This is a genomic window from Bacteroides sp. ET489, assembly GCF_030518095.1.
Lineage (GTDB): Bacteria > Bacteroidota > Bacteroidia > Bacteroidales > Bacteroidaceae > Bacteroides > Bacteroides ndongoniae.
The window spans coordinates 115,344-173,014 of record NZ_JAULLJ010000006.1 but is presented as its reverse complement, the minus strand read 5'-3'; the positions used below and the strand labels follow the sequence as shown (position 1 = coordinate 173,014).

Below are 57,671 nucleotides of genomic sequence, written 5' to 3'. Positions count from 1 at the left end.
AATTTTCAGTTTGGCGATGTTAGCACCATTCTGGAAGATCGGCTGTGTGAGCGAAGCCACGGCACTAGCCAATAATTTGGCCGGATTGACAATGGCTGCACCGGCACTGTTGGTCCAACCAGCCGAACCGCTGAGGGTAATGCGCGGATAGAAGTTGGAGCGTGCTACGTTGGTATTGTAATAAGCCGATGCCAAAGCTTGTTCGGCTGCTTTTACGTCAGGACGGTTAGAAAGCAGTTGCAGAGGAATGCCAGCTGAGAAATCGCTGGGAAGCTGCTGTTCTTCCAGTATACCGCGTTCGATGGCGTGTGCCGGTTCGCCCAGTAACAGGCAGAGAGAGTTTTCGATCTCGCGGATGCTGGTGCGGATGTCAGGCAATGAAGCCTGCACTTGTGCGTATGCAGCGCGGCTTTGCTCTACAGCGGCTTCTGTCGTATTATAGATGCCGGATTCCTTCATGGCTTCCATCGTTTCGGTATTCTTTTTCAGAATCTCGGCAGTTCCTTCTGTTATTTCCAGCTGACGGTCGAGCATCAGCAAGGTGTAGTACAGATTGGCCGTATTGGCGATGAGCTGTACACGGGTGTTCTGTTCGTAGGCTTTGGTTTGTTCCAAAGTGGCTTGTGCCTGACGTTTCAGATTCAGAAGTTGTCCGAACAGGTCAATCTGCCAGCTGGCAGTTACGGGCAGCGAATAGGTCTGTGTGGCTTTGCCTTTGTCCCAACTGCTGACTGTTCCTTGAGGCGAAAGAGTCAATGCAGGGATAAATGCCAGTTTAGAGGCCAGTAACGGAGCCTGAGCTTCTTTAACTTTCAAGGCTGCAGTGCGGATATCGGGGCTACTGGTCAGTGCTTGTTCGATGAGGGCTTGCAGTTTCGGGTCGGTGAAAACTTCCCTCCAGGGCAGATTCCCGAAATTGGCTGTATCGGCAACGAGCGTATCGCCACCGGCTACGGTGTCGCGATAGAGCCCTGCTGTCGTGATGTCTTCGGGTCTGTCGTATGATTTGTAGATGTGACAACTGCTTAACAGGGCAGTGGCACACATCAAAGTTATGATTTGTTTCTTCATAAATGCTATTTTAATGAAGAATGTAGAATGAGCATGTCTGGATGCTCATTCTGCATTCTTGCCTGTTTGGATATTATTTGGTGTACTGTTCTATCTCAGGTTCTGCATCGGAGTTGTCCACGTCTTTCCATTCCATCGGTTTGAATTTCTCTTGCAGATATTGGAAAGCTACGAACAGGGCAGGTACGATGAAGATCTGCAGGATCATACCGATCAACATACCACCGATGGCCGATGTTCCGAGTGTACGGTTACCGTTGGCGCCGGCACCCGAAGCAAACATCAGCGGGAGCAGACCGACGATCATGGCCATTGACGTCATCAAGATAGGACGCAGACGGGCGGCGGCACCCAGTACGGCTGCCCATGTGATACTCATACCCATCTTACGGCGGTCAAGTGCGAACTCAACGATCAGGATGGCATTCTTGGCCAACAGACCCATCAACATGATCAAGGCAATCTGCATGTAAATGTCGTTGGACATAGAGCCGATAATCATCTTCAAGGCAGGGATGCTGCCGATGGCACTGGCTCCGTTGACGAAGAGGAAGCTTCCCAACAGACCGAACGGGATTGAGAGCAATACGGACAGCGGCAGAATGTAACTTTCGTATTGTGCACTCAGCAACAGGTAGACGAAGACGAAGCACAGTACAAAGATAAGGCCGGTTGTACTACCACTGGTTTCTGCCTCCTCACGCGCCATACCTCCTAATTCGTAACCGAAACCGGCAGGCAGATTTTGCTGAGCTACTTCGGCAATGGCTTGCAGCGCTTGACCTGAAGTGTAGCCGGAAGCAGGAGCTACCATGACTTTCATAGAAGTATACAGGTTGAATCGGCTGATAACATCCGGACCGTAAACTTTCTCGATAGAAACAAACTGGGTAATAGGAGCCATCTCATTGCCGTTGCGCACCTTGATACTTTGCAGTGACTCCAGGTTCTTGGTTGCGTCGGGTTCTGCCTGTACCATGACACGATACATCTTACCAAAACTGTTGAAGTTGGATGCATACATACCTCCATAATATCCTTGTAGCGTAGTAAGAATGGTGCTTGGACTAAGGCCTGCTTTCTTACAAGCAGCTGCATCAATATTCAGCAGGTACTGCGGGAAGTTCGGGTTGAAGCTGGTACGTGCAGAGTTGATTTCCGGACGTTTTTCCAATTCGGCTGTATAAGCGTTGACCACGTCGAAGAAGTGGTTCAGGTCACCACCCGTCTTATCCTGCATGTTAAGCTCGATATCGCTAGATGCTGAGTAACCCGGAATCATAGGCGGAGCGAAGAACAATACCTGTGCTTCTTTGATCACTTTTTGAGCACGCATGAAGAGGGTTGCATAAACAATATTGGAGTTCTGCATCGTAGAGCGTTCTTCCCAGTTTTTCAGTTTGATGATGACCGAACCGTACGAAGGACCTTGGCCACCGATAAAGCTAAAACCGGAAATAATAGTACGCGATTGTACGGCAGGATCGGAAGCTACGAGGCTGTCTACACGATTCAGAATTTCCTGGGCACGTTCTTGTGAGGTTCCGGGAGGTAAGGTCACGGCACCCATGATGGTACCGGTATCTTCATTGGGCACCATACCTGTAGGCGTTGTCTGCATAAAGACAACCAGCAGGGCAATAGAAGCTACTACAATGCTTCCCGATAACCATTTCTTCTGGATGAATTTCAGCACTTGCTTTTTGTACTTGCCAAGAAGTGAGTTATAGGAATCATTAAAGGAGTTCTTGAACTTGTCGGTTGTCATACCGGCCAAAGCCAGAATACTGATGACAATCATCACAACGCAGAGCACCGGATGATTCTCGAAACTGAATAGGCCGAAGATCATACCGATAATGGCGATGATAGTGAACAGCAATGTTATGCCCGGACGCATCAGACGACCCAAAGAGTCGGCATAGCGTGCAATGAAGATTTTACGGGCTTCCTTGGTGGCAGTGCCAACACGCTCTTTAAGAGGAGCGTTGGTGTTGTGGGGTTTCAGGAAGATGGCACACAGGGCAGGACTCAGTGTCAAGGCGTTCAATGCGGAGAAACCGATGGCAATGGCCATGGTAAGACCGAACTGGCGGTAGAATGTACCGGCTGTACCACCCATGAAGCTTACAGGGACGAATACGGACATCATCACCAATGTAATAGAGACGATGGCGCCGCCCAATTCGTGCATGGCGTCGATAGAAGCTGCTCTGGCCGATTTGTAACCTTGGTCAAGCTTGGCATGGACACCTTCGACAACCACAATGGCATCATCAACCACAATGGCAATAGCGAGCACCATAGCCGAAAGGGTCAGCAAGTTGATACTGAATCCGATAAGCTTCAGTACGAAGAATGTGGCGATCAAAGCTACCGGGATTGCAATGGCCGGAATCAGGGTAGAACGCATGTCCTGCAGGAAGATGTAAACCACAATGAACACAAGGATGAATGCCTCGATCAAAGTCTTTACTACCTCGTGAATAGATGCGAAGAGGAAGTCGTTGGCACTCTGTGCAATGTTGATCTTCAAGCCGGCAGGCAATTGGGTTGCGTAGTCATCGAGCAATGCTTCAATGTCGCTGATGGTTTGGGTTGCATTGGTTCCTGCCATCTGGTAAACGATACAGCTGACAGCCTTGTGACCGTTTACTGTATTATTGAAGCTGTAGGTCATACGTCCCAGTTCGATACGGGCAATGTCCTTCAGACGCAAAACTTCACCGTTTTCGAGTGCTTTGATAACAATATCCTCGAATTCGCTGGTTTGTTGCAGACGACCTTTATAGCGCAGTGTGTATTGGAAAGTTTGTTTTCCACGTTCACCCAACTGTCCGGGAGCTGCTTCGATGTTTTGTTCGCCTAGTGCTGCTACTACGTCATTGGGGATCAGTTTGTACTGAGCCATGATGTCTGGTTTCAGCCAGATACGCATAGAGTAGTCCACACCCATCACGTTGGCATCACCTACACCGGTAACACGTTTTACCTCAGGAATAAGGTTGATGTTGGCGTAGTTCTCAATGAACTCAATGTTGTATTGGTCTTTCTCGTCGTAGAGTGAGAAGATCATCAACATAGAGGTCTGTCTCTTCTGGGTGGTTACACCGACTTTGGTTACTTCGGCCGGCAACAGTCCTTGTGCCATGGACACACGGTTCTGTACGTTTACGGCTGCCATATCGGGGTCAGTACCTTGCTTGAAGTAGATGGAGATATCAGCCGAACCGCTGTTGGAGGCGTTCGAAGTCATGTACATCATGTTTTCTACACCATTGATCTGGTCTTCCAGCGGGGCAATAACAGAGTTCAATACGGTCTGTGCATTGGCACCGGTATAGGTGGCACGTACGGATACCGTAGGCGGTGCAATGTCTGGATATTGCGTAATAGGCAATGTTGCCAGACCAATAAAGCCCAGGATTACTATCAGGATGGAGATAACCGTCGATAGTACAGGGCGGTTTATAAATCTATCTAGTTTCATTGTTTCTTCTTTTATTGTTTGGTTGACGGGCTTTCGGCTTTGAGGCGAATTGGCTAACACAAATAGGGGAAGAGAGGATATCTATTGTCCTTTTCGCGATAGGTTAGCCTGTTATACTTGTCAACTCATTAACTTGTTATTTGAATGCAGTCTGTATGTTACCTTCTTTCTGGTCTTTCAGCGCCTTTTGGTATTCGGCTTCTTTGTCGGCTGGGGTAATCGGAGTTACTGCCTGTCCGTCTTTCAGCGACTGTACGCCTTCTATGGCTATTTTGTCGCCCTTCTTAAGACCTTCGGTTACATAGAAATACTTGCCGTCGTCCAAAGTGAAGACTTTGATTTCGGTATTTTTCAGTGTATTGTCTGCCTGGAGTACAAAAACAAATCGCTTGTCCTGGATTTCGGTTGTAGCCGACTGAGGAATCATAATAACGTCGTGTAACGGATTGGGGAAGACAACGTTACCTGTACCACCACTGCGCAGAATATTGTGCTTGTTGGGGAAGAGGGCACGCATGTTTACTGAACCGGTAGTCTGGTCGATGACACCGCTGATTGTTTCCACACGTCCGCTGTCGGCATACATGGTTCCGTCGATAAGTTGCAGCTGAACATCAGGCATCTTGTCGAGGATTTCTTTCATGGTGCCTCCTTCGCGTATCATTGACAGCAACTGACGCTCGGTCATTGAGAAGTAGGCGTACATTTCGGAAATGTCTGCCACAGTGGTAAGTGGGGTAGCAATGGAAGCGCTAACCAAACTACCTACACGGTAAGGAATGGTACCTACTACACCGTCGCTGGGGCTGGTAACCTGAGTATACGACAGGTTGTTCTTGGCATTGATGAGCTGAGCTTCGGCTTGTGCCAGTGTGGCTTTAGCTTGTGCCAACTGGTTCTCGGACATTTTCAGGTCATAGTCGCTGATGATCTGTTTTTTGTTCAGTTCTCTCTTGTTGGCAGTAGTCTGTTCTTGGGTACTTAAGGCTGCTTTGGCAGTTTCTACGGTTGCTTTGGCAGTCTGTACGGCAGCTTGGTATTGTACGGGATCGATAGTGAACAATACTTGTCCTTTGCGTACGAAGGCACCTTCATCTACGTGTAATTTGGTAATGAAACCGCTTACCATTGGGCGGATTTCTACGTCTTGTTTACCCTTGATTGTAGCAGGGTAACTGTTTGTCAGGTTCGCAGTAGTGGTATTTACCTCCATGACTGCAATTTCGGGGGCACTGCCCGTATTTTTGTTGCCTTGTCCGCAACTGCTTAGCAGTGCCAGGCAACATACCAATAATCCTAATCTACTCTTCATACTCTTTATATTCTCTTATGTGATATTATATTGTCATTGATTTGCCAAAGCTTGTGTGTTCTTGCCCATATATAGGGGCTTCCCTATGAAAACTAAATACCTCTAATTAGTTTTTTGTGTGCAAATTTATTCTTTTCTTGTTGTATAAGGTATGAATACTTTGCTTTTTTAACTATGTTTCATATATATATGCGGAGCAAAGGAGGTTTTTTGTTTAAAATACTGTAAAGTATACAGCTAATTAATAGATAACCTTTATTTTTGCAGCATGTTAAATTGCAATCGTTATAATAGTAGGATGAAATCGTTTTTTCGGCGATTAGGAGTGGCTGCAGTTATAGGAGCTGCACTTTATTCTTGTGCGAGTATCGGACGTTTGGAAGGAGGTCCTTATGATGAAGATCCTCCCCGTTTTGTGTCGGCTTCGCCCAAGCCGGGAGCATTGCATAACACCAAGAAGAAGATAGCCATTGAGTTCGATGAATATATCACGCTGGAAAAGCCGAATGAAAAGATTGTTATCTCTCCGCCACAGGTGCAGCAGCCCGAAATTAAGGCCAGCAGCAAGCGCGTGTTGGTGAGCTTGCAGGATACACTGAAAAAAGATGTAACATATACCATAGATTTTGGCGACGCCATTCAGGACAACAACGAAGGCAATCCCCTAGAGTCGTTTACCTATACGTTTTCGACAGGTGCGGTATTGGATACGATGGTCATATCCGGTACGTTACTCAATGCCGAGAACTTGGAGCCTGTTAAGGGTATGTTGGTCGGCCTGCATGCCAATCTTGCCGATTCGGCGTTTACAGCTTTGCCATTCGACCGTGTGGGACTGACGGACAGCCGCGGACGCTTTTCCATTAGGGGAGTTGCAGCCGGCCAATACCGCATTTATGCTTTGCAGGATGCCGACCAGAATTATTATTATTCCCAGCCTACTGAAGCGATTGCTTTCAATGATTCGCTGGTTATTCCTTCTTCGGAAATACGTTTGCGTCATGATACGGTGTGGGTCGACTCGCTGACGATAGATACTATTATCGACCGGAATTATACGCATTATCTGCCGGATGACGTGATGCTGCGTTGCTTTAAGGAAAAGCGTTTCTCACAGCGTCTGGCTCGTAGCGAACGTCTTACTCCCAAGGAATTCTCGCTTTACTTTACGGCTCCGGCCGATAGCTTGCCGGTATTGAAGGGCTTGAATTTTGATGAAAAAGATGCTTTTGTCATCGAACAGACAACGGGACGTAACGATACGTTGCACTATTGGATTAAGGATTCGCTGATTTATCAGATTGATACATTGAAGATGAGTCTTTCTTATCTCTATACCGATTCGCTGAAGCAGCTGGTACCGCGGACCGATACCCTGAAGCTGGTGTCGAAACAGCGTCCCAAGAGTGAGAAGGAACTGGAAAAAGAACGGAAAGAGCGCGAAAAAGAGTTGGAGAAGAAGCGTAAACGGGGAGATAAAGACACCATCCAGGTTAATTTCCTGCCAGTTGACGTATATGCTCCCTCGCCTATGGATATATACGATTACATTACATTGACTTTCCAGGAACCATTGAGCAGTATAAACGATACGGCTATCCATTTGCGGCAACAGATTGACTCGCTGTGGACAGACCTGCCTTTCGAGTTGGTGAAAGATTCGCTTGACCAGAAAGTATATAATGTATTGCCCGGCAAAGATTGGGAATTCGACGGAAGTTATTCCTTTGAAGTCGATTCAATGGCTTTCCATGGCCTGTACGGGCTTTTCACTGATAAAATAAAAAAGGACTTTAAGGTGAAAAAGCAGGAAGATTACGGAGCCATATTCTTTAATGTTTCGGGCGCCGATTCCCTGGCTTTCGTAGATTTGCTTGACGAACAGGACAAGGTGGTGCGTTCGGTTCCGGTGGTTGATGGGAAAGCAGACTTTTATTTCCTGAATCCGGGCAAATACGGAGCACGCCTGATCAATGACAGGAATGGTGACGGTGTATGGACGGAAGGCGATTATGCTGCTAAACGTCAGCCGGAAGAAGTGTTCTATTATTGGCAAGTTATCGAACTGAAGGCTAATTTCGAATTGACCCAAACATGGAATGTAAAAGACAGACCATTGGACAAGCAGAAGCCTGATGTACTTAAAAAACAGAAACCAGATGAAGACAAAAAGAAAAAAAATAACCGCAACAGTAACAGCAGCAATTACTAACAAAGGACGGCTGTGGATGCTGTTGGTGATTGGGTGGCTATGCACGACGGTTGCCATGCCGCTCCGGGCACAGTGTCCTGCCGAAAACAAAGCTTTCAAATCGGGTGAACAGGTTGTGTACGACTTGTATTTCAACTGGAAGTTTATCTGGAAAAAGGTAGGTCTGGCCAGCCTGACGACAAATTCGACTACCTTTAATCACGCTCCGGCTTATCGGATGAACCTGTTATCGACAGGTAGCAAGCAGACCGATTTCTTCTTCAAGATGCGTGATACGCTGACCTGTTACATTACGGATCGTATGGAACCGCTTTATTTCCGTAAGGCAGCCGAAGAAGGTAAGCGTTATACGGTGGACGAGGCGTGGTTCTCTTACAAGGACGGAGTGTCCTATGTAAAGCAACGTCGTACTTACCGGGATGGTACAAAGTATGAGATGGAATATAACGATTCGCGTTGTATCTTCGATATGCTGAGTATTCTGGCTCAGGCACGTTCGTACGACCCGCGCGACTATAAAGTAGGCGACAAGATACTCTTTCCGATGGCTACCGGGCGCAGAGTCGAGGAACAGACGTTGATTTATCGGGGCAAAGAGAATGTGAAAGCCAATAATGATACGACGTACCGCTGTCTGGTGTTTTCCTTTGTCGAGTATAAGAAAGGAAAAGAGCAGGAAGTCATCACCTTCTTTATTTCCGACGATGACAACCATTTGCCCATCCGGTTGGATATGTACCTGAATTTCGGTTCGGCCAAAGCTTTCTTCAAGAGTGTAAGAGGCAACCGTTATCCGATGACTTCGATAGTTACAGAGTAAACGGGAGGGTATCGCCCTTCCGGAACACGCTCGATTCGAAAGTCGCTATCAGTTTGCCTTCCTGATTGGTTACGTCTATCTGGTAATAGCCGGTTGTACGGCCTATGTAGCGTTCGCGTGCTTCGGCATACAGAGTGTCGCCGGGTCCGCTGCTGCGCAGGAAGGTGATGTTGGACGAGAGTGAGACCGCCAGCGTGCCGTGCGAATTGGCAGCTGCTGCCAGAGCCAGGTCTGCCAGTGTGAAGATGGCTCCTCCCTGGGTACGGTTTCCCGCATTCAGGTGGTCGGCTGTGATGGTCAGGCGTGCTTTGGCATATCCTTCTTTTACTTCCAGCAGTTCTACTCCAGCATTTCTGGCAAACAGGTCATTCTTAAAGAAATCTTGTGCAGTCATATTTTTGTGGTTATTTAGTTCAAATTGTTCCGTTTAGGCGCAAAAATAACAATTTTGGCCTTTAATTGTATGATTTGGGTGGGTCTATTTGTAAAATGACGGTTACTTTTGTCAACGAAACAATTCTAAATTTTAAATTATAAATCCACTATCTATGAAAACTGCTTTCGCAACATTGGGGCTTGCCCTTCTTGTTTTTGCCGGTTGTGCAGGACAAAAGAAAACTGAAATCGATTTTATTCAAGACAACATTGATAATGCGGTAGCGCAACATACGCTGCAGACCGATATTATCGAGAAGTCAGGAAAGGTACTGAATCCGCGTACGATTGACAAGGATGGCAGTATTCATTACATTCCTATTGACGACTGGTGCTCCGGTTTCTTCCCCGGCAATATCTGGTTCACTTACGAGCTGACCGGTGATAAGAAATGGATACCACTGGCCGAGAAGTATACCGAAGCTCTTGACTCGGTGCAATACCTGACATGGCACCACGATGTAGGCTTTATGATTGGTTCCAGCTATCTGAACGGTTATCGTCGTTTGGGCAAGGAGGAGTACAAGCCGGTTATCATACAGGCTGCCAAGTCTCTGTCTACCCGTTTCCGTCCCGGAGCAGGAGTGATACAATCATGGGATGCCGACAAAGGATGGCAAGCACAGCGCGGATGGAAGTGTCCGGTGATCATCGACAACATGATGAATCTGGAATTGCTGTTCGAAGCTTCGTTGATGTCGGGCGATTCTACTTTCTATAACATTGCAGTAAGCCACGCCAATACAACAATGAAGAACCACTTCCGTGCAGACAACAGCTGCTATCATGTAGTAGATTATGATCCGGAGACTGGCGAGGTTCGCAAGAAACAGACTGCACAGGGCTATGCCGACGAGTCAGCTTGGGCACGCGGACAAGCATGGGCATTCTACGGTTACACAATGTGCTACCGTTATACACACGATGCCAAGTATCTGGAGCAAGCCGAAAAGGTATACAACTTCATCTTCAACAACAAGAACCTGCCCAAAGACTTGGTTCCTTACTGGGACTTTGAGGCTCCCAACATCCCCAATGAGCCGCGTGATGCTTCGGCTGCTGCCTGTACAGCTTCTGCCTTGTATGAGCTGAGTACTTATGTACCCAATAAGGGATATAAGGAAACTGCCGACAAGATAATGGAAAGCCTGGGTTCACCCGCTTACCGTGCAGCTGTAGGAACAAACGGCAACTTCATTCTGATGCACTCGGTAGGAAGTATTCCTCATGGTGCCGAAATCGACGTGCCTCTGAACTATGCCGACTACTACTTCCTGGAAGGCTTGATCCGTAAAAGAGACCTGGAGAAGAAATAATCCCTACATTTAATCTGTTTTAATCCATGAAACATCCCTTTAATATATTGGTGGGGGGCATGGGACTACTGGCTCTGGCCGGTTGCAAATCTGCCCGGCAAGAGCCGGCTGCTTTGCAACCCAACGTCATCTATGTTTTCCCCGACCAGTACCGCAATCATGCCATGGAATTCTGGGGACAGGAAGGATTCCGCGAACATGTCAACTTCCGCAACGACCCGGTACATACGCCCCGTCTGAACGATTTTGCCCGCGAGTCGCTGGTGCTGACTTCGGCGCAGAGCAACTGTCCCTTAAGCAGTCCCCATCGGGGCATTCTGCTGACAGGCATGTACCCCAATAAGAGCGGAGTGCCACTGAACTGTCATTCCAACCGCCCCATCAGTTCGTTGCGTCAGGACGCCGAATGTGTCAGCGACGTTTTCAGCAAGGCTGGTTACGACTGTGCTTATTTCGGCAAACTGCATGTCGACTGTCCGACACCCAACGACCCCAATAACCCCGGCCACTACGTAGAAGAGCAGGTGCCCGCATGGGATGCCTATACCCCTGCAGAGCGTCGTCATGGTTTTAACTACTGGTATTCGTACGGTACGTTCGACGAACACAAGAATCCCCATTACTGGGATACCGACGGCCGCCGTCACGACCCCAAAGAGTGGTCGCCCCTGCACGAGGCCGGCAAAGTGGTGTCGTATCTGAAGAACGAAGGAAACGTGCGCGACCCGAAGAAGCCTTTCTTCATCATGGTAGGCATGAATCCGCCCCACAGCCCGTACCGTTCGCTGGACGACTGCATGGAAGAAGACTTCAACCTGTACAAAGATCAGCCGCTGGACAGCCTGCTGATACGTCCCAATGCTGACCCGACAATGAAGAAGGCCGAGTCGGCACGCTACTACTTTGCGTCGGTGACGGGTGTAGACCGTGCATTCGGACAGATACTCGATGCACTGAAGGAGCTGGGGCTGGACAAGAACACCATCGTCGTATTTTCGTCCGACCATGGCGAAACCATGTGCAGTCAGGGTACCGACGATCCGAAGAACTCGCCTTATGCCGAGTCGATGAACGTCCCCTTCCTGGTACGTTTCCCCGGACAGATAAAGCCGCGTGTCGACGACCTGATGCTGTGTTCGCCCGACATCATGCCTACTTTGCTGGGCCTGGCCGGTCTGGCCGATTCAATTCCTGCCACGGTGCAGGGACGCAACTATGCTCCGCTCTTCCTCGATGCACAGGCCGACGTGGTACGCCCTACCGGTGCGCTTTACATACAGAACGTAGACGGCGAGAAGGATGCCGATGGCAAGGTGCAGTCCTATTTCCCCTCGGCTCGCGGGTTCAAGTCGGCTAAGTATACACTGGCCCTCTACATCGACCGCAAGACTAAGCAGCTGAAGAAAACCCTGCTGTTCGATGACGAACACGATCCTTATCAGCTGAACAATCTGCCACTGGAGGAGAATGCCGAAGTCGTGAAGCAGCTTTGTGCCGAAATGGGCAAGGTGCTGAAGGAGATAGACGACCCCTGGTATCGCGAGGGCATCCTGAAGGATATGATACCTTATTGATCTTTGTTGTCTGATATTGATCTTAAAAGGTCCTGGTGCCTTCTTAGATAAGAAACTACGCTATTATTGGGGGAGGCATATAAATAGACAGATAAATTAAAAGGCTTCGGTTATAGTGCGCAAGGCGAATAACCGAAGCCTTTCTTATATAACTCGTTTGACTAAACGGTTTATTTCGGTATGTGATTATAAACTTTCAGATTGGTGATTCTACTCTTGAAATTTCCTGCTTTTTCGAGTGGGAATACCAATGTCCGGATGTATTTCATCGAGTCTTTTCCACTATTGTAGAATTGCATTTGTACATCAAGCTTCTTAAATAATTTCCCGTTTATATAGAGTGATGTGGACAAAGGATCACCTTCGATTCGTACATTAATTTTCTCTCCTGGGTAAGGACTGAAACCGAATGTGTTCAGATAGCCGTCGCGGGCAAAACCGAATAATCCGCTGACGGGATCGGAAAGATAGAATACTGCATCCGGAGAACGGAATAGCTCTGTGCCTAAAGCTTCGGATTGAGCATCAAGGTCGAATGTCACCGTGTAGTTATAGCCTATCTCGGGGAAAGGCAGTTTGGCTCCCGGTTGTACATTGGCAGTTTCGTATACTAATCCGGGTTTGTCTCCAATTCGGCCAAGCTGGTTTACACCCGGAGCTTCACTCAGTGCCATACGATTGGAATCAAATATGTCGAATGTAATTAGTGGGTTAGCATTCCAGGTCTTCATAGCCATTGTCTGTAAGCTTGGGAAGACACGGTGATGTATATCCTTTACTGAAATACCATTTCCAACAAGGTCATTCCATACAGCAAACATGCCACCGAGAATAGCCGGATCTTTTTCATCGAACATTACTTTACCTACATGGGCAGGTGTCCATTCCTCATACAGATACTTGTTGTCGAGATAATCGTGATAGTAGGGTGCCAGTGGAACGATGTAGACAGCCCAGTCGGGAATGCAGATTTGTTTGTAACCTAATTTGGCCATTTCGCGTGGATTGGCAAAATTGTTGTTCCAAGTAAACATGTCTACGTTTTCAACTTTTACGGGCGTCTCGCCAGGAGCATGTGTCAGAGCACCCCATACACAAGCTTTCTTTCCAAAACTTTCGACGTATCTGATATAGTGGTCGGTGAAGGCGCGGAACTGTTCTACAACTTCTTTGTCCTTGTTAGAATATTCATCGGTTCCGATGTGTACTCTTGGACCACGGAACACAGGTTCTTCGCCTTCCAGATATTCTTTAAAGAGCGCATTAAGGAAGGTGTATGTCTCAGGATTGGAGAGATCCAGATGGTCCATTCCATATTGTTTGCTGCCAATTTCGGGTTTATAGTGGCTGAAGGCAAGTGTATGGGCTGGCACATCGATTTCGGGGATGATTTCAACAAAGTATGTTGTAGCTTCGTCCTGGAATTCGATGAATTCCTGCTTGGTATAATAACCGTCACGTGCAGTCAGTCCGGGGAATGTTTCGCATTCCAGACGGAAAGCTGCATAGGTCTTGTCCCAATCGTGGTTGAAGAATTGTTTGAATCCGTTGTCGTTCAGGTGTACATGTAGCACATTCATTTTATAGTAAGACAACACTTTGGCCAAATCGCGCAGGTAGTTTATCGGGATATATTTCCGTCCACAATCTATCATGAAGCCGCGCATGCTATAATCAGGAAAGTCACGTATCAATCCTTTGGGTAGTTGATGGTTATCATTTTGTTCACCGATCTGCAACAGGGTGCGGGTGCCCCAATAAATTCCGGCAGTTTCAGGTGCCGATACTTTTACATAGTCAGTTATATCAATGGTGTAACCTTCTTTACCCAGTTTACGGTCTGTTTTAAGTGTCAGGAAAAAGTCTCCTTTATTAACTTTTCCTTGTGCTATTTGGGGGCGTATGCCGAATAGCGCTTGATAATCGTCGGCAAATGTTTCGGCTATTTTCTGTAATGCTGGCTCATTATATATAATGCGTAGTTGGCTGTTGGGGACAAAGTATCCTTCTTTACCTTTCCATTCTTTCAGTTCAGGTATTACGAAGGGTTTGGTATTTTGAGCCGATATTTCCAAGGCGATGTATAGCAATAAGCACAGTGTGCCGATGAATTTGTTTAAAATTGGATACCTCATATTATTTGTAATATTTTAGTCATAAAGGCTACTTTGATAGCAGGAAGGGGCCGAAACTAAATGTTGTGCTTCGGCCCCTGAGTTATCAGCGTGTACCTATTGAGATTAGTAAGTTAGAAGAATAGAGATATTGTCATTTTATGAGATCTCTGTTTAAATTGGGGTTTTTCTCTACTTCTGTATCTGGATAAGGAATATAAATACTATTGTCGTTTGCCCATGTCGTTTTTACTACGGCTACACTTTCCTTAGCTTTGATTCCAGGTGCGACTTCGATTTCTTTATTAGCAACGCGGTAATCGAAATTCTTTTTCAATTCGTTCATGCGGAATTCGTCAGAACGACGTGTTACCATGGCAACCCAGTAACCGGCTACTTCCCAGCCGTGTTCTATGTAGCAGGCTTCAGCCAGTTGGGCAGCATTCATATTATCAATACTTACGACGCTTCCATCACTTAATTGAACATTCTCGTAGTCGGTTACAGCACGTTCGCGTACTCGTTTTAGGCATTGTTTAGCCAGTGTGAGGTTGGTTTCTCCTGAGCGGGCTGCACTTTCTGCATACCATAACAAAACTTCTGAATAGCGGATAACACGATGGCGATGTCCGTTACACATTCCTGTATAGTTAGGCTGAGTATAGTCATAGGGTTGTGCCAGTTCTACACCGCTAGCATTACAGTTGGTTGTAAAGATCGTGAACATTGGGTGATATTCGGAAACTATAGGTTTGCCTTCACTGTCCAGTTCCCACCAGTCTACACTTTTGGTAATATTGTAGTTGGCATCCTGAAATGTAATTTTCGGAGCATATACAGCATTCTTACGCGGCCCTTCGGGGAAACGTTTCCAGAAAGCTATTTCTCCCCATGAATCACCCCATCCGGCATCGCCCAGACTTTCGAAGCGGTTACAGGAAGTTAATTGTGAGTCTGTAGCCCAGTCTACAACCGGAGAGTAGTCAATACCAAGCACTGTTTCTTTATTATAGTTGTGGCCCATGGAGTATACGTGACTCCACTCGCTATCCAGATAGAAACCGTATTGGCTTTCTTTGTCGATTACTTCTTTGGCTTTTGCTGCAGCCTTTTCATAATATTCAGTTTTATTCAACGGATATCCAGCCATTGACATATAGACAGCTGCAAGGGTGGATTGGACGGCTTGCTTTGTTACATATGCGTCTACGCCATTATGGTTACGTGGAGCAGTTGAATAACTGGTCGGCAGAATGCTTTCGGCCGTAGTCAGGTCCTCAACAATCAGTTTGTAGACTTCTTCTACTGATGAGAGCTGTATGTTGTTGCCTAATTCGTCGGCACTCTTTATCAGAGGAAGGGGACCGAAGATACGTACCATGTAATAGTAGGCATAAGCACGCCAGAAATGGGCTTGTCCCATAGCAATGTTAAGTTCTGTTTCGCTTACCGGTGTTTCTCCTGCATTGTTCAGAATCAAGTTGGCAGCTTTGATAACAGTATAATGTTTTGACCATGCATCCTGTATCCCCTTATTGTTGTTATTGGCGCTAAATCCGTCCAGTTCAGCAACAGCCTGTTTGTTTGAACCGGGGTTTGCTGTCATGTCATCACCTTGCCATTGGGGATACATCATGTTGGTATAAGTCTGTGTACCATTTACTTTCTGGTAGAGTGAGTATACACTGGCATCCAGAGCGTCCTGTGATACGAAGAAAGTAGAAGGAGTCAGCTTTCCTTTGGGATCTTCCGTCAGGAAGTCGCTACATGAAGTACTTAATAAGCTGGTTGCCATAAGGCAGCCCAAAAATATTTTTGTTCTCATATTTTGATTCAAGTCTTTAATGGGTTAATTATTTAGAAATTCATACGTACACCTACTGTAACTGTACGCGGATTGGGGTAAGCACCCATATCCATACCATTGTCTATATCTACGCTATTAGCACTGAACGATGCACCTGCCGGGTCGATACCTTTATATCCGGTGATGGTGAATAGGTTTTGTGCAGAGAGTGAAATACGGATGTCAGCGAACTTCGTAACCTTACGTGGCAGTGTATAAGTGATACTGATGTTTTCGCAGCGCAGATAGTCAGCATTTTCGAGCCACTTACTGGAGTTACCATAGTTCTTGTTTGTTACGCCCGGTGTAGGCATGGTGTTACCTATGTTGGTAAAGTAATCTTTAGCTGTCACAAACATTGATGCACCTACCATTGAATTCATGGCAAAATCAACCAGATTCAGACGTTGTGCGCCAAAGGCTGCATTAAAGAATACGTTGAAATCCCAATTTTTATAGCTGATGGTGTTATTCCATCCCAAAGTGAAGTCTGGATTAGAGCAACCCAATACCATTTTATCTTCGCCTGATGGGTCGGTTGTTATTTTACCGTCTTTTGTATAGTAGGAGTCAACGAAATCTCCATTATCGTTTTTCATGATTCCTGCCCATTTGTATCCGTAGAACGTACCGATAGCTTCACCTTCTTTGATGATGGTTGCCGGATCTACAGTACCTGGCGATGGGCTTACACCGTATATTACAGGTTCTTCGGCTGTCAGTTTTGTGATTTCGTTTTTCAAGTAGCTTCCGTTGATGCTGCTGGTCCATTGCAGATTGTCATTCTGGATGATGCGTCCGGTGATAGAAAGGTCTATACCCTTATTACTTACTTCACCGGCATTTATCCAATAGGAAGTACCACCTACGTAGTTAGGCGCTGTACGTCTTAGAAGAGCATCCGAAGTGCGTTTGTCGAAGTAATCCATACTGAAGGTCAGTCGGTTGTTGAAGAAACCCAAATCAATGCCCAAGTCGAGTTGTTTCACCTTTTCCCAAGTCAGGTCAGGAGTTGCAAGTCCGTTTCCCCAGTAACCGGTATAAGTCGTACCTGTACCGAAGTTGAATGAAGTACTTGTCATCAATCCGAGAGTTGAATACGGGTCAATATCCTGATTACCGATAATACCGTAACTGGCACGGATTTTCAGATCACTCAAAGCTTTGACATTTTTCATGAACTTTTCTTTTGTCACTGTCCATGCAGCAGCGATAGAAGGGAAATATCCCCACTTTTGGTTTGTGAAGCGAGAACTACCATCGGCACGGAATGTAGCAGTCAGCATATATTTGTCTGCATAGTTATACATGAGTCGGGCTACACCGGAAAGAAGATTCCAGTTACTGTAACTGTTTTCCGCATCACGGGTCTTAGCATTCTTTACATCCCAGTAACCTACTTGTTCAGCCGACAGATTCTTACCGCTTATTGCCATGTAACGTGTTTCTGACGAAGTAGCTTCCCATACGGCTGTTGCGGTCAGTGAGTGCTTATTCCAGTTGCCCATATAAGTCAAGTTGTTGGTAGACTGCAACACCAGATTATAATTATTGTTGTTGCCCATACCGTTTTGTGTCTGTACACGGGTTGATGAGAAGGAGTAACCTTTGCGGTCAGAGTAATCCAAACCGTTGGTGGTAATAAAGGTAAGACCTTTCAGAATGTTGAACTTCAAATCAACATGCCCACTTACTACGTTGCGTTTACGGTCATTAAGGTTTTCGTGAAGAATACCATAAGGATTATTCTGAATGTTGTTGTAGGGGTCGGTATTGTAGTTGCCTTTTTCGTTATACATCTCCATAGTGGGTGAATAGTTCAATCCTACCCAAATGGGGTTTTCCTGGCTTTGGTTAAAGCCGGCACCCGAACCGTTACTTTGTGACAGGTTGACGTCAGCTGTCATTTCCAGCCAGCTATACAGTTTGGAGTGTATATTTGCTTTTACTGAATAACGTGCAAAATCAGTATCGGTAATTACACCTTTTGTATTCATATAGTTACCCGAAACATAGAATTGGGTATCTTCATTACCTTTAGAAATAGCTACTTTATAATTTTGGGTAACTCCGGTACGCAACAATACGTCCATCCAGTCGATACCAGGATTACTTCCGTCCAGATAACCTGACAAAGCTGCACGGTCAGCCCCCTTGTAATCTACCAGGGCTTGTGCATATTCTTGTGTGCTCATAACTTCAGGAATGTGGTAAGCGTTAGAGAAACCGACTGATGCATCGAATACTACTTCTGTTTTTCCTGCTTTACCGGTTTTTGTAGTAACCAGTACTACACCGTTTGCACCGCGTGAACCGTAGATGGCAGTTGATGAAGCGTCTTTTAGAATCTGCATGCTCTGGATATCTTCGGGGTTAATTCCCTCCAGACCACTTTCGCGTACGATACCGTCAACTACGTATAAAGGATCGTTTGATTTATTGATAGAGCTGGCACCGCGAACGCGAATTTTAAGGTCTCCTCCCGGTACACCGCTTGACATAACTGATATACCTGATACACGACCTTGCAAGGCATCTTCGATGCGGGTTACCGGTTGGTCTTTGAATTGTTTGTTGTCCATTACAGCAACAGAGCCCGCGAGGTCGGCCTTGCGTACTGTACCGTAACCGATAACAATGACTTCGTCCAATGCTTCGCTGTCTTCATGTAAAGTGATGGTGAGATTCTTTTGTCCTTCTACAGGAACTTCGGCAGTTTTATATCCAATATAAGAACAGATTAAAACAGCATTGGGAGATACGTTCAGATTGAATTTTCCATTTAAGTCGGTAATAGAGCCATTCTGTGTATTTCCTTTTTCTACTACATTTACTCCGATCAATGGTTCTCCGTTGGCATCGTTGATGACACCTGTTACCTGATTGGTCTGTTGGTTGACAGCATATTCATATGGTGCCAATACAGGTACAGCCAAAACATTTCCACTGGCCCAAAGTAATCCAACTGCTAATGGCAGTGCCCGAAACAGTTTTTCTTTCTCTTTTTTCATGAAGTAAGAAATTTAAGTTTAACATTATTGTTGTAAAGCCGGAACTCATTTTTTGTCCTGTCCGACTATTGCAAAAATAGAAAGAATGTTTAATTGGCTTTTTTAAGAAATCGCTATTTCTTTTTCAAATATATCTAATAACGAATATTTTAGTGATTTTTTAAAGTTTAAATAGACAAAATTAGAAGTATAATCCGAATTTCCCTAAATGCATGGTATTATCAGAATTTATATCGAAAAACATACTATATTTTGAACGAACATAAAAGATGAGATGTTATCTTTGTCGTCAGGAAAATATCATTAGATCTTTTTATAATGATATTTTTTTAAAGCCTGGTTCTACAATAATATGAAAGTTTTTAGGTTTCTTTTTTCCCTATTTATGCCGTTTGTCTTTTCGGCTTCAGTTTGTGCTAAACATTATTTGTACAAACAGATATTGCTGAACACAGGCCTCCCTACTACGCTGACCTGTATATCCTCTGATACGAGGGGATTTGTGTGGACTGGTACGAAGTTCGGATTAGGGCGTTTTGATGGGCATGAACAGAAAAGATATCTTCATCAGCATGAAGATTCGACAACACTTCCGGGTAATTATATCTATCAGATTTTTGAAGATTCTTATCATCAATTGTGGGTATTGACTGATATGGGAGTGGCCCGTTACAACTATCGCAATAACAATTTTGTGCCCGTGAAGGACGAATACGGGAAAATGTGCATCGCTTATTCTATCTGTCAGTGGAATAACCTGTTGCTGTTGGGCGGAACCGATAAGGTATACGCTTATGATATGCAGACCGGCAAGTTGGGAGTATTTTACGAATTGAGACACAAAAGACGCTTTGAAATCATCCGTCTGGCTATTTCTAAGAACAACAGGCTGCTGTGTTGTAGCCGTTGGGAAGGGATATATGCCATTGATCTGAGAACCAAAAAGATAAGTGCGGAACCATTTGGCTGTGGGAAAGAAATATCGGATATGTTTATCGATTCTCAAAAGCGTATATGGATTGCTCCTTATAATCAGGGACTACGTTGTTTCTCACCTGAAGGGAAGGAAATAGCAACATATACGACCCGTAATTCAGAACTGAGCAGTGATATAGTGCTTTGTATTACGGAAAAAGAGGAAAAGATATGGGTCGGTACGGATGGAGGTGGTATCAATATTTTGGATGTTGATAACAGTCGCTTTTCTCATTTGAAACATGTGCCTGGCGATAAGCAGTATTCGCTGCCGACCAACTCAATCAATTGTATTTATTGCGACTATTATGGAAATATCTGGATGGGAGGAGTATACAACGGGCTTATTAACATGCGTGAAGTATCGATGAAGACATATACCGATGCTCCTTTCGGCTATCCGCTGGGGTTAAGCCATAACATTGTTATCAGCCTTTATCAGGAAAATCCCGAACGCATCTGGATAGGTACTGATGGTGGTGGAATCAATAGCTTTCATCCCGAAACGGAGACGTTTACCCATTATCCTAGTACCCGTGAAGATAAAATAACCTCTATTTGCGGGTTTACGCCGGGTAAGCTTCTGGTGTCGGCTTTTGCTGAAGGAGTATTTGTTTTTGATATTGCGACCGGAACGATGACGCCTTTCTGTGTAGTGGACGAGACTACTACACAAACCATATCCCAACACGGATATTCTATCTATCTTTATCGGAATACCCCCAATACGGTGCTGGTTTTGAGCAATCATGTCTACATATACAATCTGTACGACAAGTCGTTCCGGATAGCTAAAGAAGATAAAAAAGAGCCTATTATTTGGGGAACCCTTCAGGCCATTGCCAGTGAGGAAGGGCATACTTATCTGTTTGACTCCCGACGGATTTATGTGATGGATCATTCTACGTTGCAACTGACCTCACTTTTTACCTCCTCTAAAGAAACCATTATTAATTCTGTAGCATATGATAAGAAAGGTACTTTCTGGATGGGTACCAGCCGTGGACTGGAATGCTATTCTGTACAGACAAACGAGCTTTCATCCGTGCAGACCAACTTGTTTACTGATGTGTCGCTGGTGGTATGCCATAATCCTGATGAAATATGGATTGGTGCCGAAAATATGCTTTTTTCGTATTCGCCGCATAAGGAACGTTTTACAATATATGGAGAGTCGGATGGAGTGATGCCCAATGAATACATCCCCCGTTCGCAATTGATTATTGATGAGCAAGGCATCTACATGGGCGGAGTGGAAGGGCTGCTCTTTATAGCTAACGGGCAGAAGACTGATGAAATAAGCATACCTGAGATGCATTTGTCGGACATCATTCTCAATGGGAAATCTATTAATGATCAGTTGGAGAAGAATCAGGATGCCCTCTCTGTAGACAAAAACAGTAATGTAGTCATTCAGGTAATGGCCAAGGAGGAAGATATTTTCCGAAAAAGGCTGTATAGATATCGTGTGGAAGGATTGGACAACAGTTATACGGAGACTTACCAGCCGGAACTGATTATGCATACCCAGCTGCCTGGTACTTACCGGATTATGGTGGCGTGTACGGCAAAGGACGGAAGCTGGATTCCCGATACCCAGATACTAACACTGACCATTCTGCCGCCCTGGTATCAGACCTGGTGGTTTATTTTGCTTTGTATGGTTGGAGGAATTCTTCTGGTAGCCGTTGCTTTCCGCAAAGCATTAAGGAGGAAAGAACGTCAGCTGAAATGGGCCATGAAAGAGCACGAACAACAGGTCTACGAGGAAAAAGTACGTTTCCTTATCAATATCAGTCACGAATTGCGTACTCCACTGACATTGATATATGCTCCGTTAAAACGTATTCTGAAGACTATCGGACCCGAAAATGAGCAATATCTGCCGTTGAAGGCCATATATCGTCAGTCGCAGCGTATGAAAGCATTGATTAACATGGTGCTCGATGTGCGCAAGATGGAGGTAGGCGAGAGCAAGCTGCATATGCAACCATATTCGTTCAATACCTGGATTGAGCAGGTATCTCAGGATTTTGCCAATGAGGGTGAGGCGGAACAGGTGCATATACGTTTTCAGCTTGATCCACGGATAGAGGAAGTCTGTTTCGATAAGGACAAGTGTGAGATTGTATTGAGCAATCTGTTGACGAATGCTTTGAAGCACAGTCCGCAGAGTACGACAATCACCATCAGTTCCGAGCTGAAAGTCAGTGGCGACGAAGTGCGTGTTGCCATTTCCGACCAGGGATGCGGATTGAATCAGGTCAATATGGGAAAACTGTTTACCCGTTTTTATCAGGGAGAGGGAGAGCAAAACGGTACCGGTATAGGCCTTTCCTATTCCAAGATTCTCGTTGAGCAACATGGAGGGAAGATCGGGGCTTACAACAATCCAGACGTAGGGGCCACTTTCTATTTTGATTTGCCTGTAAGGCATACCGAGGTAGAAGTCGTGAGCCAGCCCAGAGCCTATTTGAACGAACTGATTGGTGACGATGGCATTGAGCAGCCTGCTTTGTCGGGAGAGCAGTTCGACACGTCGGCCTACAAGATACTGGTTGTCGACGATCATGCGGAAATGACGGATTTTCTGAAAAAGGTACTTGAGCCCCACTTCAAACAGGTGTTGACGGCGGCCGACGGCGAGGAAGCACTGAGAGTGATACGTAATAATATGCCCAACATCATTGTCAGCGATGTGATGATGCCTCGTATAAACGGCTATCAGTTGTGCCAGTATATCAAGGAAGATATTACCATCAGCCATATTCCTGTTGTTCTGCTGACGGCCCGTGACGATGAACAGAGCCAGCAGGAGGGATACAAGAATGGTGCCGACGCTTATCTGGCAAAACCTTTTGAGGAAGAAACGCTGCTCGAACTGGTGCGAAACCGTTTGAAGAACAGGGAAGAAATCCGCGAACGCTACATGCAGGCTGGCCCTGTGCCCGTGCCCGAGGAGACAACCTTCAGTCCGGCCGACGAAGCCTTCCTGTCGAAACTGAACAAAGTGATTCAGGACAATCTGGACAATTGCAATCTTGACATCGCTACCATCTGTAATGAAGTACACATGAGTCGTGCCTCCCTTTATAATAAAATGAAAGCGCTGACAGACATCAGCGCTAACGAGTACATTAATAAATTCCGGATGGAAAGGGCTATTCAGCTGATCAGGACTACCGACATGCCATTTACTGAGATTGCCGAAAAGGTAGGCTTTGCTACCTCGTCTTATTTCAGTACGGCTTTCAAGCAATACATGGGCGAAACTCCTACACAGTATAAGAAGCGGATCAGGCAAACGGAGGCGACAGAGGAATGATCCTTTCCGCTGGCCTGTCCGTTCAGGAAGGCCGGTGGCCAGAGGTTCTGGAAGGGCTTTTCTGCAGCCGCCGAATCCACAGATAATATCCCGTCAGCGGCAGGGTAGCACCCAGCAGGGCAGCCACGAACCAGAGCAGGCGGGTCAGCAGTCCGCCCCAGCTGCCTACGTGCATCGAGTAAATCCAGCCGCGTATTTTGCCCGATTTGTCCAACTCGTTGTAGGGAGTATATCCGGTCAGCTGGCCGGTGCGTGTGTCGAACTGGTAGCGGTCGGCACCTCGCGTATTGCCGAAGCGGTTGACGCTGACGCTGGCCGATCCGTCGGACAGGCTGATCTGACGGGCGTCGGGATTCTTCTGCTTCAGCTGCTCGTACACTGTCTGCCAGTGGGCGGTGCGGTCGGTGTTCTTGTCTCCTTTTCCTTTCCGTCCCTGTTGTTTCTGATGGCCTTCTTGCGACTTGGCGTTGTGCGAACCGTGTCCGCCTCCTGCCTGTGCCTCTACACCGAACAGGGCATAGAAGCCCGTGCGATACCAGCCGAACGACCACGTCAGTCCCGTCAGGGCCATGACGAGCAGCAACAGCAGGGCATACATGCCCCCTGCCACATGCAGGCCGTACCAGAAGCGGCGCCAACCTTTGCGTACCGCAATCTTCAGACTGTTCTGCAACGCTTTACGCGTGCGAGGCCACCAGATGACAATGCCCGACACCAGTACCAGAACGAAGAGCAGCGTGCTGGTGCCTACCACCACCTTGCCCCAGAACACGCCGTCGCCCGACGGGCGGCTGTCGAGCAGCCAGCGGTGCAGACGGAACATGGTGGCAAAGAAGGGCAGACGGTCGCCCCGGCCCGTTACCTCGCCCGTATAGGGATTGGCATAGACCGATGCTTTCGGCGGACTGGACAGGGGCAGTTGCCAGGCTTTCGTCGGGTCGGGGAAGGCGGTGACGCCCGTCACCTGTACGCCCTCGGGCAGCGTGGCCGATACCCGACGGACTACTTCGTCCATCGGCAGCGGCTGGCGGCCTTGCGGGTCGACGTTGAATACTTCGGGACGCAGCCATTGCGTCACTTCCTTCTCGAACACCAGCATGGCGCCGGAGAAGCAGACAAGCGTGATAATCAGTCCGAAGGGGACGGACAGCCACAGGTGTATGTGTCGGAATGCTTTTTTCATTGTTTATTCGTTGGGTTGGGATGATGTGTGGGATTTATTGGGCCTCCAGTCGTCCTACACCGTTCAACGAGGTGGCTTTTACGACCAGTCCCTTGCTGGCAGTAGCTGTCGAAGGCTCGATGCGATAGATGGCGGGATAGCCCGAAGTGGTAGTCACAGCGATGTAAGCCGAGCCGTTCTCCATGTAGGGTGTGTTACCGAAGCCGCTGACGTCGGTCGGCAGTCCGCTGACATAGGACAGGTCGCCGTTGCTGACGTTGAATATGGCCAGGCGGTTGGCCACCTTGTCCGAGGCGGTAATGGCTTTGTCGTACATCAGCAGCAGGAAGTAGTTGCCGCCGATGTACCAGCTGCGCAGGAAGGATGCGCCGTCGGCTTTCTCTTCGAGGTTATAATAGTAGTCGGGGTCGAAGTCTTCGGCCTTGGTGTCGATGCGCACCACGCCGGCGGGCAGGGTGGTTTGCTGACGGACGTCCTTCATCGTCTTGGCATACGAGGGCGAGAAGACGTACATGTAGCCGTCGTCGGCCAGCCAGTTCATCTGATAGTATTGTGAGCGGTTACGTCCGCAGGCGTAGCTTATCTTGTCAGTCTTGATGAGTTTCCAGTCGGTCAGGGTCTGGTCGGTGAAGATGGCCATCCAGCATTCGTTGGGGTATTGGGTCCATTGCAGTTCGTCCTTGTCGTAGGCACCGCTGCCACTGCCGCCCGATTCGGTCTTGATGAGGTCCTCGTTGCCGGGCAGCACCCACTTGTAGCTGCCGTCGTCGTTCTTCTGCATGCAGCCGTATTGGCTGAGGCCCATGGGCACGGCGGCGGCATAGAGTCGGGTGCCTACCTGTGCCAGTCCGGCCAGGGTGACGTATTCACCGTTGCCCAGGAAGTTTTCGGAAAGGAAGGGCGTCGATGCATTGACCGTGTTGCTGGTGTAGGTCTGGTTCTCCACGTCCAGATACGAAGCCAGGAATGACTGGGGCACGTAGCCGTTCTCGTCCTTCAGTTCCGTGGGGCCGTCGCCTGTCGAGGTGGTCATGATGTAGCGGTCGTAGTAGCCGTAGGTGGTGAAGCGGTTGACGTAGTATTCCTGCGAACGCTTCTCCAGTGCACCGGTGTTGTTCAGGATGAACGATTGCGTAGTGCCTGCTTCGCCCTGATTGTAATTGAGTGCGTACAGGTAGCGGTTGGTGTAGAACACCCAGTAGGTGGCTCCTTCGTTCACCAGGCCGTTGCCTTGAGTGGTCACTTCGCCTTCGTCGAGCGAGGGGGCTGTCAGCAGTACGTAGGTATCGGTGCTGCTGCTGGTCACGGTGGCGGCTATCACGTAGTTGCCTGTCGAGGTGTTGGAGTTGTTGTTGCTTCCGCTTTGGTCGTCTTCCGAGCAGGAGGTAAGGGCCATGCCTGCCAGCGAGGCGGCAAAGAGGCCTGCAAGTAAGTGGTTCTTTTTCATATTCTTCTCTTTTTTATGTATTTGTTTTTGTTCGTTCCGATGGCTGCCATGCGGCAGGCTTCCGGCATGCTTTCCCTACGGCTTTGCATGGCCGGAGTATGGAGAGAGGGTACAATCATCCGGGATGATGGCAGGAATCATCCGCATTGATTGTAGGAATCATCCGGGATGATTGTACCCTCAAGTCTGTAGACTGTCGGGCAGAGGTGCTGACGTTGGTAGGCTCAGTCGCCGAAGTGGATGCGCACCTTTCCGTAGAAAGCCCGTCCGGCCTTTTGCAGGCTGAAGTTGTCGTACAGGTTCTCGTCCGTCAGGTTGCGGCACTCTACGGAGAAGTTGTAGCGGCCGCCCTTCACGCTGTAGCTCAGCGTGAGGTTGTGGGCAAACTGGTCGGGGACGATGTAGTCGCTACTGCTGCCGATGACCTCGGAGTAGTAGGAGAACGAGTGCGTCCACTGGTTGTCGTAGGTCAGTGTCAGCAGGTTGCCCCGTCCGCCGAGGTCGCGCCAGTAGAAGTTGGCGTCGAAGTCGGCAAAGCGGTAGGGCACGTTGGGCATTCGCGAACGGTAGCCCAGATTCTCCACCGCGTTGCCTGTGCTGCCTATCTGGTAGGGCTCATTGTCGCGCACGTCCATCTGGGTGAAGTTACCGCCCAGGCTGAGCCAGCGTCCCAGGCTGTAGCGGGCGGAGAGGTTGTAGCCCTTGGTCAGTACATTGCCGTAGTTAATGTAGGTGGCATTCTCCTTGCCGCCACTCAGGTCTTGTACGTTGCGCTGTATGTAGTCGTGCGTGTCGCGGTAGACCAGTCCTCCCTCCACATAGAAAGAGTGGCTGCCCAGCGTACGCGCATAGCTGAGACTGAAGTTCACATTGTGGCTGCTCTCAGGGCGCAGGCTTATCTGTCCGCTCTCCAGGTCCTCATCGCCAAACATCTCTTCGATGGTGGGCAGACGGTAGGCACGCTCGTACGACAGCTTGGCTTGCAGTCCCTCGACGAGGAAGTAAGTGCCTGCCGCACCATAACCCCAGGAGCTGACCGTGCGGCTGGTGCGTACGTAGTTGCTGCCCGTGTCATCCTCGGCCATGGGTCCGGCCACATACTGGCTGTAGTGCTTGCCGAAGACGGAGAGGTTCCAGCGTTCCGACGGCATCAGCCGGTACGCCAGTCCGGTGATGTTCTTGCGCGTCTGCTTGGCGATGGGGTCGGTCTGCTCCTCGGCAGCCAGCAGCGAGGTGTTGTCGCGGCGGAAGGTACTGAGAACGTGGTTCAGGGTGAACGTATGGATGCGCCCCAGACGATAGTTCATCGTGGCTGTGGCATTCCAGTTGTCGTTGTCGGCGCGGCTGTACTGGCGCGACTGTTCGCCGGGCGTGTTCAGGGGCTGGCGCTCGCCCAGCCAGTTGTATTTGTAGTGGGCCGTATCCACGTTGGTGGTGGCGTTGCGGTTGTAGTTGGCCGACAGTGTCAGGTCGAGGCCTTTCACCAGCAGGTTGCGTTTGCTGTACTCCAGCGAGGGGATAAGTGAGTGTCCGAAGCGGTGCTTCTCGCCGAAGACGGTTTTCTGGCGCACACCGGTCTGTACGTCCTTGTACATCTGCGACCAGATGAAGCCCAGCATCAGGCGGTCGGCCCAGGACTTGTTCACGAAGCCTGCCTTGGCAACGACAGCCTCGTTGTGATACGTATCGTTGAAGCGGCGGACGCGCACCAGCTCTTTGTCGCTGAAGCTGCCCGTCTCGAAGTTCAGTACGGGGGCATCGACACGATAGTCGTTGTCCGAATAGTTTTGGAAAGCGTTCAGCTCGTAGGTGAAGCCGTTACGGAAAGTCTGCCCGAAGCGAAGGTTGGATTTGTGCGTATTGAACGAGCCGTACGAGTAGGATGCGTCGAGAAACCAGCGGCGGCGTTGTTTGCCCGTCACGATGTTGATGACTCCGCCGATGGCGTCCGTGCCGAAGCCTACGGGTACCACACCTTTATATACCTCGATGCGCTCGGCAAAGCTGACGGGGATGTTGTTCAGGCCGAACGAGCTGCCTGTGCCCTCCTGCGGGATGCCGTCGATGAACACCTTGACATGCTTGCCGCTGAAGCCATCCATCATCACCTGCATGTCCGAACCCACGCCGCCCGACTCGCGCAGCTTCATGCCTGGTGCCTTAGCCAGCGCTTCGCTCAGGTTCTTGGTGGTGTTCTGCAATTCTTTGGTGTCTACCGCTACGGCGTTGAAAGCCGAACGCTTGACGCGGCTCACACCGGTCGAAACGACGGTCACTTCGTCCAGCTGCTGTACGTTGGGGGCGATGGTGATGTTCACCTCGCGTTCCTCGCCTCGCCGCAGGTCCAGTGTCCGTTCCACTGTCTTGTAGCCTACGGCCGAGACGACCAATGTATATTTCCCCTCAGGAGCCTTGATGCGGAAACGCCCTTCGCCGTTGGTTGTGCCGCCGAAGGAAGTCCCTTTCAGGTAAACGGTGGCGAAATCGACTGTTTCTTTCTCGGTCGAAGTGACTTTGCCCGATACCAGGCATCGGGGACCTTTGCCGTGGAAGTCCTGTGCGCGGAGCATCCCTGCTACTGACAGGCACATCAGGACTGCCACCCATAGTGTAAATGTACTTGTTTTCACGCTGTTTATGTACTTGGTTATCCGGCTGCAAAGTTCCGCAGAAAAAGGTAGTTCCGCAATCGCCAGTTTTTGGTATTTATGCCGCCCGTTCTCTCCCTCCCTCCTTCGGAACGTTCGCGTCAATAACCATTATTAGGTAAAGCCCCCGGAGAGGGAAGGAGTGAGGTGTATAAAAAGAAGTGTTCACATATTTGTGAATGCCCGATGAAGGTAGTATCTTTGTTTTTGTAAGTGGAAATGCGTTGACTGTCACATCCGAAAGTACCCGTTTGCAGGTATTTGACGACCATTTCTGGCTTATCCCATCATTATAAATAAGAAACACTATGATTACCTTAAAAGGCGTTGACCCCAAAATGATAGCCAATAATCTGACTCCTTCGGAACCGATTCATCCCGGAGAAATGATAAAGGACGAGATAGAATATCGTGGTCTGTCGCAACGGAAGCTTGCCGCACAGATGGGTATCTCGCCTACGCTGCTCAACGAGATATTGAACGGCAAACGTGCCGTCTCGACCGAGTATGCGTTGCTGTTCGAAGCCGCATTGGGAATTGATGCGGAGATCTGGATCAGACTGCAAGCCGATTACGACATGCAGGTAGCCAAGTCGAACAAAACCTTCATGGAGAAGTTGGCCAATATCCGTAAACTTGTAGCGGCTCTGTAAGGAGCCGGCGGGTGGCAGGATGACGGAATGCCGCGCCGCCATCAGGACATGAAAAAGGCACGGGCGGCACCGCCTTTCCTGATCGATGTCGGGAAAAAGGCAATGCCATCCGTGCCTGTTGCAGCGGCGGGAGTAGGAAATTATTTATTGAGTTTCCACTCCGAACCGTCTTTGCCGTCCTTTATCTCGAAACCAAGGGCGGTCAGTTCGTTGCGTATTTTGTCGCTCGTAGCCCAGTCCTTGTTGGCTTTGGCTTTGGCGCGTTCTTCCAGCAGCATGTCTACTACGTGGCCGAAGGCTTCTTCGCGGGCGGCGTTCGAAGCGTTCTCGGCTTTCAGACCCAGAATGTCGAAGCAGAAGAGGTGGAAGGTATCTTTCAGTTCCTCCAGATCGGCAGCGGTGATGGTGTCGTTGCCTGCCAGAATGTTATTCACCATCTTGGCTCCGTCGAACAAGTGAGCGATGACGATAGGCGTATTCAAATCGTCGTCCATAGCTTCGTAGCACTTCTCACGCAACTGCTTTACGTCCACCGTCGATGCTTGTGCGGGTGTAATCTTTTCCAGTCCGCTGACGGCATCCATCAGTCGGGCCAGTCCCTTCTCGGCGGCCTTCAGGGCTTCGTTGCCGAAGTCCACGGTGCTGCGGTAGTGGGCCTGCAGGGTGAAGAAACGGATGGTCATCGGTGTGTAGGCTTGCTCTAATAGCGGGTGTGTGCCGGTGAAGAGCTGCTCTAAGGTGATGAAGTTGTTGTAGCTCTTACCCATCTTCTGTCCGTTCACGGTCAGCATGTTGTTGTGCATCCAGTAGTGCACCATGTCGTCGCCCTGACTGGCCACGCTTTGGGCTATCTCGCATTCGTGATGCGGGAAGATGAGGTCCATGCCGCCTCCGTGTATGTCGAAGTGTTCGCCCAGATACTTCCGTCCCATGGCTGTACATTCGCAGTGCCAGCCCGGGAAACCGTTGCCCCAAGGCGACGGCCAGCGCATGATGTGCTCCGGTTGTGCATTCTTCCACAGGGCGAAGTCGGCGGGGTTACGCTTCTCGTCCTGTCCGTCCAGCTCACGGGTGGTGTTCAGTACGTCGTCCAGGTTGCGGCCGGACAGCTTGCCGTAGTGGTGGTCGTGGTTGTACTTGGCCACGTCGAAGTAGACGGAACCCTTGCTTTCGTAGGCATATCCGTTCTTCAGTATCTCCTTTACCAGTTCAATCTGCTCGATGATGTGTCCCGAGGCTTGCGGTTCGATGCTGGGACGCAGTACGCCCAAGGCATCCATAGCCTCGTGGTAACGGTTGGCGTAATACTGTGCCACTTCCATCGGCTCCAGTTGTTCCAGACGTGCCTTCTTGGCTATCTTGTCCTCGCCTTCGTCAGCGTCGTGTTCCAGGTGGCCCACGTCGGTAATGTTGCGCACATAGCGCACTTTATATCCCAGGTGCTTGAGGTAGCGGAAGAGGATATCGAAGGTAATGGCCGGACGGGCGTGTCCCAAGTGTGGGTCGCCATAGACCGTAGGGCCGCAGACGTACATACCCACGTGTGGGGCGTGCAGCGGCTTGAATACTTCCTTCGTTCGGCTCAGTGTGTTGTAAATCGTCAGTTGATGTTCCATATTGTTAGGTATTTATTTCCGGTTGAAAGCACAAAGTTACTGTTTTTCGGATAAGTAGCCCCATGATGGCCGTGTTTTTTTCAGCGGAGGATGGGAGAAGGCAACGATACCGTAAATTCACTGCCACTGCCCTCGCGGCTCTGCACGGCGATGTTGCCACCATGAGCCTGCACTACCTGCCATACAAAGTTCAGCCCTAAGCCGAAGCCTGATGCGCCGGTGGTGCAGCTGCCCGAGGCTATGCGCTCGAACTTGCCGAATATCTTCATCTGCTGGTTCAGGGGGATGCCGATGCCGTTGTCGCGTACCTTTATGTGCAGGGTGCCGTCGGCAGTGGCTTCGGCCTCCAAGCGGATGCGCACGGACGGGCCGGAGTACTTCACGGCGTTGTCTATCAGGTTGGAAAGAACCTCGCGCAGGCAGAAGGCGTCGGCCGTGGCACAAAGGCTTTCCGGACAGACAATGTCGAACTCCACCGGCTTGGATGCCTTGAGGCGGAACTTGGAGGCGAGGTCGTTGAACAGCGGCAGCAAGGACACAGGCACGGGATGCAGTTCCAGTTCGCCACGATCCATCTGTGTCAGCATGACCACGCGCCCTGAGAGGGTGAGCAGACGGGCACATTCGTCGTTCATGGCCCGGACTATCTTGTCGGCCTTTTCGGGTTTGTCGGCCAGGCGGCCGCTTTCCATGATTTGCGTTCCCATCAGAATGGTTTGCAGGGGCGACTTCATGTCGTGTATCATGGAGTAGGTAAAGTCCTTGCGGAACTGCTCCAGTCTGCGCTGCTGCCGCCAGGCACGCCACAACAGAGCGATGCACAGCAGGCTGAAAGCGAACGTCAGTCCCAGCGGCACAAAGAGATACCACGCCGAACGGAGGATGAGCCTTTCGGGGGCGGGTACTACACCCTGCACGCACACCGCGCCGTCGTCTGCCAGACGCAGGGGCGTAGTGACGAGGCTGCCCCAACGGGGAACGGCGTGTGCCGTCTGCCTGACGACCTGCCCCGTGGCAGGGCGCACGATGCGGATGCCGCCCGGTGTCTTCAACCCGGCATCGGTGAGGGCGGCACGAAAGAGCGAGTCGAGCCGAAGCGTGTCGAGGGGAACGACGACGGGTCGCTGATTGACGAGCTGCTGTGTGCCGTATGCGCGGAAGAGGCGGGTGCCTTCGCTCAGGTTCATGCTCTGATGGGATACATAAATCTCGCTGACGGAGCCCGGGAAAGCGGGTGCGTAGCTGGTGTTTCCCTTCTCGTCGGTTGTTTTTCGGTAGAGGACGGTCAGCAGCGAGTCCATCTGATGGTGGAAGTAGTCGGTCATCCCCGTAATGTGTGACTTGCGGGTGCCGCGCAGGTGGTTGACGTCGAGCGAGCGGCTGTGGCGCAGGGCATTTTCTTCGGCAAAGGCTTCTTCGATGCACACCTGTACTTCACGGTTCAGTGCCCTCCACTGTTCGTGGTAGATGTATCCGGCCCACAGGGCGGGCAGCACGAAGGCCAGCGGCACCATGCCCCACGACAGGCGGCGCAGCCATGTGGTGCGGCGCGAACGCAGGCGGGCATTCTCCTGTTTGGCGCGGGTCAGGGTGGCTTCGGTGTCGGCGAGCACTTGCTGTCCCTGCTGACGGGCTTCGGTCCAGCGGGAGGCATGCAGGCAGACCTGCATCCGGCGGACGGGTTGCGACATCTGTTCGGCCAGCCGGTAAAAGTCCTCGCACTGGCGGCCGATGTCGCGTCGCAGACGTTGCAGCAGGCGCATGCGCAAGGCAATGGCTCCTATCAGCAGACCGGTGATGAGGAAGGTAAGCCCCGGGAAGAGCAGGTTGGACGGGTGGTCGAAGTAATGCAGGTCGGCGACGGCTTCTACGGCGATGCCCTTTTGCGGGTGGAGCAGGACGTGGGGCGAGGTCAGCACGCCGATGCCTTTGTCGGGCAGCGGGACTCCGGCGGGCGATGTCTGAAGGGTGCGACCTGTGGCGGCATCCAGCTTGCGGATGTAGATGCTGCCCGTCATGCCTTCGCGTTGCAGGACGGCGGTCAGCGTCAGGCGCAGCGAGTCGAGCGAGGTCTCGGGTAACCCGTAACCATCCTGCAGCACGGCCGAAGTCTGTTCGGCGTAGTGAAGCTGTCGGTCCTCGATGTCCAGATGCAGGCTGTCGGGCGCATAGACGATGTGGGTAACGGTTCTTTCGGGATAGGGCAGGCGGTTCACTTGGGCGTCCGTCACCAATGTAAAGGTTTCCTTGAAGCACGCAGCCAGTGTGGCCTCGGCCTTCTGCATCTGATTGCGGTAGGCAAACCATACGCCTGCCCGCTGGAAAAGGCTGATGAGCAGCAAGGCAAGGAACGAGAGCAGAAGGACGTTGCGGACTTTCACGGGCGGGGAGGGTTATGCTTCGTTGCTGAAAAAGAGCTTCTCGACAGCTACGGCCACGCCGTCTTCGTCGTTGCTCAGGGTGATGTAGTCGGCGGCTTTGCGTACGGGTTCTTGTGCGTTGGCCATGGCTACACCCATGCCGGCAAAACGTATCATGCTGAGGTCGTTGTAGCCGTCGCCCATGGCTACCATCTCTTCACGCGTCAGTCCCAGACGTTCCAGCAGTACGGCCAGCGAGCGGGCCTTGTCGATGCCCAGCGGAACCAGTTCGAGGAAGTAAGGCTCGGAACGGTAGACGCTGATGCGGCCTTGCAGGCGCAGCGACAGTTCGGCTTCGGTCTGCATCAGCCTGTCGGGGTCGCCCACAATGAGGCACTTGGGCAGTGGCAAGGGAGCATCGCGCAGGAAGTCGTCGGTAGGGCGTATCTGCATCTTGTTAAGGAAGGCTTCTTTCAGCACATACTCGTCGTCGGGCTGTTCGGTGAGGATGTATTCGTTGTCGTAGGTCAGGATGGCCTGCCCGTTGCGGACGGCGGCCGTGTAGAGGACAGGCAGTACGTCGTCGGGCAACAGGTTCTTGTAGAGCAGTTCGCCCGTGCTCCAGTCGATGATTTCACCGCCGTTGTACGACAGGATGCAGCCGTGATGCTTCTGCATCTGCAAGGCTTCGGCCAGCGGTGCGATGCCGTAAGTGGGTCGTCCGGAGGCCAGCACCAGTCGGACGCCGCTTTCTTGCAGGCGCAGCAGTGTCTGGAGGTTTCGGGGGGAAATCTCTTTCTTCGAGTTGGTCAGTGTGCCGTCTAAGTCGAGCACAAGCAGGCGGTACGTATGTTTCATGTGTCGGAATTTGAAATGGATTGTTTTTCGGCTGCAAAGGTAATGCTTTTTCGTGAACGGTGACGGAATGTGTGCCGATTTTGCCGTCGGATGGAAAAAGCGTCGTATCTTTGCCTGCTCGGGTGCACTTCGCAGGGCCGCGGAAAGCGGTGCTTGCAGGGCATTTGTGGGACACTTGTACGGCTCGCGAGCAACACTTGCACGGCTCACGAGCGACACTTGTGTGGCTCACGAGCAACACTTGCACGGCTCACGCCGGATTTATGTCGAATGCTATCAAGTTGATTATCAGTGATTCACATAAATCCGCTCAAAGGGCATTGCAAAGCCGCCGGGTTTGGGTTGAAAACCCGCCGCGTTTTGACCGGAAACCTGTGGAGTTTTGGCTGAAAAGCCGTGGGGTTTTGACCGAAAAGTCGAGGCGTTTTGACAAGAAAACCGAGGAGTTTTGATGGAACAACCGTTGAATAACGATAGAATAATGAAGGAACAAGTATTACTGGGCATGAGTGGCGGGACGGACAGCTCCGTGGCCGCCATGCTCCTACAGGAGGCTGGCTACGAGGTAGTAGGGGTGACCTTCCGCTTCTACGAGGCGGAGGGCGGCGAAGCGCACTTGGACGATGCCCGGCAACTGGCTGCTCGGTTGGGCATCCGCCATTGCGTGCGCGACGTGCGCGACGAGTTCCGCCGCCGCATTGTCCGCTACTTCACCGACGAGTATCTGGCTGCCCGCACTCCTGTGCCCTGCACCTTGTGTAACAATCTGCTGAAGTGGCCTCTGCTGGCACAGATGGCCGATGAGCTAAGCATCCCTTACATTGCCACGGGTCACTATGTGCGCAAGGTCTGCCGCGAGGGGAAGTTCTACCTCGCTCCCGCCGCCGACCCCGACAAGGACCAGTCTTTCTTCCTCTGGGGACTGAAGCAGGACATCCTGCGGCGCATGCTTTTGCCCATGGGCGACCTGACGAAAGCCGAAGCCCGTGCCTATGCTGCCCGCCGGGGCTTCGAGCGTGTGGCGGAAAAGAAGGACAGTCTGGGTGTCTGTTTCTGCCCGGGCGACTACCGTGCCTTCCTGCGACGCGAACTGCCCTCCTCGGCCTTGCCCGGACGGGGACGGTTTCTCGATGAAAAGGGCGATTTCTTAGGGTGGCACGAGGGCTATCCCTTCTACACCGTAGGCCAGCGGCGCGGACTGGGCATCCACCTGAACCGCGCGGTTTACGTGAAGGAAATACGCCGCGAACGGAACGAAGTGGTGCTGGCACCACTCGCCTCGCTCTATCGGACGGAGATGTTGCTGAAGGATTGGAACCTCGTGGACGAGGCCCGTGTGACGGGCGGTGCGGAGGTCATTGTGAAGATACGCTACCGTAAGCAGGCCAATCGCTGCCGGGTGTCGGCAGCTGATGGAGGTCTGCTCCGTGTCGATTTGCTGGAGCCGCTCGAAGCCATTGCCTCGGGGCAGGCAGCTGCCTTTTACGATGCCGAGGGGTTGCTGCTGGGCGGGGGGATTATTGTATAATGATTTTGAGAGGCTCCTTGTTACTGGTTCAGCTTCAGCATCTCTTCTATATACTCGCGTGTATTGCTCAGGCGAGGAATCTTGTGCTGTCCGCCCAGCTTGCCTTTCTGATCCAGCCAGTCGTGGAAGAGGCCTTGTCGGGCCACGATGACTTCCAGCGGTTGCAGAGCCAGGTTGTTCTGGCGTTTGGCTTCGTAGTCGGAGTTGACTTCTTTCAGGGTGTCGTCCAGGATGCGGGCAAACTTCTCCAGACTGTCCGGCATCTGGGCAAACTCGATGAGCCACTGGTGGCGGCACTTGGCATGCTCGTCCATGAAGACCGGTGCGGCGGAGTAATCGGTGATGCGGGCACCCGTCTCGGCACAGGCGCGGGCCAGACCTTTCTCGGCGTTGTCCACGATGAGTTCCTCGCCAAAGGCATTGATGAAGTGTTTGGTGCGGCCGGTAATGACAAACTTATAAGGATTCTTGGACGTAAACTTCACGGTGTCCCCTATCATGTAACGCCAGAGACCGGCCGAAGTGGAGATGACCATGGCGTAGTTCTTGCCCAGTTCCACTTCCGTCAGGCTATAAACGCGCGGCTGTTCCTTGCCTACGTCTTCCAAGGGGATGAATTCGTAGAAGATGCCATAGTCTATCATCAGCAGCAGCGACGGGTCGGCGGGGTCGCTCTGGGTGCCGAAGTAGCCTTCGGAGGCGTTGTAAGTCTCCACATAGTGCATGCGGGGGCTGCGGATGACTTCCTTGTATTGTTCGCGGTAGGGCGTGAAGGCCACTCCGCCGTGGAAGAATACTTCCAGGTTGGGCCACACTTCTTCGAGGCTTTGCTTGCCCGTCTTCTCCAGAATGTGCTTGATGAGCACCAGCATCCACGAGGGAACGCCGGACAGGTTGGTGACGTTGGCATGGATGGTTTCGCGTGCGATAGCCTCCATTTTGGGCCCGAAGTGCTCCATCAGTGCCGTCTGCTTGCTCGGCACACGGATGTAGTTGACCAGCGGGTTGAGGTTTTCCATCAGGATGGCCGAGAGGTCGCCCACCAGGCTATGGTTGGTATTCAGGTTGGGTGCGTGACTTCCGCCCAGTATCAGTCCCTTTCCCGTAAAGAAGCGGCTTTGGGGATTCTGTTGCAGATACAGTGCCACGGCGTCGGTGCCTCCGCGGTAGTGCGTGTCTTTCAGCGACTCGCGGCTGACAGGCAGGAATTTGCTCTTGTCGTTTGTAGTGCCCGACGATTTGGCAAACCAACGTATTTCGCTTGGCCAAAGCAGGTTCTGTTCTCCGGCTCTCAGTCGTTCCACGTAGGGCTTTATCTCTTCGTAGGTCTGTATGGGAAGTCTTTTCTTGAAATCTTCGTAAGTACGGATGGAGGCATAGTCGTATTTCTTTCCCCATTCGGTGCCGGCGGCTTTGTGCAACAACCGCTGCAACACTCGTTGCTGTAGTTCTTCGGCACGGTTTGCATAGAGCTCAATCTCTTTATAGCGAGGAGTGAAATATATCTTATTCAGTAAATTAGTAATATTCATCGTTCTTGTTGAGATCAGATTTTCAAGGCGCAAAAATAATCTTATTTATCGTCTTCTCTATCTTTTTTCTGTTTTTTTTCTACCTTTACGTCCATATAGATGAAAAGAAAGGAAATTTAAACTAATACGTTATGAAGATTGGAATTCTGACCTCGGGAGGCGACTGTCCCGGCATCAATGCTACGATTCGTGGTGTATGCAAGACAGCCATCAATCACTATGCAATGGAGGTGATCGGTATTCACAGCGGTTTTCAGGGACTGCTGACAAAAGATGTGGAAACGCTGACGGAACAATCTCTGTCGGGGCTGCTCAATCTGGGCGGAACCATGCTGGGTACTTCGCGCGAGAAGCCTTTCAAACGCGGCGGCATTATATCGGACGTCGACAAGCCTTCACTGATCCTCAGGAATGTTAGTGAACTGGGCTTGGATTGTCTGGTTTGCATCGGAGGAAACGGAACGCAGAAGACTGCTGCCAAACTGGCGGCTATGGGGCTGAACATCGTTTCCATCCCCAAAACAATCGATAACGACATCTGGGGAACAGACTTCTCATTCGGCTTCGACTCGGCTGTCAGCATAGCTACCGAAGCAATCGACCGTCTGCACTCTACGGCCAGTTCGCACAAACGCGTGATGGTGATCGAAGTAATGGGGCACAGAGCCGGCTGGATAGCCCTCTATTCGGGCATGGCAGGAGGCGGCGATGTCATTCTGATACCCGAGATACCGTACAGCATCCATAATGTGGGCGATACGATTCTGAACCGGCTGAAAAAGGGAAAGCCGTACTCGATTGTGGTAGTGGCCGAAGGCATTCAGACGGACGGACGCAAGCGGGCAGGCGAATACATCGCCCAGGAAATTGAATACGAGACGGGTATCGAAACGCGCGAAACCGTGCTGGGCTACATACAGCGGGGAGGGTCGCCCACACCGTTCGACCGCAACCTGTCCACCCGCATGGGAGGCCATGCCACGGAACTGATAGCCAACGGCCAGTTCGGGCGCATGATTACGCTGAAGGGCAACGAAATATCGTCGGCACCGCTGGAAGAGATAGCCGGCAAGCTGAAGTTGGTGACCGAAGACCACGATTTGGTTGTGCAGGGCCGGCGGATGGGCGTGTGCTTCGGATGAGAAGAGGCAACGATGGAACTTATCCCGTCGAGGAGGTGTGGAACGAGGCTTATGGCCTCGTTTCATGCTTTCTGTGAGGGCGTGTCGGAGGAAGATTCCGTGCGCAGGCTGATGATGGTGTCTGCGTCGGTCGTGTCGATTTCCGTTTCGACGGTAATCTCTGTTTCGATGATGGTTTGCGGTTCGGCGGCAGGACAGGTGTCAGACGGCTGTTCGTCTTCGGTTGCAGCGGGCAGAGGCTCGTCGGCGGGGGCGGATGCTTCGGCCATGGCTTGTGCCTTGAGCGCTTGGATGCTCTCCATGAACTGCCGGTCGTTCTTGATTTTCTTCAGTGCGATCTGTGCGGCATTCTGCTGCGATTCTTTTTTGGAATATCCCGTTCCCTTCCCTGCCGAGAGGCCCAGGATGCGGACTTCGGTGTGGAACATGGGGTTGTAGTCCTTGTCGAGGAACTGTTCGATGAGTTCGAACGAGACGGCCACCTTGTTCTTCTGGCTCCATTCTATCAGCTTCGACTTGAAGTTGACTTCCTTGCGCGACATCTTGTCAAGGTCGATATAGTTTTTCAGAATCTTGTTTTCCATGAATTCCTTGCATCTTTCGTAGCCCTGGTCTAAATAGATGGCGCCGATGAAGGCTTCGAAAGCATTGCCATACATGTAGCTGTTGTGCGACGACGAGCGTGTGGAGGACTTTACCAGTTTGTCTAATCCGATTTCGACGGCGAGCTTGTTCAGCGTGTCGCGTTGCACGATTTTCGAGCGGGTATTGGTGAGGAATCCTTCGCGCCGGCCTTCGAAGTGGCGGTAAACGATGTCGCCCACAATGGCGTCGAGGATGGCGTCGCCGAGGAATTCAAGCCGTTCGTTGTTCAGGGGGCGGCCTTTTTCGGAGCGCAGTGAAGTGGATTTATGCAGCAACGCCTGCTGATAAACCTGGATGTTGCGGGGATAGAATCCCAATATCTTATAAAAACAAAGATAAGACTTCCTGTCTTTGTGGAACAGGAGCCTTATCTTGTCTATTTGATTGCGTAACACGGCGAATTATTCTGCGTATTTCTTGAAGATGACACACGCGTTATGACCGCCGAATCCGAATGTGTTGGACAGGGCTACGTTGACTTCGCGCTTCTGTGCTTTGTTGAAGGTGAAGTTCAGGTCATAGTCGATGTTTTCGTCGTTATCGCCTTCTTCGTGGTTGATGGTCGGGGGAACGATGCCGTTCTTGATGGCCAGGATGCTTGCGATGGCTTCTACCGCTCCGGCAGCACCCAGCAGGTGTCCTGTCATGGACTTGGTCGAACTGATGTTCAGCTCGTAGGCATGTTTTCCGAATACTTCCTGGATAGCTTTCACTTCCGAGATGTCTCCCACGGGAGTAGAAGTACCGTGTACGTTGATGTAATCTACTTCTTCAGGCTGCATACCTGCATCTTCCAACGCATTTCTCATCACGAGCTTGGCTCCCAGTCCTTCGGGGTGGGAAGCGGTGAGGTGATAAGCGTCGGCAGACATTCCTACGCCGCCCACTTCTGCATAGATTTTTGCACCGCGTGCCTTGGCGTGTTCCAGTTCTTCGAGAACCAGACAGCCGCCGCCTTCACCCATGACGAAACCGTCGCGGCTTGCGCTGAAGGGACGTGAGGCTGTTTCGGGTGAATCGTTACGCGTGGATAATGCATGCATGGCGTTGAATCCGCCTACACCGCAAGCGGCGATGGCAGCTTCGGAACCTCCGGTGACGATGGCATTGGCCTTACCCAGACGGATGAGGTTGAATGCATCGGCAATGGCATTGGTAGAGGTGGCACATGCCGAGCAGGTTGCGTAGTTGGGACCATGGAAACCGTACAGGATGGAAATTTGTCCGGCTGCGATGTCCGAGATCATCTTGGGGATGAAGAACGGACTGAACTTGGGACCGTTTTCCTTGCCGTTGATGGCATAGTTGCCTGCTTCTTCTTCGAAGGTACGGATTCCACCGATACCGGCACCAAAGATGACGCCGATTCTGTTTAAATCCTCATTTTCGACATCAAGACCGGAGTCGCCTACGGCTTGTTTGGCTACAGCGATGGCATATTGTGTGTATAAGTCCATTTTGCGGGCTTCCTTGCGGTCGATATAGTCGTTTGCATTGAAGTTCTTTACTTCGCATGCAAATTGGGTCTTGAAAAGGGATGCGTCGAAATGAGTAATAGGTCCAGCTCCACTAACCCCATTCACAAGGTTGTCCCAGAATTCCTGGACGTTGTTGCCAATGGGAGTAATGGCGCCGAGACCTGTTACTACAACTCTTTTTAATTCCATACTAAGAAATGAACGGATTAAAATTACTTAGCGTGTTCTTCGATGTAAGATACAGCATCGCCGACAGTAGCAATCTTCTCAGCCTGGTCGTCGGGGATAGAGATACCGAATTCTTTCTCGAATTCCATGATAAGTTCTACAGTGTCAAGAGAGTCTGCTCCAAGATCGTTAGTGAAGCTAGCTTCGTTAGTAACTTCTGATTCTTCAACGCCTAATTTATCGACGATAATCGCTTTTACTCTTGATGCAATTTCAGACATAACTTTAAGTTTTTAATTAATAATTAGTTTTATTTCTTTAATTTTGCGGGGCAAAGGAATGAATATTTATCGTTTCTAACAAATATTTGGCGAACAAAATGCAGATTTTTGCACAATTTTCACGGTTTTGTGCACAGATTGAGAAAAATATGGGGAAAAACATCGCAATTTTTGCATCCGGCAATGGTACGAATGCCGAGAATATTATCCGCTATTTCCAAGGTAGCGAAGAGGTGAGAGTGAAGCTGGTGCTGACGAACCGCCGGCAGGCTTTTGTGTTGGAACGTGCGCGCAAACTGGACGTTCCGTGTGCTTATTTCGGCAAGGAGGACTGGGCGGACGGCGAGCCGGTGCTTGCGCTGCTTCGCGAGCAGGGCATTGACTTTGTGGTGCTGGCGGGTTTCCTGGCACGCGTCCCCGATTGTCTGCTTCGGGCCTATCCCAACAAGATTGTCAACATTCACCCTTCGTTGCTGCCCAAGTTCGGGGGCAAAGGTATGTACGGCGACCGCGTGCACGAGGCCGTGGTGGCTGCCGGCGAGACGGAGAGTGGAATCACCATACATTATATTAACGAGCGTTACGACGAGGGCGAAGTCATTGCCCAGTACCGTTGCCCGGTGTTGCCGGGCGATACGGCTGAGGACGTGGCGACCAAGGTGCATGCGCTGGAGTACGAGTACTATCCGCAGGTGATCGAGCGTGAGCTGATGCGCTGAGCCGTGCGGCGGGTGTTTCCTTCGGTTTCCACTTGCGGGAACTGCCGTTCCCACAAGTGGGGAACGCGGTTCCCGCAAGTGGTTACGGCGGTTACCACTGGTGGAAACGGTGCGGATAGCCTGTAGCCGGAATCAGAATAGCTGGTACTGCTGTGGCGTGACGAGGGTGAAGGCCCTCCGTTCGCGGCGTAGCGGATAGTCGCCCCGCAGCTGTTCGAAACGTTCGGGGTGTTGGCGTAGCGCGTCGCAGTCGCGTCGCGGGTCGTACATCTGCAGGGCGGCTTCGGTCAGACTGCCGGCCGTGATGACGGGTGTGGCGGGCTGTGGCGGCTCGATGGTGTATTGGGCCTGCAGGTGGAAGAAGCGGCAAAGGGCGTCGAGCGACATGCGGGTGGCGTTGGCCTTTCCGTCGGCCGAGTAGCCGGCAATGTGGGGCGTGCCGATGAACACTTTGCCGAGCAGCTCCAGGTTGATGTCGGGTTCGTTTTCCCACACGTCGATGACGGCATCGGCTATTTGTCCGCTGTCGAGGGCACGAAGCAGGGCTTCGGTTTCGATCACTTCTCCGCGCGATGTATTGATGATGACCGGTTGGCGTTGCAGCGAGCCGAAGAAGGCGGCATCGGCCAGGTGCAGGGTCTTGTATTTTCCTTCTTTATACAGGGGCACGTGAAAGCTGATGACGTCGCACTCGGCTGCCAGTTGTGCCAGCGAGGCGAATCCGTCGTGACCTTCGCGTTCTTCGCGCGGCAGGTCGTTGAGCAGCACTTTCATACCTAATCTTTTTCCAACTTCCGCCACTTTGCTGCCTACGTTGCCCGCGCCGACAATGCCGAGCGTCAGTCCGTTCAGCGGGCGGTCGGGTCTGTGCTGTTGCAGCAGCAGGAGGGTGGATTGCAGATACTGGGCTACGGAGGCCGAGTTGCATCCCGGGGCGTTGGTCCAGGCGATGTCCGCCTGTCGGCAGTATTCGGTGTCAATGTGGTCGAACCCGATGGTGGCCGTGGCGATGAAGCGCACGCGGCTGCCTTCGAGCAGTCGGCGGTTGCACTGGGTTCGGGTACGTATGATCAGTGCGTCGGCGTCGCGGACGGCTTCCGGCGTGAATTCTTTGCCGGGCAGATAGACAACTTCGTTGGCTATCTGTCCGATGGCCTCCCTGATGAAGGGAATCTTGTTATCGACAATTACTTTCATTTTCTTCTCTGTTTTTCTGTGCATGTATCGGACGGCTTTCACCGTTCGGGTCGTTGTGTAGCAGGGCCGTAAGCCGTGGCTACATCTGTTGTATAACGTGTTTAGGGTCTGTTTTGTTTGCCTTCGTCCGTGCCGGGCATGTCCTTCAGGTAGTCGAAGCGCAGCATCAGGTCGGCTATGTCGTGAGCCTCTTGCAAGTGGTGCAGGGTCAGGCTGTCGGAGGCGTCGCCTTCGACGTTCAGATGCGAGCCAACGGCAAGTCCCCGCTTCGCCGGCGACAGGATGCTCTGCCCCATGCCTTTCCACGGATAGCGTTCGAGTCCCAGCAGCTGGAGCAGGGTGGGATAAATGTCTATCTGTCCCATCACGTCCTCGTAGCGCATGCCTACGGGCGAGTTGAGTATGATGAGGGGCGTATAGGGCTTGTCGGAAACAATGCCCTGCATGGCAGGCGCCTGGCACAGCTCGTTGCGGTAGAAAGCGAGTCCCTCGTGGTCGCCGGTGATGACGATAAGTGTTTCCTTATACTCAGGGCGCGACTTCAGGAAGTCGATGAACTGCCCGAGGGCCTTGTCCGTATAGCGGGCCGTCTTCATGTAGTCGGCCGCTTTCTCGGGGATGGAGTCGGAGAAACTGATTTCCTGCAAGTGACGGGGCAGCACGAACGGTGCGTGGCCGGAGTAGGTGACGAACTGCATGAAGACCGTTTCGCCCTGCTTCCATATTTCGCCATCGCTGATTTTCTCGCTGCACTGCTCGAAGAAAGGCACGTCGCCGATGCGCTTGTGGGTGCCGAAGGCTTCGGCTTTGCGGAAGTCGTGATAGGCGATGATGGTGTCCAGCCCGAAGCTGTAGGCAATGGCTCCCTGATTCCAGGTCGATACCTTGTCGATGGTCAGCAGATAGTTGCGCGAGTGCTTTAGCTCGTGCATGGCTTTGGGCAGGGTGGCGTAATGGTTATCGGCAAACAGGCTGCTGTATGCACCCGAGTTGAGGGGCAGCATGCCGGCATTGATCATCAGTTGGGCGTCGATGGAGCGTCCGCCTTTCACTTGGGTGAGCACGTGAGGAGCGTAGAGGGTAGTCGGCTCCTTCAGCAGGCGGTTGAGGCAGGGCGTGATTTCCTGTCCGTCCACTTCCTGCTCCAGCACCCAGCTTTCGAACGATTCGGCCAGAATCAGGATGCAGTTGCGGCGTGTCTCTATCGAGTCGGGCAGGGGCGTCCATGCGGGCTGTGCGTCAAGCCAGCTTTCGATGCGTTGCTCTATTTCGGGGGTGATTTTCTGTTGCTGTTCCGTCAGGTCGTAGTACATGCAACCGAATACGGTGAACATCGGTGCGCTGCTTGAACACAGGTAAGACGATTGTCGCACGGCGTTGAAAGCTTGATGGAATCCACCTTTGACACCTAAGCAGACGGCGTTCAGCGCGGCGGTTCCAACCAATACGGCAAAGTATCCGGGAAGTCTTCGGACGAGGCTGATTCCCTTTCGGTCTGGCCTGCGGAGCGCTATGAAGATGGTGACGACGGATGACAGGGGCAACAGAATGTCTATCATTCTGAACGAATCTCTGACGCTTGCGGTAAAGTCGGCCAGGTTGCCGGCCAGTCCGTAGCTGCTCAGCGGGATGTGTGTGTAGTACGTTCGGAAATAGAGCAGGTTGCAGATAAGCAGGCTGTCGAGGCAGAACAGGATGACACTTTCTATCCCTTTCCTCCTGAACAGGATGTAGGGGAGCAGTAGCAACGTAGCGATGAACAACTTGGAAAGGTAGGTTTCCAGGTACGAAAACGATGCGAAAGTAGTGTCCATGCACCAGATGGCATCGAAAAGGGTGAGTTTCAGGAACAGTCCAGCTGCAAAAACGATAGCTGTACGGTTCCACGCGCTTTTCCAGTCGGGCATTTTTGCGAAGCGCGGTTTTAAGCTTTTTTCATTCATTGACTTCTCTATGCTAGGTCGTTCTATTCCAGACCTTTTTTCTCTCTCTTTATGGGGCGGCAAAGGTACGGCTATATTTGTGAATATCCATGATTTGGCGATACTATTCTTTCTTTTTATAGCATCTTATTTCGAACAAGCGTATCTTTGTGCTTTGAAAACGGAAAAAAAAAGACGCACAATATGAAACACCCCGCTTGCTATATCATCCTTTTTGTTGTCGTCCTGTTGGCTTCCTGTGGTGCCGACCGCGACAGCGTCCGCCTGTTGCAGCAGGCCGACTCTCTGTTGAACGTTCGTCCGGACAGTATGAAAGCTGTGTTGGGCACGTGGGTCGACAGCATCGGTCACTGCCCGGAACGTGTCCGGATGTACTACAACCTGCTTCGTGTGAAGGCCGACGACAAGGTTTACGTCACGCACACTTCGGACAGCTTGATCCTCTCCATAGTGCGCTACTATCGGGAGCAGCGCGACAAGACCCACTTGCCCGAAGCCCTCTACTATGCCGGCCGCACTTATAGCGACTTGAAGGATGCTCCACGGGCGTTGGAGTACTACCAGCGTGCCATCGACGTCATGGAGCGCGAGGAGCTGACGGATTACAATCTGCTGAGCCGCATCTACAGCCAGATGGGAACATTATTCTTCTATCAAGAACTTTACGACGAATTGCCTGGTGTGCTCCGTAAGGCTTATCAATGTGACTTGATACTGAAAGACAGTGCCAACCTTGTTTTCGACTTGCGGGATATTGGGCGGTCTTTTGCGGCAGTGGAACGGCAAGACAGTGCAGATTGGTATTACCGTCGTGCGATTGCAGTGGCTCAACAAATAAAAAATGATGTGTTACGGAATATGCTTTACCGTGAGTTTGCGGGGTTTTGTATTAAGTTGGGTAAGTATGCTGAGGCTTATGAAATGTTGCAGATAGGAAGAACAACAATAGACAGTCTTGGGTTGCCTCCTTTTTATGCAAATATGGCACGTTATTATTATTGTACCAACCGGTTAGACTCAGCTGCTTATTATTATGAAAAAGAACTAGTTTCCAATTCGCTTCTCCATAAGGCTGGAGCTTATGAGAGCCTTGCCAATATCGCTCATCGGCAAGGAAATGATGCTAAAGCTTGGTCTTTATTGCAACAGCATGTCCTTTATAAGGATTCTTTGCAGAATATCATCCGTACGGAGACTATGAATAAGATTGATGCTTTGTATAATTATAAAAAGTATGAACAAGAGAATAAAGAGTTGAAAAGTAAAGAGCTTCAAAGAAAATTTCTGCTGTTCTTATCGTTGTCTTTGACGTTGATAGTTTTGTTATTCTTTGCTGTCTTTTGGCAAAAAAACAAACGAAAGGAACAGACTATGTTGCTTCAACAGGAAAAATTGAAACGTCAACAAGAAAAACTGAAGCAATATAGCCAAGAACAAATAGAAGAAAACAAAAAAAGGATTGAAGAATTGTCTTGGCAATTGGAAAATGCAGTAAAGGACAAAGACTTGCTACATCGGAATTTATTGCTGGTTCAAAAAGAACAGATTGAGAAAGACAATCGGCGAATTGAAGAGATGCAAGAAATACAGCGGAAGGTTGAAGCAGGTTTATATATGACGAACATCTATAATAAGTTTCAGGCAGTAGCCAACAGTAAAGAAAAATCCCAGTTGCTTAAGATTGAAGATTGGCAAGAATTACAGGAACAAGTGGATGAAACGTATGGCGGTTTCACTACACGGTTGAAAGAGTTATATCCTCAGATTTCAGAAAAGGAACTGCATATTTGTCTATTGATCAAAATAGGTGTTACACCTACTCAAATGGCAACCATTATGATTAGTTCCAAACAGGATATTTCGTCTGTTCGTTCACGGCTTTACACAAAGCTGTCCGGAACAAAAGGGTCTTCTAAACAATGTGACCAACTTGTTCAAAGTTTATAAGTAAACATAGGTAAATGTTTGAAAAACAATAGATAAGTTGGTTGTTCTAAGGGGTACGCAAAAAGTACGCAAGTTAAATGCGTACTTTTTGCGTACTCTTTTTTAGCGATTATCTGGTTTATTCCGCTCATCTTCGTAACGTCAAATTTGAAAATGGTATGAAATAATTGTATAACTGTTTAAACTGTACTATTATGAAACTGAAGTTTTTTCCTGCCACCCTGTTGGCTGCCCTGTTGCTTTGCCTTGCCGCTTGCGGCAACGGACATGATGAGGACTCCTTGCCCGGAGCGTTGCCTTACACAAAGAGCTATTTTGTGGGAATGATGAATGACAGCTTGATAAACATCAGGCAAGACTCTTATTATGATGTCCGGATAGATCCTTTACTCTATATCCCGCAGGACTCGTATCAGCATATTGACATCACCGGATGGCTTATCAGGTTTGCAGCCGATTATCGCGATGAGCCTTGGGCAACCATGCATCTGCAATGGGGACCGATGGGAACAGGATCGTTTGAGTTGACTTCGTCGAAGTTGGTGGATGCCAATGCGGAGCGGGTACCATACATCAGTTTGACTTTTGCGGATAGCGGAAGGACCTATTGCTGCTCTCCGGAGCATCCGTTCCTGTTGCAGGTGGACGATGTAGATTATAAAGATGCTGCAATGACGTCATTCCCGGTTGTCACCGGGCGGATGGAGGGTACCCTCTACAATGAAGCCGATCCTGCGGACTGCATTACGTTCGAGGATGTGGAGTTCCGGTTGTGGCGTTGATAGCGGATCTTGGATGAGCCGGGTGCGGTTCTTGCGTATGGAGCACAAAATACAGACGGGGTTTGGACATTTGCAAAATATTACATAGTTTTGTCTGCCCTATGGCATCGACGGACAAATAGACGATAAAAATAGAACGTATGAAATGCATTCATGTGATTACTCCGGTAAAGGACTCCATTGACCTGACCTTACAGACGGCCGAAGCCATCGTGGCATCGGACATCAAAGTGCCTTACGCATATACCATCTACAACGATTTCAGCACGGCCGAAAATACTGCCCGGCTGCAGGAGGCCTCGAAGAAGATGGGGTTCAATCTGGTGAACCTCTCGGACCTGACTGACCATCCTTCGCCCAACTATCTGCTGGTGCTTCAGATGGCGCAGGAGCGCGCCATTGCCGAAGATGCCGCGCTGATTATCGTTGAGTCGGACGTGGTGGTGAAGAAGAATACGCTTCAGGCTCTGTTCGACGGCGCGCAGGAGCGCACGGACTGTGGTATAGCTGCCGCCGTCACCGTTGATGAGAAAGGCGAGATAAACTATCCCTACCTGTTTGCCAAAGGAAACGAGAATCAGGTATACCCCGAAAAGAAGCATTGCAGCTTCTGCTGCTCGCTGCTGACAGTCAACTTTCTGCGGACTTTCGACTTCCACCAGCTCGACCCGGAGAAGAACTGGCACGATGTCACCATCTCGCACCAGTCGCAGAAGGAAGGGTTCCGCAACTATCTGTTCACGACGCTTCCCGTGTGGCACCGTCCTCACAGCAGCCGTCCCTGGAAACAGTTGAAGTATAAGAATCCTTTGAAGTATTATTGGCTGAAATATGCGAAAGGACTGGATAAAATCTGAAGCCGGAAGGTTGCACCTTTTTCGGCATGTTCCGAAACCGGTTTCATGCCTTTATCGCTTGCTGAAGAAAATTCCCAGAGATAGAGAATGGGAAAAGAGGCGGCGGAAAGGGGTGAAACGCCTCCTTTGAACCCCGTTTGTAGGACACTTGTACGGCTCGCGAACAACACTTGCACGGCTCGCGAGCCGTGCAAGTGTCCCACAAATGGAATGCAAGTGTCTCTCAGCAGGAGTCAGCCTTTTCTTCCGGTAAAATTCAGTTCCTTCGGCTTCCATATTGAAATTGTGTGGTCGGGCAGGCAATGTGTTTTTTGGAAGTCTGTCAAATAATGCCTATATTTGCCGCGAATTCCGTTGTCTTGGATGCTGTGAGGCAACACTTTGTCTATAAGCTTAGGTACATTCATTATGATAAAAGATAAGGGGAAGGTTTCCGCTCTATATCGTTTTCTTCATCCGAGGGTATTGACCATTCATCCGGACTATAAAAGTCTGGAGCCGTTTATATTGTCGTTGCCTATGCGCTTTCGTCGGAACGAAGGCGTGGTGATACACAGAGGGCGGAACGAACTGCGTCGTATGGAATACGGAGGAGTCACCTATGTGGTGAAGTCTTTTCATCAGCCCAATTGGCTCAACCGTGTGATTTATGGCGTGTTTCGCGCTTCCAAGGCCAAACGTTCTTTTCTTTATGCCGATGCGTTCCTGAAGCTGGGAGTAGGCACCCCACAGCCCGTCGGAAGTATGGACCAGCGTCAGGGGCTGTTGTTTGACAAGAGTTACTACGTCAGCTGTCTGTCCGACTGTCCTTACGTATATTCCGATCTTTTTGTGCAGAAATTCGAGTGCGAAGAGAAAGTGTTGCGCGAAATCGGACGGGTGACTGCCATTCTGCACGAAAACGGATATGCCCACAAAGACTATGGCCGCGGCAACATTCTGTTCCGCCCCATGTCCGACGGTTCGGCCAAGATAGAGATAGTCGACTTGAACCGTATGTACATCGGGCACATCGGCCTGCGGCGCGGATGCCGTAACTTCGAACGCTTGCCCGCTACTCCGGAGATGCACCGCCTGATGGCCGAAGAATATGCCAAGGTGCGGGGCTTCGATGCCGAGAAATGCTTTCAGTTGATTTCCTACTACCGGCGGCTTCAGACCGAAAAGGGAGGAGAACTCTATTAAACAAGAATCCTTTAAAACAAGAATCTGCTATGAACATTATCGCTGTGGTCGTGACGTACAACCGTCAGGAACTCCTGAAGAGAAACATTCATTGTTTGCGGCAGAACAAGCCGCTTACTTCTATCATAGTGGTAAACAACGGCAGCACCGACGGCACTGCCGCATGGCTCGACCAGCAGAGCGACCTGACCGTCATCCATCAGTCCAACGTAGGAGGCTCGGGCGGTTTTTATACCGGCATGCAACGCGCATATCAGCAAGGAGCCGACTGGGTGTGGTGCATGGACGATGATGTATTTCCGCGGGCCGACTGTCTGGAACATCTTCTGGCCGAAGCCGGGCGAAAAGACGTAGGTATTCTGGCGCCCCGCCGCTTGATGGAGGGAAAAATCTTCACCCACGATTTTCAGGAATACAACCTGACCAATCCTTTTTCTTCGATGTACGGCAAGAAACTGTCGAAGCAGACCATAACCGCTCCTACCGAGGTGAAAGGTACAGCTTTCGAAGGCCCCTTTATCCGCCGGGAAGTGATCGAAAAAATCGGGTTGCCCAACAAGGAGCTTTTTATCTTCTGCGACGATACCGACTATTGCCTTCGCACTGTGTTGGCAGGATTCAAGATACTCTACGTACCCTCGGCCCTGATGGATAAGGAAAAGTTCTTCTCGAACGACACGTGGAGCGAACGCAGCAAGAAAAAGAAATGGAAACGATACTACCAGGTGCGCAATTCCACGTACCTGAACCATCACTACGGACGCAACTGGGCCGTCAGGTATCTTCGTGGTTTCAACGGAGTGATAGGCTATATACTGGTGGCGTTCTTCACCTGCCCCTTCTCCGATGCCTGGCAGTGGGGCGACATTGCCCGCCTGTGGAAAGCCTATTGCGACGGACTGCACGAGCGTCTGGGGATTATGAACAGGTAGTATGGCAAACAGAACCAATTATACATATATAATAGAAGCAGACAGTTATGAGACTGATAAAAATGACAGGCGGACTGGGTAACCAGATGTTTATCTACGCCTTTTATTTGCGAATGAAGAAGCGCTATCCCAGGGTGCGCATTGACCTTTCGGACATGGTGCACTATCATGTTCATCATGGTTACGAGATGCATCGCGTCTTCAATCTGCCGCATACGGAATTCTGCATCAACCAACCGTTGAAAAAGGTGATTGAGTTTCTGTTCTTTAAGAAGATATACGAGCGCAAGCAGGACCCCAACAGTCTGCGGGCATTCGAAAAGAAATACCTGTGGCCGCTGCTCTATTTCAAAGGCTTTTATCAGTCCGAGCGCTTCTTTGCCGATATAAAGGATGAGGTGCGCAAGGCTTTTACCTTCGACAGTAGCAAGGTGAACGCCCGCAGTGCCGAATTGCTTCGCCGGCTGGATGCCGATGCGAATGCCGTTTCGCTGCACATCCGTCGGGGCGACTATCTGCAACCGCAACACTGGGCCACTACAGGCAGTGTCTGTCAGCTTCCCTATTATCAGAATGCTATAGCCGAGATGAACCGCAGGGTGGCTGCACCTTCGTATTATGTATTCTCCGACGATATAGCCTGGGTGAAGGAGAACATCCCTTTGCAGAATGCCGTTTACATCGACTGGAACAAGGGAGAAGAAAGCTGGCAAGACATGATGCTGATGAGCCATTGCCGCCACCACATCATCTGCAACAGTACTTTCAGCTGGTGGGGAGCCTGGCTCGACCCGCACGAAGATAAGATTGTGATTGTTCCGAACCGCTGGTTCCAGCATTGCGAGACACCGAACATCTATCCGGCAGGCTGGGTGAAAGTGGCGATTAATTAACAAATCTGATAGACTATGAGCATGTATTTTCTGAAAAAGGTAGGACTGGCTCTTGCCGAGAGCTTCGGAGGCTTCCGGCTGACACCTTCGCCGCGGCTGGTGATGACGCTGCTGGTGAAGAACGAGGAAGACGTACTGGAAGACAATCTTCTGTTTCATAAAGCCATGGGAGTAGATTGTTTCATCATTACCGATAACAATTCTACCGACCGTACGCCGGACATCATCCGCAAGTATCAGGAGAAAGGCTGGGTAAAGGAAGTCATCTGGGAAAAGGCTACCAACTACAAGCAGAAAGTATGGGTGGATCGCATGATATGGAAAGCAAAGACGGTGTACAAGGCCGACTGGGTGATCAATGCCGATGCCGATGAGTTGTGGTACTCACCTTCGGGTAACCTGAAGAATGATTTGTCGGCTACCCACTCCAATGTGCTGAAGTGCGAGGTGCGCAGTGTCTATCCGGAAGAAGACAAGCCTTTCTGGCAGTGGAACAAGATGGTAAAGACCGTTCCGCAACCCGAACAGTATGACCTGTCGCTCTATTCGCTGTTCGACCACCAGAACAAGAAGGTGATTCACCGTACCAAGTGTTACCTGCAGATTTCGATGGGCAACCACAAGGTAACCATGTTTCCCCGCCGTTCGGAACTGGGAAAAGTACACGTCTATCATTACAACATCCGTGGCAAGCGTCACTTCATGGAGAAAATGATCAACGGAGGCAAGCAGCTTGAACAGAACCCCAGTAAGCATGGTGGATGCCATTGGCGTTACTTTTACCAGATGTACAAGGAAGGTAAGCTGGAGATGGAGTATGGCCGTGTGATCGGTACGCCTGTGTACGACCGTCTGTGCAAAGATGGTTTTATCTATGTAGACAATACCATTCCCGACTTCTTCAGGAAGATGAAATTGGACCGGAACGAGTAGAGCTGCTTATTGCTGGCTGCGCCACAGACTCAGTGCCGCAGCGATGGTATCGTCCATGTCGGCGTAAGTGTATTGGGCCAGGCGACCGCCGAACAGCACGTCGGGGGTTTGTCGGGCCATGGACTGATAGCGGGCAAAGATTTCGTTGTTGGCCGAGGTGTTGACGGGATAATAAGGTTCTTTGCCGGGCGCATAACTGTCGGGGTACTCGTAGGTGATGACGGTATCGGGCTGTTGGCCGAACTCGAAATGCTTGTGCTCGATGATGCGTGTGTAGGGCGTTTCGCGGTCGGTATAGTTGACCACGGCGTTTCCTTGGAAGTTGGCGACGCCCTCCAGCAGTTTGTGTTCGAAGCGCAGGCTGCGGTACTCCAAGTGTCCGCAGGCATAGTCGAAGTAAGCATCAATGCATCCGGTGTAGAGGGTACGGTAAACCAGTGCGGAAAGTTCGGCTCGGTGTTCCAGATAGTCGATGCCTGTACGTACTTCGACGCCTTCGAGCAGTAACCCGATGAGGCGGTTGTAGCCTCCGTAAGGAATGCCCTGATAGGGATCGTTGAAGTAATTGTTGTCGAAAGTGAAGCGGAAAGGAAGCCGCTTGATGATGAAGGCCGGCAGTTCGGTAGCGGCACATCCCCATTGCTTTTCGGTATATCCTTTCACTAAATATTGGTAGATGTCGTTGCCACACAGTCTGAGGGCCTGCTCCTCCAGATTGCGGGGCTGGCTGATGTGGGCATAGGCGGCGCACTGTTCCTGCAGTTTGGCTTGTGCTTCGGCAGGTGTGCGTACTCCCCACAGCTGGTAGAAGGTGTTCATGTTGAAGGGAAGGTTGTAGAGCTTCCCTTGATAGTTGGCTACGGGGGAGTTGGTGTATCGGTTGAACTCGACCAGGCGATTGACGTATTGCCACACTTCCTTGTTGTCGGTATGGAAGATGTGGGCGCCATACTTGTGCACGTTGATGCCTGCCACTTCCTCGCAGTAGATGTTTCCGCCCGTGTGTGGGCGTTTCTCTATCACCAGACAGCGTTTTCCGGCCTTGTGGGCTTCGTGGGCAAAGACGGCTCCGAAGAGTCCGCTTCCTACAATCAGGTAATCGTATTGTTTCATTCGTCGGTCAGTTTTAGGCGGTTGTTTGTCGCGAAGGCCGGAAGGCCTTCACGGTGTTCAGCAGGCGAAGGTGGCTTCCAGGTGGTTCACCAGCTCCATCTGGTCGGAACTGAACTTGCGGGCAAAAAGCTTGTCGGACTGTACCAGTTCGTCGTAGTCGCGCTTCTTCCACACGTAGGGGCCTCCGCGGTGCCAGTCGATGAGGCGCATGTTGCCGGCTGCTTCGTCCTCGGGCCGGTAGATGTTTTTCCGGAAGGGGGAGTTCCACAGAACGGTCTGAATGAATATCTCGTCGGGGCACAGGGTATATTTGAAGCGTTTCAGTACGAAGGCTTTCTCCTTGAGCAGGTATTGGCAGAAATCGTTGGTGATGCTGAACCACTGCGAGCCTTTCTGGAATCCGACTTCGTGCTTACGGCGGAAGTGGAGCAGCTTTTGCAGGATGAGTACAAAGTTGTAGAAAGGCATGGTGAAAGCGTGCCAGCGGTCGTTGGGGCGCAGACTCTTGGTGAAGAGGTAGTAGCGCGAGACTTTCCGTTCGAGGTCTTTCTGGTGTTCGGGGCTGTGCCAGTATTCCACAAATTCCTGTCCGGCGTGGCGGTCGAAGAAGTCGTGGATGTAGTTCTGGTTTTTCAGTGGCAGGTCCACCCCCGAAAGCAGGTGGTAATAGGCGTATTTACCGTTTGCGGAAGCTGTTTCCAGCAGGGTAAATTCGGCTTCGACCAAGCTGATGTCACCCCAATACAGCTTGATGGGATTGGGGATGATGTAGAGCTTGGCTCTGCTCAGTTCGTAATGATGCATGCTTTTTCGCAGGTTGCGCGAGCGCCGGTCGATGTAGAGGTAGATGTCGTTACGCTCATCGTCGAGCATCGACAGCAAGGTCCTCAGCACGGGGTACTCATTGTGTGCGATGATTAAATAAGCATGTTTGTTTTGAAGAGACATTAGGCGTTAATTTTTAGATGTTTAGGTTTAGGTTGCAAAGTTACATGTTTTTTTTGTTTACAACCTAATATTTGCCAAAAAAAAGTTAATATTTTTGTTTCGCCCGGCTTTGGCTTCGTTTTGGGCCGTTCTGGGGCGGTTTTAGAGGACACTTGTGCGGCTTATGAGAGACACTTGCACGGCTCGTGAGAGACACTTGTGTGGCTCGCGAGCAACACTTGTACGGCTCACGAGCAACACTTGCACGGCTCGCGGCACTTTTTAGTGCGTTTGTAGATGGCTGATAATCAGACTCTGTCTCGCTTCATGTCGGGCACCCACGGCCAGACGAGTCGCAGCAGTTGGGCCACGTGTGCCAGACGTCCTTCGGCGGGGCCGGCGTTCAGCTTCGACTTCAGGTAGGCATGCAGTTCGTGCTTGCTTTCGGGTGTCAGGGGCAGTCTGCCGATGCGGTTGTAGAGGATGCCGTGGCGTATGACCCGTTTGCAACGTCCTATTTCGGGGAGTTGCTGCTCCATCTGGGCCACGATGTCGATGTCTTCCTTTTTCCCGCCTCCGTTTTGTTCGGCCTTTACGGTCACCTTCTGCGTGTGTTGGCGGAAGTTGTTCAAGTCGGTGTAGACTTCGGCCACGTCGCCCGTCAACGTCATGCGGAACCAGAAGAGCCAGTCGCCGCTGTAGCGCATGCGGATGCAGTCGTGCAGGTCGATGCGCCGCAGGTGGTCGGCGCGCGAAAGGACGGCACTGGCGTTGGCTATGTAGTTGCGCCAGTACAGGTTGCGTGCGGCAAACCGTCGTCCGTCGATGACGGAATGTTTCTCGGGCAGATTTAGTTTGCGGCTGCCCCATTGGTTGATGTCGTGGTGCAGGTCGTTTCCGTCTTCGTCGATGAGGCGCGAGCCGGTGTAGCACAGTGCGGCCTGCGGATGGCGGTCGAGTACCGCTACGGTAGTGGCCAGAAAGTCGGGTTGGGCTGTGTCGTCGCTTTCGGCTATCCAGACGTATTCTCCTTGCGCCAGGCCGATGCCTTTCTGCCATTGCAGGAAGGGGCTGCCGGTGTTGCGGTCGTTCAGCACGATGTGACTGATGTGCGGATTGTCGGCATACGATTGCAGCAGTTCGGCGCTGTTGTCGGTCGAACAGTCGTCCAGCAGAATCAGCTCGAAGTCCTGAAAGGTCTGGTTCAGGATGGAGTCGATGCGCGCTTTCAGGTAGCGGGCATGATTGTAGTTGGGCACGATGACGCTGACTTTGGGAGGCATGTTTATACGGGATATCTGGTTTTCAGAAGCAAAGTTAGCGTATCTTTTTCAGAAATCCATGTCTTTTCTCAATTCTTTGTTGTACATTTGTCAATGAGTAACGGTACGGACTGTGTTTTTCAAGTCAAATGTAGCAAAGTCGGATATGATATCAGTAATCGTTTGTTCGGTGTCGCAGGAACGTTTGCAGCGTTTGTGCAAGAATGTGGACGAGACCATTGGCGTGGAGTATGAAATGGTGGCGGTGGACAATCGTCAGCTTGGGTGGCCGATAGCCCGTGTCTACAACGAAGGGGCGCGTCGGGCATCGGGGCGTTGTCTGCTTTTTGTGCATGAAGATGTTGTTTTTCATCAGCAGGATTGGGGGAGGGCACTTATCGGACGATTGGCCAGTCCGGACTGTGGTGTGATAGGCTTTGCGGGTAGCAAGGTGAAGTTGGATGTTTATTCGGGTTGGTGGCAGAACCATGCCGGATGGGATTGTTGCTCGTACATACAGAACGGTGTTCGCTGTGTGCAAGGTGGCAGGCTGCAAGAGGGAGTTCTATCGTTCGAGCCGGTGGTGACACTTGACGGCTTTGCCCTGTTGGTGCGGCGCGAGGTGTGGGAGGAGTTTCCTTTTGACGAAGATGTGCTGAAGGGCTTCCATTGCTATGACTTGGACTTTACGCTGGCTGTCGGGCGGAAATACACGAACTACGTATGTGGCGGCATTGCCGTGGAACATCTGTCATCGGGCAATCTGGACGGACGCTGGTACGAGACAACGGTGCAGCTGCACGACACAAAGTGGAAACCCTTGTTGCCCGTACGGACGGCCGATGTCCGTTGGACGGAGGAAGAGCGGCGGCGTACGTCGGAAGACTTGTCCTACCGTTTTCTGCACAATGCCTTACGAAGCAGTTACTCGCGGAAACGATATCTGCTGCACGCTTTCTGGCGCCGTCCGTTCGGCTGGAAGCACTTGGAACATTGCCTTAGCTGTACGCTAAAGTATTTGCGCGTCCGCTGACTTCTTGTGTTTCAGTAGCGACCGGATCCACTTTCCAATAAGATAATCAAGCCAGTTGATATTCAACTCTTTTTTGAGCGATAATAGCAATTCTTTTCTTCTTTCGGCTGATATGGGCAGGTGCTTGATGTGCCCGTACAGCAGAGCCTTGTCTATCACGATATCCGTGCAGCATTGAGGTGGAAGTACATGCTGGTAGAAGTATTTCCTGATACTTATCATTTCGGGAATGGAGTTCCCTTCTCTGGTTCCTTGATTGGTCGTATTGTCGGGATGTTTTCTGAAGAAGTTTAGTTTCTGGTGTATCTCGACGACGTTTCCTTTCCGCGCCTGCTCTATCCAGAACAGCCAGTCGCCGCAATAACGCATCTTTTTGTACGCTGGCGTAATATCTTTCAGGCAATTCTTGCGACGGAAGAGCACCATGCTTGCATTGTAAACGGTGTTTTGGTTGAGGAGTTTTTTCCGCAGGTATTGCAAGGAAGAGTATTCGTAGATCCGTCCATCTTCATCCCATTGGTCAAATTCGGACGAGTGCAGTGGATTGCCGCAGGTATCAATCAGATGTGACCCGGTAAGACACAGTTGGGCTTCGGGGTGCTTCTCCAAAGCTTCGACGGCGCGTTCCAGAAAGCGGTTTTCGGCCTTGTCGTCGCTCTCGGCTATCCAAATGTATTTGCCCTGCGCCAGCTGTATACCTTTCTCCCATTGCCTGAAGGCGCTTCCGCTATTCTGTTCGTTCAGTTCGATGTGACTTACGTGCGGGTTGTTGCGGCAGTTGTTCAGCAGTTCGGCGCTGTTGTCGGTCGAACAGTCGTCCAGCAGAATCAGCTCGAAGTCCTGAAAGGTCTGGTTCAGGATGGAGTCGATGCGCGCTTTCAGGTAGCGGGCATGATTGTAGTTGGGCA

40 protein-coding genes (2 of these 40 cut by a window edge) are annotated in these 57,671 nt (G+C 50.7%); 17 read left to right on the top strand and 23 right to left on the bottom strand.

The window, feature by feature from the left end; translation table 11 throughout:
• From Q3C19_RS05430 to Q3C19_RS05420, 3 genes are all read right to left on the bottom strand, one after another.
• Positions 1 to 1,071: the 5' portion of a TolC family protein gene (locus Q3C19_RS05430; RefSeq protein ID WP_071148329.1), read on the bottom strand. The gene continues 321 nt to the left of window position 1, outside the view; the window shows 1,071 of its 1,392 coding nt (coding positions 1-1,071); it begins with the start codon at positions 1,069 to 1,071; the stop codon falls past the left edge of the window.
• Positions 1,072 to 1,144: 73 nt separating this feature from the next.
• Positions 1,145 to 4,561: an efflux RND transporter permease subunit gene (locus Q3C19_RS05425; protein ID WP_277120619.1), complete on the bottom strand. Its 3,417-nt coding sequence runs from the start codon at positions 4,559 to 4,561 to the stop codon at positions 1,145 to 1,147.
• Between the two features lie 136 nt (positions 4,562 to 4,697).
• Positions 4,698 to 5,873: an efflux RND transporter periplasmic adaptor subunit gene (locus tag Q3C19_RS05420; protein ID WP_302727733.1), complete on the bottom strand. Its 1,176-nt coding sequence runs from the start codon at positions 5,871 to 5,873 to the stop codon at positions 4,698 to 4,700.
• Positions 5,874 to 6,171: 298 nt separating this feature from the next.
• Between Q3C19_RS05420 and Q3C19_RS05415 the strand changes: the two genes are divergently transcribed.
• Both Q3C19_RS05415 and Q3C19_RS05410 read left to right on the top strand, forming a co-directional pair.
• The gene (locus Q3C19_RS05415) at positions 6,172 to 8,085 is read left to right on the top strand and encodes an Ig-like domain-containing domain (RefSeq protein ID WP_302727731.1); all 1,914 of its coding nucleotides are present in this window, start codon (positions 6,172 to 6,174) and stop codon (positions 8,083 to 8,085) included.
• Complete coding sequence (locus Q3C19_RS05410; protein ID WP_071148333.1) at positions 8,033 to 8,905, top strand: DUF3108 domain-containing protein; 873 nt, start codon at positions 8,033 to 8,035, stop codon at positions 8,903 to 8,905. Before Q3C19_RS05415 ends, Q3C19_RS05410 begins: the two co-directional genes overlap by 53 nt.
• On the opposite strand, the gene Q3C19_RS05405 is transcribed toward Q3C19_RS05410, so the two are convergent.
• Positions 8,895 to 9,299 carry a PaaI family thioesterase gene (locus Q3C19_RS05405; protein WP_302727729.1) on the bottom strand — a complete coding sequence of 135 codons (405 nt, stop codon included), beginning with the start codon at positions 9,297 to 9,299 and terminating at the stop codon, positions 8,895 to 8,897. The two genes, Q3C19_RS05410 and Q3C19_RS05405, sit on opposite strands and share 11 nt — an antisense overlap.
• 154 nt (positions 9,300 to 9,453) lie before the next feature.
• On the opposite strand from Q3C19_RS05405, the gene Q3C19_RS05400 reads away from it, so the two are divergent.
• Together Q3C19_RS05400 and Q3C19_RS05395 are read left to right on the top strand one after the other, a co-directional pair.
• A complete protein-coding gene (locus Q3C19_RS05400; protein WP_302727727.1) occupies positions 9,454 to 10,656 on the top strand; it encodes a glycoside hydrolase family 88 protein in 1,203 nt (400 codons plus the stop codon).
• Positions 10,657 to 10,682: 26 nt separating this feature from the next.
• A complete protein-coding gene (locus Q3C19_RS05395; RefSeq protein WP_277120623.1) occupies positions 10,683 to 12,230 on the top strand; it encodes a sulfatase in 1,548 nt (515 codons plus the stop codon).
• Between the two features lie 170 nt (positions 12,231 to 12,400).
• On the opposite strand, the gene Q3C19_RS05390 is transcribed toward Q3C19_RS05395, so the two are convergent.
• From Q3C19_RS05390 to Q3C19_RS05380, 3 genes are all read right to left on the bottom strand, one after another.
• Entirely contained in the window at positions 12,401 to 14,365 is a 1,965-nt protein-coding gene (locus Q3C19_RS05390) for a family 20 glycosylhydrolase (protein ID WP_302727724.1), read from the bottom strand.
• Between the two features lie 133 nt (positions 14,366 to 14,498).
• Positions 14,499 to 16,169, bottom strand: a complete 1,671-nt coding sequence (locus Q3C19_RS05385; RefSeq protein WP_302727722.1) for a RagB/SusD family nutrient uptake outer membrane protein — start codon at positions 16,167 to 16,169, stop codon at positions 14,499 to 14,501.
• A gap of 32 nt (positions 16,170 to 16,201) precedes the next feature.
• Positions 16,202 to 19,201 carry a TonB-dependent receptor gene (locus Q3C19_RS05380; RefSeq protein ID WP_302727720.1) on the bottom strand — a complete coding sequence of 1,000 codons (3,000 nt, stop codon included), beginning with the start codon at positions 19,199 to 19,201 and terminating at the stop codon, positions 16,202 to 16,204.
• 352 nt (positions 19,202 to 19,553) lie between these two features.
• On the opposite strand from Q3C19_RS05380, the gene Q3C19_RS05375 reads away from it, so the two are divergent.
• Positions 19,554 to 23,501, top strand: a complete 3,948-nt coding sequence (locus Q3C19_RS05375) for a response regulator (RefSeq protein ID WP_302727718.1) — start codon at positions 19,554 to 19,556, stop codon at positions 23,499 to 23,501.
• Between the two features lie 22 nt (positions 23,502 to 23,523).
• Here Q3C19_RS05375 and Q3C19_RS05370 read toward each other — a convergent pair whose 3' ends face one another.
• The 3 genes from Q3C19_RS05370 to Q3C19_RS05360 form a co-directional block, all read right to left on the bottom strand.
• Positions 23,524 to 24,684 (bottom strand): PepSY domain-containing protein, encoded by a 1,161-nt coding sequence (locus Q3C19_RS05370; protein WP_302727716.1) that lies wholly within the window; start codon positions 24,682 to 24,684, stop codon positions 23,524 to 23,526.
• A gap of 34 nt (positions 24,685 to 24,718) precedes the next feature.
• A complete protein-coding gene (locus tag Q3C19_RS05365; RefSeq protein ID WP_302727714.1) occupies positions 24,719 to 26,131 on the bottom strand; it encodes a DUF4374 domain-containing protein in 1,413 nt (470 codons plus the stop codon).
• A gap of 224 nt (positions 26,132 to 26,355) precedes the next feature.
• Positions 26,356 to 28,701 carry a TonB-dependent receptor gene (locus Q3C19_RS05360; RefSeq protein WP_302727748.1) on the bottom strand — a complete coding sequence of 782 codons (2,346 nt, stop codon included), beginning with the start codon at positions 28,699 to 28,701 and terminating at the stop codon, positions 26,356 to 26,358.
• 386 nt (positions 28,702 to 29,087) lie between these two features.
• On the opposite strand from Q3C19_RS05360, the gene Q3C19_RS05355 reads away from it, so the two are divergent.
• Positions 29,088 to 29,432, top strand: a complete 345-nt coding sequence (locus Q3C19_RS05355) for a HigA family addiction module antitoxin (protein WP_022161948.1) — start codon at positions 29,088 to 29,090, stop codon at positions 29,430 to 29,432.
• A 140-nt stretch (positions 29,433 to 29,572) separates the two neighbouring features.
• On the opposite strand, the gene cysS is transcribed toward Q3C19_RS05355, so the two are convergent.
• From cysS to Q3C19_RS05340, 3 genes are all read right to left on the bottom strand, one after another.
• Entirely contained in the window at positions 29,573 to 31,048 is a 1,476-nt protein-coding gene (gene cysS / locus Q3C19_RS05350) for a cysteine--tRNA ligase (RefSeq protein WP_302727712.1), read from the bottom strand.
• An 80-nt stretch (positions 31,049 to 31,128) separates the two neighbouring features.
• Positions 31,129 to 33,429, bottom strand: a complete 2,301-nt coding sequence (locus Q3C19_RS05345; protein ID WP_302727710.1) for a HAMP domain-containing sensor histidine kinase — start codon at positions 33,427 to 33,429, stop codon at positions 31,129 to 31,131.
• 12 nt (positions 33,430 to 33,441) lie between these two features.
• Positions 33,442 to 34,266, bottom strand: coding sequence for a Cof-type HAD-IIB family hydrolase (locus Q3C19_RS05340; protein WP_277120633.1), 825 nt, complete (start codon positions 34,264 to 34,266; stop codon positions 33,442 to 33,444).
• 481 nt (positions 34,267 to 34,747) lie between these two features.
• Between Q3C19_RS05340 and mnmA the strand changes: the two genes are divergently transcribed.
• Positions 34,748 to 35,794 carry a tRNA 2-thiouridine(34) synthase MnmA gene (gene mnmA, locus Q3C19_RS05335; protein ID WP_302727708.1) on the top strand — a complete coding sequence of 349 codons (1,047 nt, stop codon included), beginning with the start codon at positions 34,748 to 34,750 and terminating at the stop codon, positions 35,792 to 35,794.
• Between the two features lie 20 nt (positions 35,795 to 35,814).
• Here the strand turns inward: mnmA and Q3C19_RS05330 are convergent, their stop codons facing one another.
• Positions 35,815 to 37,326, bottom strand: coding sequence for a GH3 auxin-responsive promoter family protein (locus Q3C19_RS05330; protein ID WP_302727706.1), 1,512 nt, complete (start codon positions 37,324 to 37,326; stop codon positions 35,815 to 35,817).
• Positions 37,327 to 37,457: 131 nt separating this feature from the next.
• Between Q3C19_RS05330 and Q3C19_RS05325 the strand changes: the two genes are divergently transcribed.
• Entirely contained in the window at positions 37,458 to 38,468 is a 1,011-nt protein-coding gene (locus tag Q3C19_RS05325) for an ATP-dependent 6-phosphofructokinase (protein ID WP_302727704.1), read from the top strand.
• A gap of 62 nt (positions 38,469 to 38,530) precedes the next feature.
• On the opposite strand, the gene rnc is transcribed toward Q3C19_RS05325, so the two are convergent.
• Genes rnc through Q3C19_RS05310 form a run of 3 tightly spaced genes read right to left on the bottom strand, consistent with a single transcriptional unit; the run spans position 38,531 to position 41,040 of the window.
• On the bottom strand, positions 38,531 to 39,508 hold the full coding sequence (rnc, locus tag Q3C19_RS05320; RefSeq protein ID WP_302727702.1) for a ribonuclease III: 978 nt from the start codon (positions 39,506 to 39,508) through the stop codon (positions 38,531 to 38,533).
• A gap of 6 nt (positions 39,509 to 39,514) precedes the next feature.
• Positions 39,515 to 40,780, bottom strand: a complete 1,266-nt coding sequence (fabF, locus tag Q3C19_RS05315) for a beta-ketoacyl-ACP synthase II (RefSeq protein ID WP_302727700.1) — start codon at positions 40,778 to 40,780, stop codon at positions 39,515 to 39,517.
• A gap of 23 nt (positions 40,781 to 40,803) precedes the next feature.
• Entirely contained in the window at positions 40,804 to 41,040 is a 237-nt protein-coding gene (locus Q3C19_RS05310) for an acyl carrier protein (protein ID WP_021846803.1), read from the bottom strand.
• Between the two features lie 98 nt (positions 41,041 to 41,138).
• On the opposite strand from Q3C19_RS05310, the gene Q3C19_RS05305 reads away from it, so the two are divergent.
• Entirely contained in the window at positions 41,139 to 41,759 is a 621-nt protein-coding gene (locus tag Q3C19_RS05305; RefSeq protein WP_302727695.1) for a phosphoribosylglycinamide formyltransferase, read from the top strand.
• A 132-nt stretch (positions 41,760 to 41,891) separates the two neighbouring features.
• On the opposite strand, the gene pdxB is transcribed toward Q3C19_RS05305, so the two are convergent.
• Positions 41,892 to 42,956 (bottom strand): 4-phosphoerythronate dehydrogenase PdxB, encoded by a 1,065-nt coding sequence (gene pdxB, locus Q3C19_RS05300; RefSeq protein WP_302727693.1) that lies wholly within the window; start codon positions 42,954 to 42,956, stop codon positions 41,892 to 41,894.
• Between the two features lie 101 nt (positions 42,957 to 43,057).
• Entirely contained in the window at positions 43,058 to 44,899 is a 1,842-nt protein-coding gene (locus tag Q3C19_RS05295) for an LTA synthase family protein (RefSeq protein WP_302727691.1), read from the bottom strand.
• 309 nt (positions 44,900 to 45,208) lie between these two features.
• Between Q3C19_RS05295 and Q3C19_RS05290 the strand changes: the two genes are divergently transcribed.
• From Q3C19_RS05290 to Q3C19_RS05260, 7 genes are all read left to right on the top strand, one after another.
• Positions 45,209 to 46,846, top strand: a complete 1,638-nt coding sequence (locus Q3C19_RS05290) for a hypothetical protein (RefSeq protein ID WP_302727689.1) — start codon at positions 45,209 to 45,211, stop codon at positions 46,844 to 46,846.
• Between the two features lie 194 nt (positions 46,847 to 47,040).
• Positions 47,041 to 47,628, top strand: coding sequence for a DUF5025 domain-containing protein (locus Q3C19_RS05285; RefSeq protein ID WP_302727687.1), 588 nt, complete (start codon positions 47,041 to 47,043; stop codon positions 47,626 to 47,628).
• A gap of 140 nt (positions 47,629 to 47,768) precedes the next feature.
• Positions 47,769 to 48,485, top strand: a complete 717-nt coding sequence (locus tag Q3C19_RS05280) for a glycosyltransferase family 2 protein (RefSeq protein ID WP_302727685.1) — start codon at positions 47,769 to 47,771, stop codon at positions 48,483 to 48,485.
• A 408-nt stretch (positions 48,486 to 48,893) separates the two neighbouring features.
• Positions 48,894 to 49,670 (top strand): lipopolysaccharide kinase InaA family protein, encoded by a 777-nt coding sequence (locus Q3C19_RS05275; protein ID WP_071148354.1) that lies wholly within the window; start codon positions 48,894 to 48,896, stop codon positions 49,668 to 49,670.
• 29 nt (positions 49,671 to 49,699) lie between these two features.
• Positions 49,700 to 50,602, top strand: a complete 903-nt coding sequence (locus Q3C19_RS05270) for a glycosyltransferase family 2 protein (RefSeq protein ID WP_071148355.1) — start codon at positions 49,700 to 49,702, stop codon at positions 50,600 to 50,602.
• Between the two features lie 47 nt (positions 50,603 to 50,649).
• Positions 50,650 to 51,495, top strand: a complete 846-nt coding sequence (locus Q3C19_RS05265) for an alpha-1,2-fucosyltransferase (protein WP_302727680.1) — start codon at positions 50,650 to 50,652, stop codon at positions 51,493 to 51,495.
• Positions 51,496 to 51,510: 15 nt separating this feature from the next.
• Positions 51,511 to 52,428: a glycosyltransferase family 2 protein gene (locus Q3C19_RS05260; RefSeq protein ID WP_302727678.1), complete on the top strand. Its 918-nt coding sequence runs from the start codon at positions 51,511 to 51,513 to the stop codon at positions 52,426 to 52,428.
• 6 nt (positions 52,429 to 52,434) lie between these two features.
• Here Q3C19_RS05260 and glf read toward each other — a convergent pair whose 3' ends face one another.
• From glf to Q3C19_RS05245, 3 genes are all read right to left on the bottom strand, one after another.
• A complete protein-coding gene (gene glf / locus Q3C19_RS05255; RefSeq protein WP_302727676.1) occupies positions 52,435 to 53,541 on the bottom strand; it encodes a UDP-galactopyranose mutase in 1,107 nt (368 codons plus the stop codon).
• 57 nt (positions 53,542 to 53,598) lie between these two features.
• Complete coding sequence (locus tag Q3C19_RS05250) at positions 53,599 to 54,489, bottom strand: beta-1,6-N-acetylglucosaminyltransferase (protein WP_071148359.1); 891 nt, start codon at positions 54,487 to 54,489, stop codon at positions 53,599 to 53,601.
• Positions 54,490 to 54,776: 287 nt separating this feature from the next.
• Complete coding sequence (locus tag Q3C19_RS05245) at positions 54,777 to 55,751, bottom strand: glycosyltransferase family A protein (protein ID WP_302727672.1); 975 nt, start codon at positions 55,749 to 55,751, stop codon at positions 54,777 to 54,779.
• 145 nt (positions 55,752 to 55,896) lie between these two features.
• Between Q3C19_RS05245 and Q3C19_RS05240 the strand changes: the two genes are divergently transcribed.
• Positions 55,897 to 56,763: a glycosyltransferase gene (locus Q3C19_RS05240; protein WP_071148361.1), complete on the top strand. Its 867-nt coding sequence runs from the start codon at positions 55,897 to 55,899 to the stop codon at positions 56,761 to 56,763.
• Here the strand turns inward: Q3C19_RS05240 and Q3C19_RS05235 are convergent.
• A protein-coding gene (locus Q3C19_RS05235; RefSeq protein ID WP_302727670.1) for a glycosyltransferase crosses the window boundary here: on the bottom strand, positions 56,740 to 57,671 show its 3' portion. It continues 25 nt past the right edge of the window; 932 of the gene's 957 nt are visible here — the last part of the coding sequence; its start codon lies beyond the right edge, outside the window; its stop codon occupies positions 56,740 to 56,742. The two genes, Q3C19_RS05240 and Q3C19_RS05235, sit on opposite strands and share 24 nt — an antisense overlap.

What these genes read in the sequence shown, in the direction of transcription:
- Q3C19_RS05425 (WP_277120619.1), bottom strand. Translation starts at nt 4,561, where the DNA reads ATGAAACTAGATAGATTTATAAACCGCCCTGTACTATCGACGGTTATC.
- Q3C19_RS05420 (WP_302727733.1), bottom strand. Translation starts at nt 5,873, where the DNA reads ATGAAGAGTAGATTAGGATTATTGGTATGTTGCCTGGCACTGCTAAGC.
- Q3C19_RS05415 (WP_302727731.1), top strand. Translation starts at nt 6,172, where the DNA reads ATGAAATCGTTTTTTCGGCGATTAGGAGTGGCTGCAGTTATAGGAGCT.
- Q3C19_RS05410 (WP_071148333.1), top strand. Translation starts at nt 8,033, where the DNA reads ATGAAGACAAAAAGAAAAAAAATAACCGCAACAGTAACAGCAGCAATT.
- Q3C19_RS05405 (WP_302727729.1), bottom strand. Translation starts at nt 9,299, where the DNA reads ATGACTGCACAAGATTTCTTTAAGAATGACCTGTTTGCCAGAAATGCT.
- Q3C19_RS05400 (WP_302727727.1), top strand. Translation starts at nt 9,454, where the DNA reads ATGAAAACTGCTTTCGCAACATTGGGGCTTGCCCTTCTTGTTTTTGCC.
- Q3C19_RS05395 (WP_277120623.1), top strand. Translation starts at nt 10,683, where the DNA reads ATGAAACATCCCTTTAATATATTGGTGGGGGGCATGGGACTACTGGCT.
- Q3C19_RS05390 (WP_302727724.1), bottom strand. Translation starts at nt 14,365, where the DNA reads ATGAGGTATCCAATTTTAAACAAATTCATCGGCACACTGTGCTTATTG.
- Q3C19_RS05385 (WP_302727722.1), bottom strand. Translation starts at nt 16,169, where the DNA reads ATGAGAACAAAAATATTTTTGGGCTGCCTTATGGCAACCAGCTTATTA.
- Q3C19_RS05380 (WP_302727720.1), bottom strand. Translation starts at nt 19,201, where the DNA reads ATGAAAAAAGAGAAAGAAAAACTGTTTCGGGCACTGCCATTAGCAGTT.
- Q3C19_RS05375 (WP_302727718.1), top strand. Translation starts at nt 19,554, where the DNA reads ATGAAAGTTTTTAGGTTTCTTTTTTCCCTATTTATGCCGTTTGTCTTT.
- Q3C19_RS05370 (WP_302727716.1), bottom strand. Translation starts at nt 24,684, where the DNA reads ATGAAAAAAGCATTCCGACACATACACCTGTGGCTGTCCGTCCCCTTC.
- Q3C19_RS05365 (WP_302727714.1), bottom strand. Translation starts at nt 26,131, where the DNA reads ATGAAAAAGAACCACTTACTTGCAGGCCTCTTTGCCGCCTCGCTGGCA.
- Q3C19_RS05360 (WP_302727748.1), bottom strand. Translation starts at nt 28,701, where the DNA reads ATGCTCCGCGCACAGGACTTCCACGGCAAAGGTCCCCGATGCCTGGTA.
- Q3C19_RS05355 (WP_022161948.1), top strand. Translation starts at nt 29,088, where the DNA reads ATGATTACCTTAAAAGGCGTTGACCCCAAAATGATAGCCAATAATCTG.
- cysS (WP_302727712.1), bottom strand. Translation starts at nt 31,048, where the DNA reads ATGGAACATCAACTGACGATTTACAACACACTGAGCCGAACGAAGGAA.
- Q3C19_RS05340 (WP_277120633.1), bottom strand. Translation starts at nt 34,266, where the DNA reads ATGAAACATACGTACCGCCTGCTTGTGCTCGACTTAGACGGCACACTG.
- mnmA (WP_302727708.1), top strand. Translation starts at nt 34,748, where the DNA reads ATGAAGGAACAAGTATTACTGGGCATGAGTGGCGGGACGGACAGCTCC.
- Q3C19_RS05330 (WP_302727706.1), bottom strand. Translation starts at nt 37,326, where the DNA reads ATGAATATTACTAATTTACTGAATAAGATATATTTCACTCCTCGCTAT.
- Q3C19_RS05325 (WP_302727704.1), top strand. Translation starts at nt 37,458, where the DNA reads ATGAAGATTGGAATTCTGACCTCGGGAGGCGACTGTCCCGGCATCAAT.
- fabF (WP_302727700.1), bottom strand. Translation starts at nt 40,780, where the DNA reads ATGGAATTAAAAAGAGTTGTAGTAACAGGTCTCGGCGCCATTACTCCC.
- Q3C19_RS05310 (WP_021846803.1), bottom strand. Translation starts at nt 41,040, where the DNA reads ATGTCTGAAATTGCATCAAGAGTAAAAGCGATTATCGTCGATAAATTA.
- Q3C19_RS05305 (WP_302727695.1), top strand. Translation starts at nt 41,139, where the DNA reads ATGCAGATTTTTGCACAATTTTCACGGTTTTGTGCACAGATTGAGAAA.
- pdxB (WP_302727693.1), bottom strand. Translation starts at nt 42,956, where the DNA reads ATGAAAGTAATTGTCGATAACAAGATTCCCTTCATCAGGGAGGCCATC.
- Q3C19_RS05295 (WP_302727691.1), bottom strand. Translation starts at nt 44,899, where the DNA reads ATGAATGAAAAAAGCTTAAAACCGCGCTTCGCAAAAATGCCCGACTGG.
- Q3C19_RS05290 (WP_302727689.1), top strand. Translation starts at nt 45,209, where the DNA reads ATGAAAGCTGTGTTGGGCACGTGGGTCGACAGCATCGGTCACTGCCCG.
- Q3C19_RS05285 (WP_302727687.1), top strand. Translation starts at nt 47,041, where the DNA reads ATGAAACTGAAGTTTTTTCCTGCCACCCTGTTGGCTGCCCTGTTGCTT.
- Q3C19_RS05280 (WP_302727685.1), top strand. Translation starts at nt 47,769, where the DNA reads ATGAAATGCATTCATGTGATTACTCCGGTAAAGGACTCCATTGACCTG.
- Q3C19_RS05275 (WP_071148354.1), top strand. Translation starts at nt 48,894, where the DNA reads ATGATAAAAGATAAGGGGAAGGTTTCCGCTCTATATCGTTTTCTTCAT.
- Q3C19_RS05270 (WP_071148355.1), top strand. Translation starts at nt 49,700, where the DNA reads ATGAACATTATCGCTGTGGTCGTGACGTACAACCGTCAGGAACTCCTG.
- Q3C19_RS05265 (WP_302727680.1), top strand. Translation starts at nt 50,650, where the DNA reads ATGAGACTGATAAAAATGACAGGCGGACTGGGTAACCAGATGTTTATC.
- Q3C19_RS05260 (WP_302727678.1), top strand. Translation starts at nt 51,511, where the DNA reads ATGAGCATGTATTTTCTGAAAAAGGTAGGACTGGCTCTTGCCGAGAGC.
- glf (WP_302727676.1), bottom strand. Translation starts at nt 53,541, where the DNA reads ATGAAACAATACGATTACCTGATTGTAGGAAGCGGACTCTTCGGAGCC.
- Q3C19_RS05250 (WP_071148359.1), bottom strand. Translation starts at nt 54,489, where the DNA reads ATGTCTCTTCAAAACAAACATGCTTATTTAATCATCGCACACAATGAG.
- Q3C19_RS05245 (WP_302727672.1), bottom strand. Translation starts at nt 55,751, where the DNA reads ATGCCTCCCAAAGTCAGCGTCATCGTGCCCAACTACAATCATGCCCGC.
- Q3C19_RS05240 (WP_071148361.1), top strand. Translation starts at nt 55,897, where the DNA reads ATGATATCAGTAATCGTTTGTTCGGTGTCGCAGGAACGTTTGCAGCGT.